The 57,516-nt window shown below is 59.8% G+C and carries 53 protein-coding genes (1 of these 53 only partly in view); 21 read left to right on the top strand and 32 right to left on the bottom strand.

Annotated elements, in window-relative coordinates:
* On the top strand, positions 1-321 hold a 321-nt coding region (locus tag F3H58_RS12190; protein WP_149740832.1), incomplete at its 5' end, for a transposase.
* A 149-nt stretch (positions 322-470) separates the two neighbouring features.
* Here F3H58_RS12190 and F3H58_RS12195 read toward each other — a convergent pair.
* From F3H58_RS12195 to F3H58_RS12215, 5 genes are all read right to left on the bottom strand, one after another.
* Positions 471-1,187, bottom strand: coding sequence for an ABC transporter ATP-binding protein (locus F3H58_RS12195; protein WP_020809642.1), 717 nt, complete (start codon positions 1,185-1,187; stop codon positions 471-473).
* Positions 1,168-1,932: an ABC transporter ATP-binding protein gene (locus tag F3H58_RS12200; RefSeq protein ID WP_149742370.1), complete on the bottom strand. Its 765-nt coding sequence runs from the start codon at positions 1,930-1,932 to the stop codon at positions 1,168-1,170. The genes F3H58_RS12195 and F3H58_RS12200 overlap by 20 nt, the downstream gene beginning before the upstream one ends.
* A complete protein-coding gene (locus tag F3H58_RS12205) occupies positions 1,929-2,936 on the bottom strand; it encodes a branched-chain amino acid ABC transporter permease (RefSeq protein WP_149742371.1) in 1,008 nt (335 codons plus the stop codon). Before F3H58_RS12205 ends, F3H58_RS12200 begins: the two co-directional genes overlap by 4 nt.
* A 1-nt stretch (position 2,937) precedes the next feature.
* On the bottom strand, positions 2,938-3,801 hold the full coding sequence (locus tag F3H58_RS12210; protein ID WP_149742372.1) for a branched-chain amino acid ABC transporter permease: 864 nt from the start codon (positions 3,799-3,801) through the stop codon (positions 2,938-2,940).
* A 90-nt stretch (positions 3,802-3,891) separates the two neighbouring features.
* On the bottom strand, positions 3,892-5,064 hold the full coding sequence (locus tag F3H58_RS12215) for an ABC transporter substrate-binding protein (RefSeq protein ID WP_003519825.1): 1,173 nt from the start codon (positions 5,062-5,064) through the stop codon (positions 3,892-3,894).
* 377 nt (positions 5,065-5,441) lie between these two features.
* Between F3H58_RS12215 and F3H58_RS12220 the strand changes: the two genes are divergently transcribed.
* Positions 5,442-5,813 (top strand): hypothetical protein, encoded by a 372-nt coding sequence (locus F3H58_RS12220; protein WP_149742535.1) that lies wholly within the window; start codon positions 5,442-5,444, stop codon positions 5,811-5,813.
* A 27-nt stretch (positions 5,814-5,840) separates the two neighbouring features.
* Here the strand turns inward: F3H58_RS12220 and F3H58_RS12225 are convergent, their stop codons facing one another.
* The 6 genes from F3H58_RS12225 to F3H58_RS27230 all read right to left on the bottom strand — a co-directional run bounded on the left by F3H58_RS12225 (position 5,841) and on the right by F3H58_RS27230 (position 12,998).
* Positions 5,841-7,574, bottom strand: coding sequence for a M14 family metallopeptidase (locus F3H58_RS12225; protein ID WP_149742373.1), 1,734 nt, complete (start codon positions 7,572-7,574; stop codon positions 5,841-5,843).
* Positions 7,575-7,579: 5 nt separating this feature from the next.
* On the bottom strand, positions 7,580-8,428 hold the full coding sequence (locus F3H58_RS12230; RefSeq protein ID WP_020811984.1) for an ABC transporter permease: 849 nt from the start codon (positions 8,426-8,428) through the stop codon (positions 7,580-7,582).
* Positions 8,429-8,434: 6 nt separating this feature from the next.
* A complete protein-coding gene (locus F3H58_RS12235) occupies positions 8,435-9,358 on the bottom strand; it encodes an ABC transporter permease (protein ID WP_003519820.1) in 924 nt (307 codons plus the stop codon).
* A gap of 75 nt (positions 9,359-9,433) precedes the next feature.
* Positions 9,434-10,969: an ABC transporter substrate-binding protein gene (locus F3H58_RS12240; RefSeq protein ID WP_149742374.1), complete on the bottom strand. Its 1,536-nt coding sequence runs from the start codon at positions 10,967-10,969 to the stop codon at positions 9,434-9,436.
* Between the two features lie 41 nt (positions 10,970-11,010).
* A complete protein-coding gene (locus tag F3H58_RS12245) occupies positions 11,011-12,831 on the bottom strand; it encodes an ABC transporter ATP-binding protein (RefSeq protein ID WP_149742375.1) in 1,821 nt (606 codons plus the stop codon).
* Positions 12,828-12,998, bottom strand: a complete 171-nt coding sequence (locus F3H58_RS27230; protein WP_188128896.1) for a hypothetical protein — start codon at positions 12,996-12,998, stop codon at positions 12,828-12,830. The genes F3H58_RS12245 and F3H58_RS27230 overlap by 4 nt, the downstream gene beginning before the upstream one ends.
* Positions 12,999-13,317: 319 nt before the next feature.
* Here F3H58_RS27230 and F3H58_RS12255 point away from each other — a divergent pair, with 319 nt between their 5' ends.
* Entirely contained in the window at positions 13,318-13,620 is a 303-nt protein-coding gene (locus F3H58_RS12255) for a putative quinol monooxygenase (protein ID WP_142781375.1), read from the top strand.
* A gap of 63 nt (positions 13,621-13,683) precedes the next feature.
* Here the strand turns inward: F3H58_RS12255 and F3H58_RS12260 are convergent, their stop codons facing one another.
* Positions 13,684-15,585, bottom strand: a complete 1,902-nt coding sequence (locus F3H58_RS12260; RefSeq protein WP_149742536.1) for a bifunctional sugar phosphate isomerase/epimerase/4-hydroxyphenylpyruvate dioxygenase family protein — start codon at positions 15,583-15,585, stop codon at positions 13,684-13,686.
* Positions 15,586-15,704: 119 nt separating this feature from the next.
* Between F3H58_RS12260 and F3H58_RS12265 the strand changes: the two genes are divergently transcribed.
* Complete coding sequence (locus F3H58_RS12265) at positions 15,705-16,397, top strand: TetR/AcrR family transcriptional regulator (RefSeq protein ID WP_020810447.1); 693 nt, start codon at positions 15,705-15,707, stop codon at positions 16,395-16,397.
* Here F3H58_RS12265 and aroQ read toward each other — a convergent pair.
* From aroQ to pcaD, 12 genes are all read right to left on the bottom strand, one after another.
* Positions 16,372-16,815: a type II 3-dehydroquinate dehydratase gene (aroQ, locus tag F3H58_RS12270; RefSeq protein WP_149742376.1), complete on the bottom strand. Its 444-nt coding sequence runs from the start codon at positions 16,813-16,815 to the stop codon at positions 16,372-16,374. The genes F3H58_RS12265 and aroQ overlap by 26 nt on opposite strands.
* Positions 16,812-17,681: a shikimate dehydrogenase gene (locus F3H58_RS12275; RefSeq protein WP_149742377.1), complete on the bottom strand. Its 870-nt coding sequence runs from the start codon at positions 17,679-17,681 to the stop codon at positions 16,812-16,814. Before F3H58_RS12275 ends, aroQ begins: the two co-directional genes overlap by 4 nt.
* Positions 17,682-17,752: 71 nt before the next feature.
* On the bottom strand, positions 17,753-18,511 hold the full coding sequence (locus tag F3H58_RS12280; protein WP_149742378.1) for an amino acid ABC transporter ATP-binding protein: 759 nt from the start codon (positions 18,509-18,511) through the stop codon (positions 17,753-17,755).
* Positions 18,512-18,541: 30 nt separating this feature from the next.
* Entirely contained in the window at positions 18,542-19,381 is an 840-nt protein-coding gene (locus F3H58_RS12285; protein ID WP_149742379.1) for a transporter substrate-binding domain-containing protein, read from the bottom strand.
* Between the two features lie 35 nt (positions 19,382-19,416).
* Positions 19,417-20,256, bottom strand: coding sequence for a transporter substrate-binding domain-containing protein (locus F3H58_RS12290; protein ID WP_020810443.1), 840 nt, complete (start codon positions 20,254-20,256; stop codon positions 19,417-19,419).
* 41 nt (positions 20,257-20,297) lie between these two features.
* Positions 20,298-20,948 carry an amino acid ABC transporter permease gene (locus F3H58_RS12295; protein ID WP_080853538.1) on the bottom strand — a complete coding sequence of 217 codons (651 nt, stop codon included), beginning with the start codon at positions 20,946-20,948 and terminating at the stop codon, positions 20,298-20,300.
* 10 nt (positions 20,949-20,958) lie between these two features.
* On the bottom strand, positions 20,959-21,627 hold the full coding sequence (locus F3H58_RS12300; RefSeq protein ID WP_059758436.1) for an amino acid ABC transporter permease: 669 nt from the start codon (positions 21,625-21,627) through the stop codon (positions 20,959-20,961).
* Positions 21,628-21,996: 369 nt separating this feature from the next.
* Positions 21,997-23,058 (bottom strand): 3-carboxy-cis,cis-muconate cycloisomerase, encoded by a 1,062-nt coding sequence (locus tag F3H58_RS12305; RefSeq protein WP_149742380.1) that lies wholly within the window; start codon positions 23,056-23,058, stop codon positions 21,997-21,999.
* A 32-nt stretch (positions 23,059-23,090) separates the two neighbouring features.
* Positions 23,091-23,711: a protocatechuate 3,4-dioxygenase subunit alpha gene (gene pcaG / locus F3H58_RS12310; protein WP_149742381.1), complete on the bottom strand. Its 621-nt coding sequence runs from the start codon at positions 23,709-23,711 to the stop codon at positions 23,091-23,093.
* Positions 23,712-23,713: 2 nt separating this feature from the next.
* Entirely contained in the window at positions 23,714-24,454 is a 741-nt protein-coding gene (gene pcaH, locus F3H58_RS12315) for a protocatechuate 3,4-dioxygenase subunit beta (RefSeq protein WP_003505508.1), read from the bottom strand.
* Positions 24,451-24,900: a 4-carboxymuconolactone decarboxylase gene (gene pcaC, locus F3H58_RS12320; RefSeq protein WP_149742382.1), complete on the bottom strand. Its 450-nt coding sequence runs from the start codon at positions 24,898-24,900 to the stop codon at positions 24,451-24,453. The genes pcaH and pcaC overlap by 4 nt, the downstream gene beginning before the upstream one ends.
* Before the next feature lie 3 nt (positions 24,901-24,903).
* Entirely contained in the window at positions 24,904-25,701 is a 798-nt protein-coding gene (gene pcaD, locus F3H58_RS12325; RefSeq protein WP_149742383.1) for a 3-oxoadipate enol-lactonase, read from the bottom strand.
* A 94-nt stretch (positions 25,702-25,795) separates the two neighbouring features.
* Between pcaD and pcaQ the strand changes: the two genes are divergently transcribed.
* On the top strand, positions 25,796-26,731 hold the full coding sequence (pcaQ, locus tag F3H58_RS12330; protein WP_149742384.1) for a pca operon transcription factor PcaQ: 936 nt from the start codon (positions 25,796-25,798) through the stop codon (positions 26,729-26,731).
* A 120-nt stretch (positions 26,732-26,851) separates the two neighbouring features.
* On the opposite strand, the gene pobA is transcribed toward pcaQ, so the two are convergent.
* Positions 26,852-28,024, bottom strand: coding sequence for a 4-hydroxybenzoate 3-monooxygenase (gene pobA / locus F3H58_RS12335; RefSeq protein WP_149742385.1), 1,173 nt, complete (start codon positions 28,022-28,024; stop codon positions 26,852-26,854).
* A 118-nt stretch (positions 28,025-28,142) separates the two neighbouring features.
* Between pobA and F3H58_RS12340 the strand changes: the two genes are divergently transcribed.
* The gene (locus tag F3H58_RS12340) at positions 28,143-29,066 is read left to right on the top strand and encodes a helix-turn-helix domain-containing protein (protein ID WP_149742386.1); all 924 of its coding nucleotides are present in this window, start codon (positions 28,143-28,145) and stop codon (positions 29,064-29,066) included.
* Here F3H58_RS12340 and F3H58_RS12345 read toward each other — a convergent pair.
* Entirely contained in the window at positions 29,036-29,797 is a 762-nt protein-coding gene (locus tag F3H58_RS12345; protein WP_149742387.1) for an IclR family transcriptional regulator, read from the bottom strand. The genes F3H58_RS12340 and F3H58_RS12345 overlap by 31 nt on opposite strands.
* A 136-nt stretch (positions 29,798-29,933) precedes the next feature.
* Here F3H58_RS12345 and F3H58_RS12350 point away from each other — a divergent pair, with 136 nt between their 5' ends.
* From F3H58_RS12350 to F3H58_RS12420, 14 genes are all read left to right on the top strand, one after another.
* The gene (locus tag F3H58_RS12350; RefSeq protein WP_149742388.1) at positions 29,934-30,641 is read left to right on the top strand and encodes a 3-oxoacid CoA-transferase subunit A; all 708 of its coding nucleotides are present in this window, start codon (positions 29,934-29,936) and stop codon (positions 30,639-30,641) included.
* Positions 30,638-31,333, top strand: coding sequence for a CoA transferase subunit B (locus F3H58_RS12355; RefSeq protein WP_149742389.1), 696 nt, complete (start codon positions 30,638-30,640; stop codon positions 31,331-31,333). Before F3H58_RS12350 ends, F3H58_RS12355 begins: the two co-directional genes overlap by 4 nt.
* A gap of 10 nt (positions 31,334-31,343) precedes the next feature.
* Complete coding sequence (pcaF, locus tag F3H58_RS12360) at positions 31,344-32,549, top strand: 3-oxoadipyl-CoA thiolase (protein ID WP_149742390.1); 1,206 nt, start codon at positions 31,344-31,346, stop codon at positions 32,547-32,549.
* Positions 32,550-32,954: 405 nt separating this feature from the next.
* Positions 32,955-33,983 carry a LacI family DNA-binding transcriptional regulator gene (locus F3H58_RS12370; RefSeq protein ID WP_137453990.1) on the top strand — a complete coding sequence of 343 codons (1,029 nt, stop codon included), beginning with the start codon at positions 32,955-32,957 and terminating at the stop codon, positions 33,981-33,983.
* 278 nt (positions 33,984-34,261) lie between these two features.
* Complete coding sequence (locus tag F3H58_RS12375) at positions 34,262-35,203, top strand: sugar ABC transporter substrate-binding protein (RefSeq protein WP_149742392.1); 942 nt, start codon at positions 34,262-34,264, stop codon at positions 35,201-35,203.
* A 137-nt stretch (positions 35,204-35,340) separates the two neighbouring features.
* A complete protein-coding gene (locus F3H58_RS12380) occupies positions 35,341-36,264 on the top strand; it encodes a sugar ABC transporter substrate-binding protein (protein WP_149742393.1) in 924 nt (307 codons plus the stop codon).
* A gap of 46 nt (positions 36,265-36,310) precedes the next feature.
* On the top strand, positions 36,311-37,207 hold the full coding sequence (locus F3H58_RS12385; protein WP_149742394.1) for a sugar phosphate isomerase/epimerase family protein: 897 nt from the start codon (positions 36,311-36,313) through the stop codon (positions 37,205-37,207).
* A gap of 10 nt (positions 37,208-37,217) precedes the next feature.
* A complete protein-coding gene (locus F3H58_RS12390) occupies positions 37,218-38,228 on the top strand; it encodes a Gfo/Idh/MocA family protein (protein WP_127758247.1) in 1,011 nt (336 codons plus the stop codon).
* Between the two features lie 8 nt (positions 38,229-38,236).
* Complete coding sequence (locus F3H58_RS12395; protein ID WP_149742395.1) at positions 38,237-39,022, top strand: TIM barrel protein; 786 nt, start codon at positions 38,237-38,239, stop codon at positions 39,020-39,022.
* A 519-nt stretch (positions 39,023-39,541) separates the two neighbouring features.
* Entirely contained in the window at positions 39,542-40,186 is a 645-nt protein-coding gene (locus F3H58_RS12400) for a DUF1629 domain-containing protein (RefSeq protein ID WP_188128897.1), read from the top strand.
* A 44-nt stretch (positions 40,187-40,230) separates the two neighbouring features.
* Positions 40,231-44,094, top strand: coding sequence for an SPM autocatalytic domain-containing protein (locus F3H58_RS12405; RefSeq protein WP_149742397.1), 3,864 nt, complete (start codon positions 40,231-40,233; stop codon positions 44,092-44,094).
* A 138-nt stretch (positions 44,095-44,232) separates the two neighbouring features.
* Positions 44,233-46,437 (top strand): type I secretion system permease/ATPase, encoded by a 2,205-nt coding sequence (locus F3H58_RS12410; RefSeq protein WP_149742398.1) that lies wholly within the window; start codon positions 44,233-44,235, stop codon positions 46,435-46,437.
* Positions 46,434-47,921 (top strand): HlyD family type I secretion periplasmic adaptor subunit, encoded by a 1,488-nt coding sequence (locus F3H58_RS12415; RefSeq protein ID WP_286169458.1) that lies wholly within the window; start codon positions 46,434-46,436, stop codon positions 47,919-47,921. The genes F3H58_RS12410 and F3H58_RS12415 overlap by 4 nt, the downstream gene beginning before the upstream one ends.
* A 194-nt stretch (positions 47,922-48,115) precedes the next feature.
* Positions 48,116-49,162, top strand: coding sequence for a LacI family DNA-binding transcriptional regulator (locus tag F3H58_RS12420; RefSeq protein ID WP_188128898.1), 1,047 nt, complete (start codon positions 48,116-48,118; stop codon positions 49,160-49,162).
* Positions 49,163-49,171: 9 nt separating this feature from the next.
* On the opposite strand, the gene F3H58_RS12425 is transcribed toward F3H58_RS12420, so the two are convergent.
* From F3H58_RS12425 to F3H58_RS12450, 6 genes are read right to left on the bottom strand one after another with little or no spacing between them, the layout of a single operon-like run.
* The gene (locus F3H58_RS12425; protein WP_020808844.1) at positions 49,172-50,221 is read right to left on the bottom strand and encodes a carbohydrate ABC transporter permease; all 1,050 of its coding nucleotides are present in this window, start codon (positions 50,219-50,221) and stop codon (positions 49,172-49,174) included.
* 2 nt (positions 50,222-50,223) lie between these two features.
* Positions 50,224-51,219, bottom strand: coding sequence for a carbohydrate ABC transporter permease (locus F3H58_RS12430; protein ID WP_020808843.1), 996 nt, complete (start codon positions 51,217-51,219; stop codon positions 50,224-50,226).
* Between the two features lies 1 nt (position 51,220).
* Positions 51,221-52,327, bottom strand: a complete 1,107-nt coding sequence (locus tag F3H58_RS12435) for an ABC transporter ATP-binding protein (RefSeq protein WP_149742400.1) — start codon at positions 52,325-52,327, stop codon at positions 51,221-51,223.
* Positions 52,327-53,679 (bottom strand): polygalacturonase PglB, encoded by a 1,353-nt coding sequence (pglB, locus tag F3H58_RS12440; RefSeq protein WP_188128899.1) that lies wholly within the window; start codon positions 53,677-53,679, stop codon positions 52,327-52,329. Before pglB ends, F3H58_RS12435 begins: the two co-directional genes overlap by 1 nt.
* A gap of 5 nt (positions 53,680-53,684) precedes the next feature.
* Complete coding sequence (gene bglB, locus F3H58_RS12445; RefSeq protein ID WP_065655324.1) at positions 53,685-54,779, bottom strand: beta-galactosidase BglB; 1,095 nt, start codon at positions 54,777-54,779, stop codon at positions 53,685-53,687.
* 13 nt (positions 54,780-54,792) lie between these two features.
* Positions 54,793-57,315 carry a hypothetical protein gene (locus F3H58_RS12450; RefSeq protein WP_149742402.1) on the bottom strand — a complete coding sequence of 841 codons (2,523 nt, stop codon included), beginning with the start codon at positions 57,313-57,315 and terminating at the stop codon, positions 54,793-54,795.
* Between the two features lie 194 nt (positions 57,316-57,509).
* Here F3H58_RS12450 and F3H58_RS12455 point away from each other — a divergent pair, with 194 nt between their 5' ends.
* Positions 57,510-57,516, top strand: the start of a protein-coding gene (locus F3H58_RS12455; protein ID WP_031233411.1) for an ABC transporter substrate-binding protein. It continues 1,274 nt past the right edge of the window; only the first 7 of its 1,281 coding nucleotides appear in the window; it begins with the start codon at positions 57,510-57,512; the stop codon falls past the right edge of the window.

Consider the following 57,516-nt stretch of genomic DNA (forward strand, 5'->3'; position numbering starts at 1 on the left):
ACCCTGATGGCCCACATGCCGGAACTGGGCGACAGTTCGCCCGGCGGCATGGCGGCGCTTGCAGGCCTTGCCCCCTTCAATGCCGATAGCGGCATTCACCGCGGCCAGCGCCATATCCGCGGCGGACGAAAGCGCGTTCGCGATGCCCTCTACATGGCGGCGCTGGTGGCCTACCGGTTAAAGTCGCCATTCGCCCGCATGGTTCAGGCCATGCAGGCCAAAGGCAAACCGTTCAAGGTCATGATCATTGCCATCGCCCGCAAACTGCTCGTCATCGCAAACGCCATGCTCAGGGATAAAACCACATTCCAAGCAGCTTGAAACAACATGCATCAATACAGTTGCCAGCCGGCGCGCGTCTGCGCGGCGCAAAGAGTCTTTTCACCCCAAGGACTTGGGGTGGCTGGATACCGGCTCAAGGCCGGTATGACGAGATTATATATATGAACGCGCAACGGCGATGCGTTGGCTCAATGCAGCCCGCCAACCCCAAGATGCGTATCGATAATATCCGGGTTTTCCGCAAGGTCGCTCGACGGTCCTTCCCAGACGATGCGCCCGCGTTCCATGATGATGGCGTGGTCGGCGAAGTCGATGGCCATCTGGATGCGCTGTTCGACGAGGAGAATGGTCATTTCACCCGATTGCGCCAGTTTGGAGAAGGCGGCCATCAACTCCTCGCAGATCACTGGGGCGAGGCCTTCAAGCGGTTCGTCGAGAAGCAGCACGCGCGGCTGGCCGAGAATCGTGCGGGCGGTGGAAAGCATCTGCTGTTCGCCGCCGGAAAGTTGCGAGCCGAGATTGCGGCGGCGCTCCTTCAGGCGCGGAAACAGCGTGTAGGCTTCCTCGATGGCCGATTTCGGCCGGGTCTTGAGGCCGACGAACAGGTTTTCCTCGACGGTGAGGGTGGGAAACACATCGCGCGTCTGCGGCACGTAGCCGAGACCGGCTTTGGCGCGGGCGGCACTCGGAAGGGCGGCGATGTCCTGCCCGCCGATGCGGATATCGCCGGCAAAACGTTTCGTCTGGCCGGCCAGCGTGGCGAAGAGGCTGGTCTTGCCGACGCCGTTGCGGCCGAGAACCGCGAAACGCGAGCCCGACGGCACGGAAAGCGACAGGCCCTCGATGACGCGGGTGGGGCCATAACCGGCGGTGAGGTTGACGATTTCAAGCGGCGCTGCGGGCATCGGCGTAACTTCCCAGATAAGCTTGGCGGACTTCCGCATTGCTGGTGACATCATCAGGCGAACCGTCGAAGATGACGGCGCCGGCGGCCAGAACGACCACGCGCTTGGCGAAACGGAAGACCAGATCCATGTCGTGCTCGATCATCAGGATCGCGAGATCGGCCGGCAGCCGGTCGAGCGCCTGTTCGATGCGCGCCGTTTCCGTGGAGGGCACGCCGGCGGCCGGTTCGTCGAGCAGGAGGATTTTCGGGCGAAGCGCCATGGCAAGCGCGATCTCGATCAGCCGCTGCTGGCCATAGGCGATTTCACGCACCCTTGTTTCGGCAAGCGGCAGAAGGCCAAGCGTGCCGAGAATGTCGCGTGCTTCGCTCATCACCGAGGGCATGGCGCGGTATCGGCCGAAAATCCGGCCGGTTTTACCTTCGCGCTGGAGAATGGCGAGCGCCACATGTTCCTCCGGCGTCATGTCCTGAAACAGCCGGGTCACCTGGAAGGAGCGCACAAGGCCGCGCTTCACCCGCTGGCTGGCGCTGAGGTTTGTGACGTCCTCGCCGGCGATCCGCACCGTGCCGGCTGAGGGTTTGATATTGCCGGTGACGAGATTGACGAAGGTCGTCTTGCCGGCGCCATTGGGGCCGATCAGCACCGTGCGATCTCCCGGCGAAAGCGACAGCGAGACATTGTTGGTGACGACGAGGCCGCCGAAATTTTTCTTGAGGCCGGAGACTTCAAAAATGGCGCTCATTTGCGACCTCCACGGATGCGCGCAATGATCTGCTCACCCGCGCCATAAAGCCCACGCGGCGCAAAAAGCACGACGGCAATCAGCAGCAGGCCGACAATGGTGAGCCAGTGGAACGGATTGGCGGCGGAAACGACATCTTCGAACCACATGAAGGTGACGGTGCCGATCAGCGCGCCGTAAAGGGAACCCGCGCCGCCGAGCACCAGCATGACCAGCGCTTCGGCCGAAAGCGTGAAGCTGAGGCTATCGAGACCGACGACCTGGGTGGAAATGGCATTCAGCGCACCGCCAATGCCGGCGACGATGCCCGATATGACGAACATCTTCAAAATCGTGCCGTTGACGGCGCCGCCCATGGCCTGAATGCGGATGCTGTCCTGCTTGACGCCGCGGCACAACATGCCAAAGGGCGAGTTGACCACGATCCTGAGGGCGAGGAAGACGACGAGCAGCAGACAGACGCCGTAAATATAGGCGGTGCGGCCGAAAAGATCGAATTCGAAGGTGCCGAACAGCGCGCCCGGGGAAACGCCGGCAAGTCCGTCGCTGCCGCCCGTCCAGCCCGATGCCTTGTTGGCGGCCTCATGGAACAGGTGGATGACGGCGATGGAAAGAACGAGCTGCGGCAGGCCGTGGGCGCGCAAGAGAACCGTGCCGGAGACCAGCCCGGCAACGCCGCCCGCGCCTGCGCCGATCACGGTCATCAGCAGCGGATCGGTAATCTCGAAATGGGCGGCGGCAATTCCGGCGGCATAGGCGCCCGCGCCGAAGAGCGCGGCATGGCCAAGTGTCGCGACACCGCAATAGCCGGTAACGAGATCGATCGACAGCACGAGAAGCGCGATGGCGATGATGCGGGTCAGAAGCGCCAGATTATCCGGAAACAGGTAATAACCGGCAATGGCGGCAATAATGATGAGAAGTGGCCCTGCCAGCGTGCGCAGCGGCGAGCGCGCCTTCGGGATTTCTGCCGTTTCAGTCACATCGTTCATGAGCACCGCCATCTCATTTCGCCCTTCCGAGAAGGCCGCGCGGGAACAGCGTGATGATCACGATGACCGCCAGGTAAAAGAAGAATTCGCCATATTCGGGGACGAGGTAACGCCCGGTCGTATCGATGGCGCCGAGCAGCAGACAGGCGATCAGCGCGCCCGGAATGGAGCCCGCGCCGCCGACCGAGACAACCACGAGGAAGGTCACCATATAACGCAGCGCATAATAGGGTTCGACCGGCAGCAATTCCGCGCCGATGACGCCGCCCATGGCGGCAAGGCCGACGGCGATGGCGAAACTGACGGCGTAGATGACCTCCGTGCGAACGCCGAGTGCGGCCGCCATGGCGGCGTTATCGACAGCAGCGCGCAGCTTGATGCCGAAGGCGGTCTTTTCGAAGGTGAACCACAATGCACCGGCAACGGCCAGACCGCAGGCAATGGCGAAGATGCGGTGGGTGGCGATGGTGCGGAAGCCAAGATCGGTGGGGCCGGCCAGCTGCTGCGGCAGCGGAATCGTCTTCAGCGTCGGGCCGAAGACGAAATTGGCGATGCCGATGATGCAAAACGTGATGCCGATGGTCATCAGCACCTGTGTCAGCTCCGGCGCGCCATAGATGCGGCGATAGAGAAAACGCTCAAGCGGTATGGCGATGACGATGGTGCCGACGATGGCGGCGAGGATCGCCACGGCATAACCGAGTCCGAGGCCATGGGCGGCATAGGAGGCGAGATAACCGCCGATCATGGCGAAGGCGCCATGCGCCAGATTGACCACCCGCATCAGCCCCATCGTCACCGAAAGGCCGATGGAGATGATGAACAGGACCATGCCATAGGCAAGCGCATCGACAAGGATGCTGAAGACCGTCTGCATGCTGAAAAATTCCTCCCGGTGCTGCAATGCCCATCCGGGCCGGAGACGGGCCGCTATTGGCGGCCCGACAACGTCTTTTAAAAGCTGCCGTTACTTCGCGGCGGCGAGGCCCGGATCGCCCTGTTTTTCGAAGGTCTGGACTTCCTTGTTGTAATAATTTCCGTCATCGCCCTTGGCCACTTCGCGCAGATAGATGTTCTGCGTGATGTGGCGGCTTTCCGGATCAATGCTGACAGGGCCGCGCGGGCTTGTCCAGGAAAGACCCTTCACCGCGTCCACCGCCTTTTCCGCATCCTGCTTGCCGCCAGTAGCCTCGATCATCTTGCTGATGACATACATGCCGTCAAAGGCGCCGACGGAAGGGAAAGAGAGCTCCTTGGGGTTGCCGATCGCCTTGGCGGCGGCCTCCACGAAGGTCTTGTTCTCAGGGGAATCATGCGAGACGGCGTAGTGGAAGGTCGTTTGCATGCCGAGCGCGGCTTCGCCGAGCGCCGGCAGGTCGGATTCCTGTGTCAGATCGCCCGGCGCGAAGAGCTTGACGCCTGCGGATTTCAGGCCGTTATCGTTGAAGGCCTTGACGAAGCCGAGCGTGGTTGGGCCCGACGGCAGGAAGGCGAAGACGCCTTGCGCGCCGGAATCCTTCACGCGCTGCATGATCGGGCTGAAATCATTGGTGGAAAGCGGCATGCGGATGCTTTCGACAACCTCGCCGCCGGCGGCGGTGAAGGCCGCCTTGAAGGCGTTCTCGGCATCGACGCCGGGGCCGTAATCGCTGACCAGCGAGATGACCTTCTTCACGCCGCCATCAAAGGCCACTTTGGCGATGGGGGTGGAGGTCTGCCAGGTGGTGAACGAGGTGCGCACCACATAGGGGCTTTTCGTCACGATGGCCGAAGTGGCGGCATTCATGATGACCATCGGCACGTTGCCCTGCTTCAGCAAAGGCGTGACGGCCATCGCATCCGGGGTGAAATAGAAGCCGGCGAGATATTGCACGCCTTCCTTCACCACCAGCTCCTGCGCCAGCGCCTTGGACTGCGCCGGATCGGCCTGCGGCACATCGCGATAGACGACCTCGACCGTATCGTCGCCGACCTTGTTGCCGTGAAGGGCAAACCAGGCGTCAATGCCGGCCTTGAAGTTCTTGCCCTGCAGCGCGAAGGGGCCGGAGAACGGACCGACCACGCCCACCTTGATGGTCTCGGCATAAGCGGCGGTACTGAAGCAGATGGCCGCGATGGCGGCGGTGATCCGTAATTTCATGATTTCCTCCCAATTGATCCGTGGCTCCCATCCACCGATCCAGACTGCCAGATTGATGAGTGCAGTGGCCAAAGTAAAATGAAATAAGGGGGGTGATAAATAACCTGACGGTTATCAATACCCGTCTCACCGGGTTTGTCTCATGTAAGATCGCACAATAGTGATCATCCCGTGATTCTCACTATATAGCGCCGCCGCAGCCATCGCGACCGGTGTTTTCGCGGCACGTGGTATCGAAATGCTTCGTCATGAAAACCAGCTTTTGTGACATGTTTCGAAAATAACGGTCATACCCGCGCAAGCCTCGTGCCTTAACCAGTTCTAAGGGGATTTTTTGTAGCCTCGCGAAGCATATTGTGAACTTTATTTGGTGTCTGATGGGCGAATATCAAAATAGAGTTGTTGAGTTGATGCGGGATCGCCTTGGCGAAAGTATACTCAACAATAAGATCGAGCGCCGCGAAGCATTTCTTCGCAAGGCGCTGGCGCTGTATCACGTCATGGGCGGAGACGCGCAAGGCATGCACGCTGCGGTGGAGGATGTGGTCAACCTGCAAAAGCCGAGTGTCGATGTCGCTATTGGCGACGTGATGCATGAGCTGGCAGCAATCGGTCACGTTGCCGATCTTGATATTATTCAGGCCGGGTACAACAAGCTTGATGCCGCTAATTTGCATATTCTGAGCAAGGGCAAGAGGCTTTTGCAGAAGCAGCGGGACCAAAAACTCGCCGGTTCGGCGGGAAAATAGGCCGCCCATCGAGGGCGGCCCGCAATATCAGGCCACTTCCCCGACGAGAATCTCCTGCCAGGCATCATAGGCGGAGAGAACCGTTTCCATCTGTGCGGTGTGGCCGGTGATGAAGTCGTTGCCGTAGATCGTCTCATCCGGATATTCGGTGATCAGCGTCATCGGCACGGTGTGGCGGTCGTCGACGGAGGACAGGCACGGGAAGCCGTTGATGATGCGGAAACCGGTTTCGCCGGCGTGGATTTCATAAAGAGCGATCTGTCGGTTGTTGTAGTCGAGCAGGCCGGGAATGGCGCCGAGATGGCGGGTCACCCGGTCGAGCAGGGCTTCGGCCTGCCTTTCCCAGTCCGCATGGTGGCGGATGATGAGGAAGAAACCCTTCGGCAGTGTCCACATGGCGAAATTGCGCGGGACATAACCGGAAAGCGGCCGGGTCCATTCGTGGGATGGATAACCGTGCAGGTTCACATGCAGGCTGGCGCCGCTCATCTCCTGCGCCCTGAAACGGATTGCCTTCTCGTTGAGATGGACACCCGAATTCTCCCGCGTGCGATATTCAAGATCGTCGCCGAGCGCCGTGTAACGCGCCGCGTGATGCATATGGCGCGGATTGTCGGCTCTCAGCCGCTGATGCAGGGCGTAACCGTCAGGATTTTCCAGCGGCGAAATGGTGAAATGCGCGCCCTTGCGCTCTGCGAGTTTGCGGGCGGCGCGGATGGCGCCGACGATGCCTGTGGTCTCATTGGGGTGCTGGCCGCCGCTGATCATCACTGCGGCATCGCTGCCGGCGACATAACGGGCGGCAAGAATACGGCCGGAACGGGAGCGGGCCTCGAAGGCCTCGCCGCCGATTTCTTCAAGCAGCTTCGCGAGCTGGCCTGCCGCGACCGGTTCGCTGGCCGTATCGATCGGCTGTTCACGGCCATCGAGAAAGGCTGTGGTGAGCGTGCGGGCCTCGATGCGGACGGAGACTTCGCCCTCGCTTTTGACGATTTCCGGTACGATCTGGCCGGGCTTCAGTCCCCGGTCACCCAGCGGCCGGCCGGACTTCTTCTGGAAGAACTCCAAGAGCGAGAAATAGAAATCCTCATGCAGGGCTTCGCGCAGGCTGACGACCTCATCGCCGAGGGCAAGTGGCAAATCTTCGGCCGGATGCGCGACGCGGATGTTCAGTTCTTCGAAATAGGGCTCTTCATCGCCCCAGCCATGGTTGGCGACGGCATGGATCGCCGCTTGAAAAAGCCGTTCGTAATCCGTCTCTAGCCGCTCACCCACAGCATCGCCGGCAAGCCGGAACCAGCCCGTGGGCGAAACATTGGTTTCGCCGACGATATCGGTGTGCACCCGGTTTGGCGCCAGAATCTTCAGGGTTTCCTTCTTGCCGTTGCGGCTCAGGGTAACATCATAATGGAAGGCGTCGTCGTTCCGGGCGACGAAGTCGATTTTCGCATCGCCCACCAGAGCCGCCAGCGGATAGGCTTCCAGCCGGAAACGATTGGCGGGGGCGTTGGCGTGTACGGGGTATCGCACCTCTATGGTGTCGACGCCATCCAGATTGATCTCTTCCATAAAGGTGAAGAGAAGCGGTTTGTAGGCGCTGCGGATGCGGGCGCTGACGCCTTTTTTCTTCAGCCGGTTTTCGGCTTCGCGGCGGCTTTTGGCGTCATCGAAGCTCCATGCCTCGAAGGACTGGCCGGGTTCGGCATTGGCGAGAAGCGTATCCAGCGTGCGTTCGAAAGTCTGGTCGAAAATCTGGCTCATCGCTGTTACCTCGAGGTTCTGCCGGTGGGGTCGAGGCTGTCGCGCAGCCAGTCGCCGAGAAGGTTGAGGCCAAGCACCGTCAGAAGGATAGCAAGACCCGGGAAGACACTGACCCACCATGCGGTTTGCAGATAGGTCCGTCCATCCGCCAGCATGCCGCCCCAGCTCGGAATGGTCGGATCGACACCGAGGCCGAGGAAGGTGAGGCTGCTTTCCAACAGGATGTTGTTGGCGACATTGAGCGTCATCAGCACGATGACGGGGCCGATGAGATTCGGCAGCAGATGCTGGAGAATGATGCGCCAGTCCTTCACGCCGATAGCGCGGGCGGAAAGGATGAATTCCCGCTCCCGCAGCGTCAGCACCGAGCCGCGCACGAGGCGGGCATACTGCACCCATTGCGACACGATCAGGAGGATGATGGTGTTGGTGAGGCTGCCGCCGACAATGGCGATGAAGGTGATGGCGAGCAGAATGAAGGGCATGGCGAGCTGGATATCGGCAAAGCGCATGACCAGCATATCCCAGAAGCCGCGATAATAACCGGCCACCAGCCCAACCGCGACACCGAAGATGACCGCGCCGATAACCGAGGTGAAACCGACCAGCAGCGAAATCTTGCCGCCGGCGACGACGCGGGCGAGCACGTCACGGCCCAGCGGATCGGTGCCGAGCGGATGGGCGGCATTGGCGAAGGGTTTGGCAAGGCGGGCCATCAGGTCGATCTTGTCCGCACCGCCCGGAAACAGCACGTCGGAAAAGACGACGGCAAGGCAGATGACTGTCGTGAGGAACGCGCCGAGGACGAATTCGAGATTGGTGAAGCGCGCGAGACGCGAGGTTTTGGCAGCCATCGTCACTTACTCCGTGCGGATGCGCGGATCGACAAGCCCATAGGCGATATCGACCAGAAGGTTGATGCCGACGATCATCAGCGACAGCACGGTGATGACGGCCTGAAGCACGGGATAGTCACGCGCGCCGACCGCATCGAAAGCCAGCGTGCCGAGACCCGGCCAGTTGAAGACGCGCTCAATGACGACGATGCCGCCGAGCAGCCCGCCGAATTGCAGGCCGAAATAGGTGATGAGCGGAATGGCGCAGTTGCGCAGCGCGTGTTTGTAGAGAACCTTGTTTTCGCTCAGCCCCTTGGCGCGTGCGACCATCACGTATTGAGAGCGCAGCGTATCAAGCATGGCCGTGCGCACCAGTCGCACATTGGTGGCCGTCAGGATGACGCCCATGGTGACCGCGGGCATGATGTAGCTCGCAAAACCACCCATGCCGCTGGGCGGCAGCCAGCCGAGCGTGATGGAGAACAGGAGCACGAGCATCGTGGCCAGCCAGAAATTCGGGAAGGACAGACCGACGAGCGAGAAGATGCGGATCACCTGATCGGCCGTCTTGCCGCGCGAGGTCGCCGCCTTGATGCCGAGCGGAATGGAAAGCGCAATTGACACCGCCATGGAGATGAAGGCGAGAAGCAGCGTTGCGGGCAGGGCATCGGCAATGAGGCGCGAGACCGGCGTGCTGCCGGTGAAGCTGCGGCCGAAATCGAGCGTCACGAGGCCCTTCAGGAAGCTGAAATATTGCACGAAGAACGGCCGGTCGGTGCCGAGCGCCGCACGGATGCGCGCCAGATCGTCTTCCGTCATGCTGCCGCCGCCCTGGAACATGGTGACAGCGGGGTCACCCGTGAGGCGGATGGCGAAGGAAACGAGAAGGGTGATGGCAATGACGACAAAAATCGCCTGCAGCAATCGCTTGATGAGGAAACCGGCCACGTTTTTTACCTTGAAGAGAAGTTCTGCCTTGCCCGCGCGTGGCGGGCAAGGCGACTTATGAGAGGATCAACCAGCTTATTCGACGGTCACGTCGGTCAGCTTCAGGCGGTTATCCGGCGGTGCGACGAAACCCTTGACCCGCTTGTTGATGCCGTAAATGGCATTGGTGTTGTAAAGCGGGATTTCCAGCGCGCGTTCGGCGGTATAGCTGCCGATTTCCTTGAGGATCTTTTCACGCTCGGCACGGTCGGTCAGCGGACGCTGGGATTCCAGCAGCTTGTCCAGCTTTTCGTCCTTGTCGTAAGGGTTCCACTTTTCACCCGAGTGATACATGGAATAGGCCGTGTTGTCGTAATCGAAGGTCCAGCCGCCCCATTTCTGCTGGAACATCGCGCCGGTCTTGCCCTGCGGGATGATGTCGTTCAGCAGCACGTTGGTTTCATAGGGCTTGATGGTGGCGGTGATGCCGACCATGGAGAGGTAGCTGGAAATGACCTGCGCCACCTCGTTCATCGTCGCGTCATTGCCGCGGATGTCGATCTGCAGCGCCGCACCCGGCTTGACGCCGGCTTCCGCGAGCAGCTTCTTTGCACCTTCCGGATCGTAAGGCAGCGGCTTCAGTTCCGGGTCGTAGCCGAAGGACAGCGCGCTCTGGAAGCTCGCGATTTCCGATGCCTGGCCGGCAAGGATCGACTTGACGATGGTGCCGCGGTCGACCGCCATGATGATGGCCTTGCGCACCTTCGGATCGGCGGTGATGCCATCACGGGTGTTGAAGCGCAGCGCATCGACCGTCGGGCCGGGAACGCTGACGATCTCAAGCTTGGAATCGCCTTCGATGACCGGGATCATGCCAATCGGGATGGTGGGCGGAATGACGAGATCCACGCGGCCGGCCTGCAATTCGGCAACGGCGGTCGCGGGCTCGGCGATGAAGCGATATTCAAGCTCGGAGAGTTTTGGCGCACCGCCCCAGTAGTCGGCGTTGGCCTCCAGCTTGATGTTGGTCTTTGGTGCGTAGGAAACGAATTTGAACGCGCCGGTGCCAACCGGGTTGAGGTTGAAGTTGTCCTCGCCCTTTTCCTGAATGTACTTCGGCGGAACGATCATGCCGCCATAACCGGCAAGCTTGGTCAGCAGCACCGGATCCGGCGCCTTCAGCTTCATGTCGACGGTGTAATCATCGATGACATCAACGCTTTCGATGGCGACATAGTTAGAGCGCTGCGGGCCCTTGGCACCCTGTTCGCCGAGAAGGCGCTCAAAGGTGAACTTGACCGCGGCGGCGTTGAAGGGCTCGCCATTGTGGAACTTGACGTTCTGGCGCAGCTTGAAGCGGATGCGCTTGCCCTCATCCAGCTCTTCCCAGGATTCGGCAAGGCCGGGCACGAGTTTCAGGTCCGGGCCGCGATAGGTGAGGCCATCAAAAATGTTGGTGGCGACGGCAGCCCATTGCACGAGGAAAGTGTCGATCGGATCCCAGCTGCCCGGGTCCTGCGGGCTGGAAATGGTCATCTTGCCGGCGGCAAGAGCCGGTGCGGCGGTCAAGGCCGTTGCGGCCATGGCAAGCGCGACGAACGTTGTCGTCATCCCCTTCTTTATCATTGTCATCTACCTGTTCCTCTTCAGATGGTTGTGGTTCTGGTTGTTATTCAGGCGCTCTTCGCGATGAAGTGGCCCGGATTGATTTCCTCATGGGCGAGAATGGCCGGCTCATCGCCAACACGGCGCACGGGATTGGGAATTTCGCCTTCGATCATCGCGATGCGGCGCTCTATGGTCGGATCGGCAACCGGCACCGCTGAAAGCAGGCGGCGCGTATAATCATGCGTCGGTGTTTCGAAGACCTGCCGGCGGCTGCCCATCTCCATGATCTGGCCGAGATAAAGCACGGCGACGCGGTGGCTCATCTTTTCCACGACAGCCATGTCATGGCTGATGAAGAGATAGGCGAGCCCGCGCTCGGCCTGCAAATCCATGAACAGATTGATGATCTGCGCCTGAATGGAGACGTCGAGCGCCGACAGCGCCTCGTCGGCAATGATGAGCTTCGGATCGGAAGCCAGCGCACGGGCAATGCAGACGCGCTGGCGTTGGCCGCCGGAAAACTCGTGCGGATAACGCGCGGCATGTTCGGAGGAGAGGCCCACACGCTCCAGCAATTCATCCACGCGCCGCTTTACGGCTTTCTGATCATTGATCAAACCATGGGTGTTGATCGGCTCGGCAATCGAAAAACCGACCGTCTTGCGCGGATCGAGCGAGGCGAAAGGGTCCTGGAAGATATATTGCACTTCCTGACGCATGCGGAAGCGTTCCGCCGCCGACATCTCAGAATAGCTGCGGCCATTGAAGGCAATTTCGCCCGAGATGGCCGTCTGCAATTGCTGGATGGTGCGGCCGATGGTGGATTTGCCGGAACCGGATTCGCCCACCAGCGCCAGCGTTTCGCCGGCGTGAATATCGAAGCTGACCTTCTGCACGGCGCTGAGGCGGTGCGTCGCCTTGCCGAACAGGTTCTTGCGGATATCGAAGCGGACAAACAGGTCCTTGACCGACAAAAGCGGCTTCGCGTCGTATTTCGCCGTGTTTTGCACGCGCTCCTCGCCGACCACGACCGGCTGGCCGTCCTGCAACACGGTGAGCGGTAGCCGCTTGGGAAACTCCTCGCCTTCCATGCTGCCGAGGCGCGGAACAGCGGAAAGCAGGGCGCGCGTGTAAGGGTGCTGCGGGTTGGCGAAGATATCCTTGACCGGACCTTCCTCCACCTTCTTGCCCTTCCACATGACGACGACGTCATCGGCCATTTCCGCCACCACGCCCATATCGTGGGTAATGAAGACCATGCCCATGCCGAGCTTCTTCTGTAGGTCGCGCATGATGTTGAGGATTTGCGCCTGAATGGTCACGTCAAGCGCCGTGGTCGGCTCGTCGGCGATCAAAAGCTTCGGCCGGCAGGCGAGCGCCATGGCAATCATCACGCGCTGGCGCATACCGCCGGAAAGCTGGTGCGGGTATCGCTTCAGAAGCTCGGCGGCATCGGGCAGGCGCACCATTTCAAGCAGCGTCTGTGCTTCTGCCATCGCTGCCTGCTTGCTCATCTTCTCATGCAGGACAAGCACTTCGCATATCTGGTCGCCGATGGTGAAGACGGGGTTGAGCGAGGTCATCGGCTCCTGGAAGATCATGGCGATCTCCTTGCCGCGGATCGCGCGCATCTCTTTCTGAGACGCCTTCAGCAAGTCCTTGCCTTCAAACAGGATTTTGCCGGTGGGGTAGGTCGCGCCCATCATGTCGGCAAGGCGCATGGTGGAAAGCGAGGTGACCGATTTCCCCGACCCGGACTCGCCGACGACCGCGACAGTGCGGCCCGGCTCGACGCTGAAGGAGATATCGTCCACGACGCGGCTATTGCCGAACTCGACGCTCAGGCCTTCGACCGAGAGGAGGGCGTTTGCGGGTGCGGCAGTCATGTCAGCGTCTCCGGCGTGGCCTGCGCGGCAAAGCTGGCGCGGCCATGTGAAAATGAGGAAGGGGAAAATGTCTCGGGCAGGCGCGTTCTGGGCGACGCCACGGGCAGGAACGGGGATTTCGCGAAGAACTGCATGTCTTCAGGCCGCTTTGCCAGCGGAACGCGCATTGGCTGTCGCCCGCGGACACGGCACATTCGTTGTCACCGAAGCGCCGCAGGCAACCTCATCGGTACCGGCCGGATGATTTGCGTCGGCCGCAGATTCGACGATGCGCATGTAGCTCTAATTCCCCACCCTTGTTTTGCGAAAAAGCTAACAAAACCGAACAATCATGTCCAGAGTGTTGAACAATTTTTGTGTACTGCTCTACAAATGCGCAGCTGCACCGATTTTGAGCGCGCATTCCTGAAGAATGCTTCGCAATGATGCGTGTATTCCACGATTATTGTCGCTAAAAACCTTTCGGAAGAGCGATGAGGAATGGGAATGCCGGGCATGAACAACAAGGCAGGTGCAGTCAGGCTGAGGGGCTTTTTACGGTGCTTGTCCAAGGATGATGTCGAGCTGGTGCGACGCCACCTTCCCGAACATCTGCGTCTGACCAGAGCGGAACCCGGCTGTCTTTCCTTCGAGGTTTCCGAGACAGACGATCCCCTGATCTGGCAGGTGGAGGAGCTTTTTGCCGACCGTGCCGCCTTCGATTTCCATCAGCAGCGGACACGGGCGTCCGAGTGGTTCACGGCAACTTCCGCCATTCCACGCGACTATGAGATAACGACATTGGCGTGAATGAAAACAGGCCGCAGAGGCATTCCTGCCGGCCGCGGCCTGATCGTATTTCGGTGCCGGGATTTATTCCTTCGGCATGCCGACCGGCGGCGCAAGCCGCCGTTGCGCGGCGATGCGGAAGGGCGCGTTCATCGCGCCATAACCGCCATAAGCTCCGCGTCTTTCGATGATTTCAAAGAAGAAACCCTCGCCGAAGGTGCGGCTGTAGATCTGGAAATATTCACCATTGTCGTCGCGGTCGTAAAGAATGCTCGCGGCCCGCAGCGCATCGGAAAACTCCGGCTCCAGCCCGAAACGGGCTTCCAGATCGTCGTAATAATTGCGCGAGATCGGCAGGGCGTGGAAACCGCGCGCCTGCAGGGCTTTTGCTGTGGCGAAGATATCGTCGGTGGCAAACGCGATGTGCTGGATGCTGGTGCCGAAGCCCTCGGCCAGAAATTTGCCGGCGAAAGTCTTGCGATTGTCCGCACCGTTCATGGTCAGACGGAAATGCGGCGAGGGCACGCTTTCAATCGCCTGGCTGCGCACCAGCCCGCCCGGATCGACCACATCGATCATCGGCGTGCGCCGCGTTGCAAACAGCGAGGTGTAGAATAAAAGCCAGGTCAGCATTTCATCGTAATGCGTTGTTTGCGCAAGATGATCGATCCGCCTGAGGCCGGCATCGCCTTTCGGCGTTCGGCCTTCCGTGGGTACGAATTCATTGTCCCAGATGGAGGAAAGCTCCGGTGAACCGTCAAGGAAATAGATGACGCCGTTGCCCACGCCCTGAATGGCGGGAACGGCGACTTCGCCTGACTTGCGCGGTTCGGCGAAGGTGGGCGCGCCGAGCGCTTCTGCTCGGGCAAGGGCCGCCCCGGCATCATCCACCTTCAGCCCGAAGGCGTAGGCATTGGTGCCGTGGATGGAATAGGAGGCTCCTGCGAAACTGTCGCCGCCATCGCTGGTATTGATGACGATGCGAATATCGCCCTGCGTATAAAGATCGACATCGCGATTGCGGTGCCGGGCGGTGTTTTCAAAGCCGAGCGTGGCGAGAAGGGCTTCCAGATTGGGTTTTTCTTCCGGTGCCGTGGTGAATTCGACGAATTCCACCCCTTCCGTCTCCACCCGTTCCGGCATGGCTGGCACATCGATGCGGATATCGGGTTCGAGACGGCGTACCTGATCCATCAGGTTGATGAGCGAGCGGTGGCCATCCTCGGCCAGCAGCCGGGCCGAGCCGCCGCGGAACTGGTCGTTGAAGATTTCGAGCGATAGCGGCCCACTATAGCCTGTTGCCGCCACGGCGCGCATGAAATCCACCACCGGCAGATCGCCTTCGCCCGGCATGTTGCGGAAGTGGCGGCTCCAGTAGAGCAGGTCCATGTCGATCAGCGGCGCATCGGCAAGCTGCACGATGAAAATCTTGTCGCCGGGAATGGAGCGGATCGAATTGGGATCGATCTTTCGCGACAGCGTGTGGAAACTATCGAGGATGATGCCGACATTGGCGTGATCGGCGCGGCGCACCACCTCCCAGGCGTCGCGGTGATCGCTGATATGGCGGCCCCAGGCCAGCGCCTCGTAACCGACGCGCACGCCATGTTTTGCCGCAAGCTCGCCAAGCTGATGGAAATCGGCGGCGGCGCGGTCGATGCCGCCGAGCGAGACCGGTGAGACATTTGAGCAGATCAGCATCAGGTCGGTACCGAGTTCGCCCATGATGTCGAATTTGCGCTCGGCCCTTTCAAAAGCGCGGCTCCGGTGCGGCTCCGGCATGCCCTCGAAATCGCGGAACGGCTGAAAAAGGGTGATATCCAGCCCGTGATCGGCGGCCAAGGCCTTCACCTCGCGCGGCGAGGCGTCGTAGGTCAGGAAATCGTTTTCGAAAATCTCAACGCCCGAAAACCCCGCTTTGGCGATGGCCGCCAGCTTTTCGGGGAATTCGCCGCTGATCGATACGGTTGCAATGGATGTGCGCATTGGCATGCCGTGTCTTATCGTGTCATAGCTCGCCATATTGCCTTCCTTTTCAGCCTTATGTACTGATTGGTTAATAAAGGGGACGCAGCCAGAGGCCAGCCCCGTCCAGGGAATGAAGCATGAGCAAAAGCACGACCTCCAAAGGCACCCGCGATACCCGGCAGGCGAAGCGCGATCCGGAAGGGGTGCGCCGGGATATTCTTTCCGTCGCGATGGAGGAATTTTCGCAGAATGGCCTGTCGGGCGCCCGGATCGATGAGATTGCGGCGCGCACGCGCACGTCCAAGCGCATGATCTATTATTATTTCGGCGACAAGGAAGGCCTTTACAAACGCGTGCTGGAGGAAGCCTATGCGCAGGTGCGCGGCGGCGAAGGCAGTCTTGAGCTGGATGATCTCGAGCCGGTCGCCGCACTTGAGAAGCTCTGTCGGTTTACCTTCGAGCACCACCGCCGCAACCCCGCTTTCGTGCGGATGGTGATGACGGAAAACATTCACCACGGCAGGCACATCAGGGTTTCCGAAGCGATCCGTAACGTCAACCGACCGGCCATTGAAATCATGCGCCGAATATTGAAGCGCGGGCAGGATGCCGGCGTGTTTCGGCCCGGATTGGACGCTCTTGAACTGCATTGGCAGATCAGTGCTTTGTCTTTTTACAACGTCTCGAACACGGAGACGTTTTCGTTCAATTTTGGCGACACGCTTTTTAGCGAGGCCGGCCAGGAAGCGCTGTCGGCGCATGTGGCGGAGATGTTGCTGCGCTATGTACTGATGCCCGAGCATATTACGCGGATCGGGAAAGGCGATTGATGAGGTGGCGCAGCGCCACCTCATAGCCATCGACGCCGAGGCCGGCGATCACGCCTTCGGCGCGGGTCGAGATATAGGAGTGGTGCCGGAAAACCTCGCGTTTGTGAATGTTGGAAATATGCACCTCGATTACCGGCCCCTCGAAGGTATTGAGCGCATCGAGGATTGCGACCGAGGTGTGGGTAAAGGCGCCGGGATTGATGACAATGCCCGCGGACTTGCCGCGGGCTTCGTGAATCCAGTCGATCAGCTCATATTCCCGGTTGCTCTGGGCAAAAAACAGATCGTGGCCCGCGGTTTCGGCGATCCCACGGCAATTGGCCTCGATATCGGCGAGCGTTTCATAACCATAGATTTCCGGCTGGCGCTGGCCGAGCAGGTTGAGGTTGGGACCGTTCAGAACAGTGAAAAGGCTCATGCGACGCCCTCCGCCATGCAAAGCTCGGTGAAATGCGCCGTCATGCGCCCGGCATTTGGCTCGCGGCCGCAGAACAGGCGGAATGCGCCGACGGCCTGAAACACCGTCATGCCGCCGCCGGGCAGGGCGCGACACCCCTTTTTCGCCGCCGTCGCCAATAGCTCGGTGACAAGCGGCATATAGACGATATCGGCCACCCAGTGCCGCCGTTCGATGAGATCGGCCGGAACCGGCATGCCGGGATGGGCCGGCATGCCCATCGGCGTGGCGTGGATCAGGCCATCGGCAAAGGGCAGGGAGGCGGCGGGGTCTTTGACGGCAAGTGCGCGGCCCTCGCCGAAGCGGGCATTGAGTTCCCGGGCCAGTTGCTCCGCCCTTGGGAAATCCCGGTCGAGAATGTCGAGACGGGCGATATCGAGCTTCAATGCGGCATGGGCCACCGCAACGCCAGCGCCACCCGCGCCGACCAGAAGCGCCCGGTCACGCCGCGCATCCGGCAGGCCGCGCACGAAGCTTTCGTAAAAGCCGTACCAGTCGGTGTTGTGGCCGATGCGGCGTCCATCCCGGAAGACGACCGTATTGACCGCGCCCAGCATGCGGGCATCGTCCGAAAGTTCGTGCAGGTGCGGAATAACGGCCTGCTTGAAGGGATGGGTGATGTTGGTGCCGGAAAAACCGCGCGCTTCCAGCTCGTCCAGCAGGTCGGGAAGGGCGCTCGGCGGCAGCTTTCGGGCGGTGACATCCACCAGCTCGTAGGAATAATCGAGGCTGTGCGCCGCCCCTTCGCGCATGTGCAGCGCGGGCGATTTGGAAAGCTGTATATCGGCGCCAATCAGGCCGACCTTGAAGGATGTTTTCTCTGTCATGTCAGGTGTCGCTCATCGGACGGTGTGGGAGAGGCGGGATTATTCCCGCCTGTCTTAAGAGCGCGCGAACCTCAGTGGTGGGCGAGAATTTCGCCGAGGAACGTGCGCGTGCGCTGGTGCTTGGGATCGCGGAAGAATTCTTCCGGCGGGCCTTCCTCGATGATCTCGCCTTCCGACATGAAGATCACCCGGTCGGCCACCTGCCGTGCAAAGCCCATTTCATGGGTCACGCAGATCATCGTCATGCCGTCGCGGGCAAGGCCGATCATGGTGTCGAGCACTTCCTTGACCATTTCCGGGTCGAGCGCCGAGGTCGGCTCATCGAACAGCATGGCCTTCGGCTCCATGCACAGCGCCCGGGCGATGGCCGCACGCTGCTGCTGGCCGCCGGAAAGCTGGGCCGGGTACTTGTCTGCCTGGTTGAGAATGCGCACGCGCTCCAGATATTTGCGTGCCGTCGCCTCCGCATCGGCTTTCGACACGCCCTTCACCCGCATGGGCGCGAGCGTGCAGTTTTCCATGATTGTCTTGTGCGGGAAGAGATTGAAGCTCTGGAACACCATGCCCACTTCGCGGCGAACCGCATCGATGGCGCGGCTGGAATCCGACAGCGTCGTTCCCTCGACCGTGATCTTGCCCTCCTGGATTTCCTCCAGATGGTTGATACAGCGGATGAGCGTGGATTTGCCCGAACCGGACGGCCCGCAAAGAACGATTTTTTCGCCTTTGCGAACCGTCATGTTGACGTTTTTAAGCGCGTGGAAGGCTCCATACCACTTTCCCACCCCTTCAAGGGCGATCAGCGGAGCCTGAGCGGCGGATTGCGGCATGGAACTTTCCTTCATGCTTTGGCAGCAGTGTTAGTTGACGGTGTAGGGAATGTCGGGAAGCGAAGCCGGGAACTGCGGCACCGGGCGCTTCATCCATTTTGCGTAGACTTTTTCGAGGTCGCCATTGGCCTTGATCTTGTCCAGATAGGCGTTCAGCGCTTCGTTCCAGTCCTTTTCGCCGGGGCGTGTGGCGGCGCTGTTGTAGAGGGTCACGAGGTCGAACTTCACCTCGTAATCCTTGCCGCCGGCAGCCGCGAGACGGTCGCCATAGAACTGGTTGCCACCGATCGCCTCGATCTGGCCCGACAGGATCGCCTGAATGGTGGCGGCGTCGTCATCGAAGCGAAGGATATTCGCCTTGGTGCCAGCCCCTGCGGTCAAGGCCGTGTCCATCGGGCTGGATTTCGGCGCTCCGACGGTCATTCCGGTCAGATCGTCGAAACCGGCGATCTTCTTGTCCTTGGTGGCATAGACCGACATGACATTATGCGCGTAGGGCTGTGCATATTGCACGTTCTTCGCCCGCTCCGGCGTCATTCCCATTGATGCGAACAGGGCGTCGACCTTGCCGGTGCGAAGCGAAGGGATGCGGTTTGCGACGGCAAGCGGCACGAATTCCACCTTCAGCCCCAGATAATCCGCAAATCCCCTTGCGAGGTCGGCGTCGTAACCCTCCTGAACGCCGGTGGAATTGATGAAACCCCAGGGCGCATTATCGCCCTGGATACCGATCACGACCTTGCCGCTGGCTTTTGCCTCGTCAAGCGTTCTCGCATCTGCCGCCACCGGCGTCAGAACCGGCAGCAAAGCTGCCGCCAGTCCCGCCGCAAAGGTTGCTCGCCAACCCGCCAGGGTTTTCAAGCTTCTCATTGTTTCCTCCTCCCAAATCCAGACGGAATCCGCCGTTACTTCACGGTGAACGGGATGTCGGGCAGGCTGTCCGGGAAGGCCGGGACTTCGCGCTTCATCCACTTGTCGTAGATCTTGGCGAGCTGGCCGTCGGACTTGATCTTGTCGAGGAAGGCGTTGACGGTTTCGTTCCAGTCCTTTTCGCCGGGGCGGGTGCCGGCGCCGTTGTAGAGCGTCGTCAGGTCGAATTTCGGTTCATATTTGCCTTCGGCAGCCTTGTTCAGGCGGTCGCCGTAGAACTGGTTGCCACCGACGACCTCGACCTGGCCTGAGATCAGCGCCTGAATATTGGCGGCATCATCGTCGAAGCGCAGGATATTGGCCTTGGAGCCGGCGCCGGCGGTGATTGCCGTATCCATGGCGCTGGACTTCGGAACGCCGACGGCGATACCGGTCAGATCGTCATAACCGCCGATCTTCTTGTCCTTGGGGCCGTAGACGGAAAGCACATTGCCGGCATAGGGCTTGGAATATTGAATGGTCTTGGCGCGTTCGGCCGTCATGCCCATGGTTGCGAACAAGAGGTCGACCTTGCCGGTCAGCAGTGCCGGGATGCGGTTCGCCACGGCGAGCGGTACGAACTCAACCTTGACGCCGAGATAATCGGCAAAGGCCTTGCCGATATCGGCATCGAGGCCATCCTGCACACCGCTGGAATTGACGAAGCCCCACGGCGAGTTGTCGCCCTGAATGCCGATGACGACCTTGCCCTTGGCCTTGGCCTCTTCCACCGTGCCGGCGAAAGCATCGACCGGTGCGACGAAGGGCAGGGCAACCGTTGCCGCGGCGAGCGCGAGCAGGGCGCGACGAGAGAATTTCATGCTGGTGGTTTTCATCTTTTGCTCCTCCTTACAAAGCTGATGAGGTCTTCATGGACTTAGCGGGTTGCGGTCTGCAGCCGCTTTTCAACGCTGGCGCCCCACAGGGAAAGCGGCCAGCAGATCAGGAAATAAATGACGCCGACGAGGGCGAAGACGGTGAGCGGGCGGAACGTCTGGTTGGAGACGATCTGGCCGGCGCGCGACAGCTCGACGAAGCCGACAATGGCCGCAAGCGAGGTGCCCTTGATGAGCTGCACGAGGAAACCGATGGTGGCCGGCAGCGAAATCTTGAAGGCCTGCGGCAGAACCACGTCCTTCATGCGCGATACGTAATGCAGGCCGAGCGCATTGGCGGCTTCCGTCTGGCCCTTCGGAACCGCCTGAATGCCGCCGCGCCAGATTTCGCCGAGGAAGGCGCTGGCATGCAGCGTAAAAGCGATGGCGACCGCAATCCAGGCATCGACATTGAGGCCCGCAAGCGCCACGCCGTAATAGACCACGAAAAGCTGCATCAGGAGTGGCGTGCCCTGAAAGACGGCGATGTAACCGGTGCTGGCGCGCTGGATCGCCGGGCTATCCGCGACGCGGGCAAGCGCCACGCAAAGGCCGAAGACGCCGCCGCCGATAAAGCCGATGATGGTCAGCGCAAGCGTCCATTTCAGGCCTTGCAGCAGGAAGAAGAGTTCGTTGGGACCGATGGATGCCATTGTCTTTTCCTCACTTGACCGGATAGCTGAAGGATGCGCGGGAGATGAGCGAGAAAATGCCCATCATCAGCGAGGAAATGACCAGATAAAGCAGCGTGATCGAGAAATAGACCTCGAAGGACCGGAAGGTATCCGCCTCGATCTTCTGCGCCACCGAGGTCAGCTCGTAAGCGGCGATCGAGGTGCAGACCGAGGTGGTCAGCGTCAGCATGATGAACTGGCTGGTGAGCGAGGGATAGACCGCCCGCAGCGCCGGCTTCAGGATGATGTGCCGGAAAATCTGCGCGCGGTGAAGGCCGAGCGCAAGTCCCGCCTCGACCTGGCCCTTGGGAATGGAATCGACCCCGCCGCGAATGATTTCAATCGCATAGGCGCCGCCGTTCAGAGCCAGCGCGATGATGGCCGTTACCGTCGGGTTGAGCTTGATGCCGATCTGCGGCAGGGCGAAGAAGATGAAGAATATCTGCACCAGAAACGGCGTGTTGCGGATAGTTTCCACAAAACCGATGACGAGGCCGCGCAGCAGCTTGAACCGCGAGCGGCGGGCGACAACGCCCAGAACGCCGATGACGGTGGCGAGCGACATGCCGGCAATCGCAAGGCCGATCGTCGCCAGACAGGCTAAAAGCAGCTCGGGAAGGCGGTCTATGACCGCCGAAAAATCGAGACTGTAAGACATTCTTCCTCCCAACCCGTTCGGGTCCGGACAGGCGTTTCGCCTTGTCCGCATTGCTTTGGAAACCTTGCGGCGCCAAAGCCCTCCATTTGTCGTTCACTGTCGCCGCAGGCTTCAAAACCCCTGTCGGCGGCAGGCTGTTAATTATAATGTTTGTACCAGTTAGTTCATTTTTGTGTCAAGCGGCATGTCCGGTTAAAAAGCAGCTTTCATGCTGTTTTTTCATTTTCTGGATTTCTGAATAAAGTCTTTTTTATCAATGACTAATGCGGAAAAGCGCAATCACTTCCCGCGCGTCGTCGCATCGTCTCCGGCTGATGTTCGGCAGTGCCCGAAAACCCAGTTTGCACACGAAATCGACCGGCCTTGCGGCTAGTTTTCGCCTGTACCCAGCCTGTCTATCTGCTCGGCCAATCGCCCGGCGATCAGCAGCGAGGCGCCCGTTGCCGTCACCATTTGCGGCAGCGACAGCCATTCCAGCATCCAGCCCGCGCCGGACCGTTCCTGTTCGTGCACGAGCGACTGGTGCAGGGCGGATATCTGCACGGCATTGAAGCGTGCGAGCGTCACCAGCGTTTCGGCATTGACCGGGTTCTGTTTGTGCGGCATGGCCGAGGATCCGCCGCCGCCGGAGAGGCGGATTTCCGCACCGAGTTCGGCCATCAGCGCAATATCCTGCCCGAACTTGCCGAGCGCGCCGGTGATCAGCGAGAGCAGACTGGCGAATTCGGCGATGCCGTCGCGCTGGCTCTGCCATTGCGGCCTGTCGGCAAGGCCGAGCCGTTTTGCGAGATCGGCACGCACCGCTGCGGCATTGTCGCCAAGCTTTTCCAGCGTGCCGGCCGCCCCGCCGAATTGCAGGGCGAAGCCGCTCTGCGCAAAACTTTCGAGCCGCAGCAGGTGGCGTTCCAGCGGCGCGGTCCAGCTCGCCGCACGGTCGGCGACGGTGATGCCGATGGCGGCCTGCATGCGGGTATAGCCGGTCAGCGGGTTGTGGCCGTCGCGGGAGGCAAGGTCTCCCAGCGTATCGATCAGGCCGCCGAGCCGGGCGGTGATGATTTCCGTCGCAGCCTTCAGCCGCAGCATCAGGCTGGTGTCAATGACATCCTGGCTGGTGGCGCCGAAATGCACCCTTTCCGCCGCCTGACCGGCGACCGCCGCGCGCATCTGCCGGATGAGTTCGGGAACCACGACGCCGTCCTTCGCGACGCCATGGCGAAGCGCGGTCATATCGGCGGCAAAGTCCGAAAGCCGCGAAACGATCGTTTCCGCCGCATCCTCGGGAATGATGCCGGCCTGCGCTTCCGCCTGCGCCAGCCCCGTCTCGAAACGGATCATGGCGTCGATATCCGCTCTTGCCGAAAACAGCTCGACGATCTCGCTGTCGCCGAAGAGGCCTGACAAAAACGGATGCTCGAAGGGGGAAAGGCTCATCTTCCGTCTCGCTTTCTTTTGCGCGATATGCGTCAGATATCGAAAAACACGGTTTCGCCTTCGCCCTGAAGGCGTATATCGAAACGATAGACGTTGCCTTCCTCCTTTTGGGCGACAAGCGTGGCGATGCGGCTTTTCTGCTCGATGCGGGCAAGAACCGGGTCGGCGGCATTGGCCTCCTGTTCTTCCGGGAAATACATGCGGGTCTGCAGGCCGATATTGATGCCGCGTGCGACGATCCAGAAGGTGATGTGCGGCGCCATCGGCCGGCCATCGCGGAACGGCACTTTGCCCGGCTTGATGGTTTCGAAGACGAATTCGCCCGTATCCATGTCGCCGGGCGAGCGGCCCCAGCCGATGAAATTCGGATCTGCCTTGCCCCGCGTTTCGCTGGGGCTGTTGTAATAACCGTCGGTATCGGCCTGCCAGATTTCGATCAGCGCGTCCTTCAGCGTGATGCCCGCACCGTCATAGACCGTGCCGCGCACGCTGATGCGTTCGCCGCGGGCCTTGTCGTTATAAAGCGGACCGGAGCCGAGATCCTTCTCGAACACGCCTTCGATGCCGACGAAATTCGGCGTGCAGCCGATATGCACGTAAGGGCCTGCCGTCTGCGAGGCGGTTTCCTTGAGATAGTTGAGCGGCTGAACCATGGTCAGTTGCCCTCCATGCGGTTTTCGAAAAGGGTCGAGCGGCGGCCGCGCAGAACGATATCGAACTTGTAGGCCAGCATGTCCATCGGCAGCGTCGCATTCATGTCCAGCGGCGCGATCAGTCTTCTGATCGCATCCTCGTCCGGAATGGTCTTGACGATCGGACATTTCCAGATCAGCGGGTCGCCTTCGAAATACATCTGGGTGATGAGCCGCTGGGCGAACCCGTGGCCGAAGACCGAGAAGTGAATATGGGCCGGCCGCCAGTCATTGACGCCGTTCGGCCAGGGATAAGCGCCGGGCTGGATGGTCTTGAACCAGTAATAGCCGTTCTCATCCGTGATCGTGCGGCCGACGCCGCCGAAATTCGGATCGATGGCGGCGAGGTAGCTTTCCTTCTTGTGGCGGTAACGGCCGCCGGCATTGGCCTGCCAGAATTCCACCAGCGCGCCATCCACGCCGCGGCCGCGCTCGTCCAGCACCCGGCCGTGCACCAGAATGCGTGGCCCGACCGGCATTTCGCCGGGGCGGGCATAGTTGAGGATGAGGTCGTTATCCAGCGGGTTCAGCATGCCATGGCCGAAGACCGGGCCGGTGATTTCGCTCTTGGTGCCTTCCAGCGAAATCAGCGCGCGCTGCGGCGAACGCAGGATCGAGGTTTTGTAGCCGGGCGCATAGGCGAGTGGATGGATGTCGCGGTTGCGCGCGAAGAACGGTCCGGTTTCCGGCGGCTGGTTGCTCATTTCGTCTCCTCCTCATCGCCAGAATTATCAGTGCCAGAATTATCACGGGAACTATCGGCTTTCATGCTGGCCAGGGCAAGCTTGGCGATTTTGAAAGCGTGATTGGCGGCGGGCACGCCGGCATAGATCGCCACATGCAGCAGCGCCTCGCGAATATCCGCCTCGGTGGCGCCGGTATTGGCGGTGGCGCGCACATGCATGGCCAGCTCTTCGTCCTGCCCGAGTGCGGCGAGCAGGGCGATGGTGACCATCGAGCGCTCGCGCTTCGTCCAGTGATTGCCGGACCACACCGTGCCCCAGGCGGCTTCGGTGATGAGCTGCTGGAAAGGCTGGTCGAAACCGGACGTCATGGTTTGCGCGCGGTCGACATGGGCGTCGCCGAGCACGGAGCGGCGGGTTTTCATGCCCTGTTCGAAACGTTCGTTCTTGTCAATATGGTCCGCCATCGGTCAATGCTCCGGCAAGGTCTTGAGAAAAATGCACGCCGCCTGCGCGTAGGTGAGCGGCTGTTCAAGGCAGGGAATATGGCCGCAGCCGGCAATGGTGATAAAGCGGCTTGCGGGAATGAGGCCGGCCAGCGATTGCACCAGTTCCGGCGGTGTTGAGCCGTCCTGATCGCCCGCCACACAAAGCGCCGGCACGGCGATGCGCCCGGCCTCTTCGGTAAAATCCGCATCGCGGATGGCGGCGCAGGTGCCGCTGTAACCGGCGTCCGGCTGTTGCGAGAGCATGTTGCGCGCGCCGGCATAGGCGGCATTGTCAGGCTTGCGGAAGGCGGGTGTGAACCAGCGCTCCATGACGGGATCGACCAGTGAGACGAGGCCGTCTGCGGCGATCTTGTCGATGCGGGCGTTCCACATCTCGGCTGTGCCGATCCTGTGGGCAGTGTTGCTGAGCACGAGTGCGCGCACCAGATCGGGGCGGCGGGCATAAAGCCCCTGCGCAATCAGGCCGCCCACCGACAGGCCCCAGATGATCGCGCTCTTCACGCCAAGATGATCGAGCAGCGCGATCAGATCGCCGGCATGATCGTCGATGGAATAGGGAGCGCGCCCGACATCCGAGAGCCCGTGGCCGCGCTTGTCGTGCAGCACATAGGCATAATCATCGCCGAGCGCTTCGATCACCGCATCCCAGATGCGGAAATCGGTGCCGAGCGAATTGATGAAGGCGATGACCGGCTTGCCTGTGTCCAATCCCTTGACGCGGTAATGGATCACGGTCTCGCCGCAGCGCAGAAAATGCATGATGTGCTCCTCCTGCCGGGGATATTGCAAGCGGGTTCCGGTTAAGTAAAATGACATTATCGATGAAAATCATAACCTGTGGATTATATGAGCGATGGTCGATCAACGTATCAAGTTCCGCCACCTGCAGACTTTCGTGGAGGTGGCGCGGCAGAAAAGCGTCATCCGGGCTGCGGAAATCCTGCATGTCAGCCAGCCGGCCGTGACGAAGACGATCCGTGAACTGGAAGATATTCTCGGCGTCTCCCTGTTCGACCGGGAGGGACGCGGCATCCGCATCAGCCGTTATGGCGAGGTGTTCCTGCGCCATGCCGGCGCGACGATGACGGCGCTCAGGCAGGCAGTCGATTCGGTATCGCAGGAGGCGGCGCGCGCCGGTCCGCCGGTGCGGGTCGGCGCTCTGCCTACGGTGTCTGTTCGCATCATGCCGAAGGCGATGGCCGGCTTTCTGGCGGAAAAGACCGGCAGCCCGGTAAAGATCGTCACGGGCGAAAACGCCGTGCTGCTGGAACAATTACGGGTCGGCGATCTCGATCTTGTCGTCGGCCGTCTGGCCGCGCCGCAGAAAATGGCGGGTTTTTCCTTTGAGCATCTCTATTCGGAAAAGGTCCGCTTCGTGGTGCGCGCCGGGCACCCGCTGTTGTCACCCGGCGTTTCGGTGTTCGATCACCTGCATGAATATCCGGTGCTGATGCCGACACGCCAATCGGTCATCGGCCCCGTCGTCGAGCAGTTCCTGATCGCCAACGGCGTTCCGGCCCTGCCGATACGCATCGAAACCGTGTCCGACGCCTTCGGCCGCGCCTTCCTGCGCACCAGCGATGCGATCTGGATCATCTCGGAAGGCGTGGTGGCGGCGGATGTGGCGGATGGTATTCTGGCTATCCTGCCGGTCGAAACTGGCGATACCAGCGGCCCGGTGGGGCTGACGGTGAGGGCCGATACGCAGCCCTCGCTGCCGCTTTCGCTGCTGATGCAGGCCATCCGCGAGGCGGCGGGCGAGTTGCTGGATGGTCGGGCTGAAGGGTGAACGCACTCTCGACGTCATCCTCGGCCTTGTGCCGAGGATCTAATCACATCGAGTAAAATCACGACGTTGCAGATCCTCGGGACAGGCCCGAGGATGACGCCGACACAAGTGGCGTGGCCCCTAATAGGGAAGCCCCACATAATTCTCCGCAAGCGCGGTGGAAGCGGCGCGCGACTGCACGAGGTAATCCAGCTCCGCTTCCTGAATGCGCTGGCCGAAATCTCCCGTATCGGGAAAACGGTGCATCATCGTCGTCATCCACCAGGAAAAGCGTACGGCCTTCCAGACGCGGGAAAGCGCCTTCTGCGAATAGCCGTCGATGCCGGCCTCGGACTTCTCGCGATAAAATTCGATCAGCGCCTCGCTCAGATAATGCACATCGCTGGCGGCGAGGTTGAGACCCTTCGCGCCCGTCGGCGGCACGATGTGGGCGGCATCTCCGGCCAGAAACAGCCTTCCGAACCGCATCGGTTCACAGACGAAGGACCGGAGCGGTGCGATGGATTTTTCAAATGACGGACCGGTTACCATCACATCCGCATGGTTTTCCGGCAGACGACGGCGGATTTCATCCCAGAAGCGCTCGTCGCTCCAGTCCTCCGGCCGGTCATCCAGCGAACATTGAATGTAATAACGGCTGCGGGTGTGCGAGCGCATGGAACAGAGCGCAAAACCGCGCGGGTGGTTGGCATAGATGAGTTCATGGTTGACCGGCGGCACTTCGGCCAGAATGCCGAGCCAGCCGAAAGGATAGACCTTCTCGAATTCCTTGATGGCGCCTTGCGGCACGGATTTGCGGCTGACCCCGTGGAAGCCGTCGCAGCCGGCGATGAAATCGCAATCGATCCGGTGGGTTACGCCGTCTTTCTGATAGGTGACATAGGGGCTGGCGCCATCGAAATCATGCGGTTCGACATTGCCGGCATCGTAGATGGTAACAAGGTTTGCCGCTTCGCGGACATCCATCAGGTCATGGGTCACTTCGGTCTGGCCATAGACCATCACATGGCTGCCGCCGGTCAGGTCGAAGAGATCGATACGGTGGTCGCGGCCGTCGAAGGTCAGCGAAAATCCGTCATGCGGCAGGCCTTCCCGGTGCAGGCGCTTATCCGCGCCGACCTTTTCCATGAGTTGCACCGTGCCTTCTTCCAGCACGCCGGCGCGGACACGGCCGAGGATGTAATCCTTGCTGACCCGGTCGAGAATGACGGTCTCGACGCCTTCTCTGGCCAGAAGCTGGCCAAGCAGAAGTCCTGAAGGGCCGGAGCCGATGATGACGACCTGGGTGCGCATTTGTTTCCTCCCGAACTTGTCTCCTATCAAGAAATTGACCAAGGGACGCGGCAAGCTCAATGGACTTTCTGATCGGCAAATTGCACAATCCGACCATTGTGCGGAGGAGCAGAGGAACATGCGGCTTGCTGCGAGTGAGGGTTTGTATGGCGAAGAAGCGGTGCAAGGCACTGATTTCCGCTTTCATTGCGAGACGCTTTTTTCGAGAAGCAGCCTTCACCGCTTTGAAATCGGCCTGCACCGTCACGCTGCGTTTCAGCAAATCTTGTACATTTGGGGTGGCGAGGGCGATGCGCTGCTGGATGGCCGCATTGAGGCGATCCGCCCGCCGGTCGCCATTGTCGTGCCGCCGGGGTTCGAGCACGGATTCCGGTTTTCGCGCGATATTGGCGGGGTGATCGTTACCGTGCTGCCGGGCGCCCTGCCGGCTTCGGTGCAGGCGCTGTTGCTGCGGAATTTCCAGCGGCCTGTCCTGTTGCCGTTGCGGGATTTTGCCGATGGCGAACGTCTGCGCAGCGGGTTCGAACAGATTTCCGCCGAATATGAAACACGCGAAACGGGCCGGGATGCCATCATCGAAGGTCAACTGGCCATCGTAACGGCGCTTCTGGCGCGGGCGGCGCGGCCGCTTCTGGAAGGAACCGGCGAAGGTCTGGCGGAGCAGCGTTTCGAACTTTTGCTGTCACTGATTGCACGCCATATTCGCGAGCCGCAAAAGGCGGAGTTTTATGCGAAGAAGCTCGGTCTTTCCGAGACGCATCTCAACCGTCTGGTCCGTTCCGTTTCCGGCCTCAGCCTGCAGCGGCTGATCGCTAAGCGTCAGATCGAGATCGCCCAGCAGGAGCTGATCTTTACCGTTTCCAGCGTGCAGATGATTGCGGAGGGGCTGGGTTTTGCCGATCCGGCCTATTTTAACCGCTTCTTCAAGCGCGAGACCGGCATGACCCCGCGCGCCTGGCGGCTGGCGGAGCAGCGGAAAATGGGGGATTCCGGGGCGCGGCAGGCGCCGCTTCAGACCAGCATTCTTGCCAGTTCCCGCTGAACGGCAAGAAGCGCGGGCAGGTATCGCGCCACGAGGTCCTCCATTGAGGCGACCGAGGCGGCGAGCCCGACATTGAGGGCGGCAACCGTCTGGCCGCGTATGGTTTTCAGCGGCACTGCAATGGAGCGAAGGCCGATCTCGACCTCCTGATCGATCAGCGCATAACCGCGGTGGCCGGTGGCCTCGATTTCGGCGAGCAGGGCGTCCATGGCAATAATGGTCTTTTCCGTGCGCGCCACCAGCCGGGAGGCTTCGAGAATGTCGCGCTGCCGCTCGGCTGTCTGCGCCGAAAGAAGAACGCGGCCCATGGAGGTGCAATAGGCGGGCAGGCGCGAACCCGGCATCAGCGCAATAGACATGACCCGCTGCTGCGCGGCGCGGGCGACATAAACAATCTCGGTCTCATCCAGAATGGAAACGGAGGTGCTCTGGCCGATCTCTTCGGAAAGGCGGTCGAGCAGCGGCTGCACGATGCGCGGCAGCGGCATGGTGGCCAGACAGCCGGTGCCGAGGCGCAGCACCTTTGGCGTCACGGTAAAGAACTTGCCGTCATAAGCGGCATAACCGAGTTCCGAAAGCGTCAGCAGGCAGCGCCGCGTCGTGGCACGGTCCAGCCCGGCAATCTCGGCGGCATCGGAAATCGACAGGCGCGGCCGTTCGGCGCTGAAGGCCTCGATGACCCGTAATCCCTTGGCGAGACCGCCCATCATATCTCTTTCGCTGACAGCCATGTCGCGGCTCCATTTGTGCGATATACGAACAAAAATCATATAGCGCACAAAAACCTTGCCGTCGAGGCGGTTTCGGATTTACCTCACGGTCAGGCAGCCTTGCGGGTTCCATCCGTCCGGCTGGATGGAGGTTTTAATGGACAAGACAATCAAGAGCGCGGAAGAGGCGCTTTCCGGCATCGGTGACGGTGCAACGATCATGATCGGCGGTTTCGGCGGCTCCGGTGCGCCCATCGAACTGATCCATGCGCTGATCGACAAGGGCCCGAAGAACCTGACGGTCATCAACAATAATGCCGGCAACGGCCGCATCGGCATCGCCGCGATGATCGACGCCGGCATGGTCAAAAAGATGATCTGCTCCTTCCCGCGCTCTTCCGATCCGCGCGCTTTCACCGACCGGTATCTGGCCGGCGAAATCGAGTTGGAACTGGTGCCGCAGGGCACGCTTGCCGAGCGCATCCGCGCCGGCGGTGCCGGCATTCCGGCCTTCTACACCCCCACCGGCTTCGGCACGGAACTGGCGGAAGGCAAGGTCATCGCGGAATTCGACGGCCGGTCCTACGTGCAGGAACGCTGGCTGAAAGCCGATTTCGCCATCGTCAAGGCCGAGCTTGGCGATACCTATGGTAACCTCACCTACAACAAGGCGGGTCGCAATTTTAACCCGCTGATGTGCATGGCCGCAAAGACCACCATCGCGCAGGTCTCGAAGATCGTTGAAGCCGGGGAGATCGATCCGGAGCATGTCGTCACGCCCGGCATTTTCGTGAACGGCGTCGTGGAAATCCCCGATCCGCAACAGGAAGAAGTCCTCATTCGCGCGGGAGTAGCCTACGCATGACCCAGACCATCGACACCCACGAAGACATCAAGCTTTCCAACGCCCAGATCGCATGGCGCGCGGCGCAGGACATCGAGGATGGCGCTTACGTCAACCTCGGCATCGGCTTTCCGGAAATGGTGGCGCGTTACCAGCCGCCCGGCCGTCAGGCGATCTTCCATACCGAAAACGGCATCCTGAATTTCGGCGAAGCGCCGCCGGAAGGCGAAGAGGACTGGAACCTCATCAATGCCGGCAAGAAGGCCGTGACGCTGAAGCCGGGTGCGGCCTTCTTCCACCATGCCGACAGCTTCGCCATGGTGCGCGGCGGGCATCTGGATGTGGCGATCCTCGGGGCCTATCAGGTGGCGCAGAATGGCGATCTCGCCAATTGGCGCGTTGGCTCCAAGGGTGTGCCGGCCGTCGGCGGCGCGATGGATCTGGTGCATGGCGCCAAGCAGGTCTTCGTCATCACCGAACATGTGACCAAGAACGGCGAACCGAAGCTCGTTGAAAAATGCGCTTTTCCGCTGACCGGTGTTGGCTGCATCACCCGCATTTATACCAGCCATGCTGTCATTGACGTGGTGGATGGCCGTTTCGTGCTGCGTGAAAAACTGCCGGCGATGACCGTCGATGAATTGCAGGCCATGACCGGCGCGCCTTTGGCGGTCGATGGCGAGGTTGCCGATCTCGTCGCCCCGGAACTTTGAGGAAAAACCGATGACCGATGCATTCATCTGCGACTATATCCGCACGCCCATCGGCCGCTTCGGCGGCGCGCTTTCTTCGGTGCGAGCCGACGATCTCGGGGCGGTGCCGCTGAAGGCGCTTGTCGAGCGCAACCCGTCCGTCGACTGGGAAGCCGTCGAGGATGTGATCTTCGGTTGCGCCAACCAGGCGGGCGAAGATAACCGCAACGTCGCACGCATGTCGCTGCTGCTCGCCGGCCTGCCGGTTTCGGTGACCGGAACGACGATCAACCGGCTGTGCGGTTCGGGCATGGATGCCCTCATCGCAGCCGCCCGCGCGGTGAAATCGGGCGAAGCGGAGCTGATGGTCGCGGGTGGCGTCGAAAGCATGAGCCGCGCGCCTTTCGTTCTGCCGAAGGCGGAGAGCGCCTTTTCGCGCAACGCCGAAATCTACGACACAACCATCGGCTGGCGTTTCGTCAACCCGCTGATGAAGGCGCAATATGGCGTCGATTCCATGCCGGAAACCGGCGATAACGTCGCCATTGACTATCAGGTCTCCCGCGAGGATCAGGACGCCTTTGCCGTTCGCAGCCAGCAGAAGGCGGCTGACGCGCAGGCCAATGGCCGTCTTGACAGGGAAATCGTGTCCGTGACCATCCCGCAGCGCAAGGGCGATCCGCTGGTGGTGTCGAAGGATGAGCATCCGCGTGCCACGAGCCTTGAAGCGCTGGCGAAGCTGAAGCCGGTCAACAGGCGCGAGGGCGCAACGGTGACGGCGGGCAATGCGTCCGGCGTCAATGACGGTGCCGCCGCACTCATCGTCGCATCGGCGGAAGCCGCGAAGAAATACGGGCTGACGCCGATTGCCCGCATTCTCGGCGGTGCCGCCGCCGGCGTGCCGCCGCGCGTCATGGGCATCGGCCCGGCCCCGGCCTCCGCGAAGCTGCTGGCCCGGCTCGGGCTGAAGCAGGAGCAGCTCGACGTAATCGAGCTGAACGAGGCTTTCGCCAGCCAGGGCCTTGCGACGCTGCGCCAGCTTGGCATTGCGGATGACGATGCGCGGGTGAATGCCAATGGCGGCGCCATCGCGCTCGGCCATCCGCTCGGCATGTCCGGCGCGCGCATTGCCGGCACGGCGGCGCTTGAACTTTCGCTGACCGGCAAGCGTCTTGCGCTCGCCACCATGTGCATCGGCGTCGGGCAGGGTATCGCCATGGCGCTGGAAAGGGTCTGATTGTCTGGCGGCATTCGACATCGCCAAAACGGTGCGAATGCCGCTGCCTCGATTTCTTCTTGAGCGACTTCTGCTCGTCCGGCACTCGGTTGGCGATTCTCTCGCCTTGGTACCTCCCTCATTCCTGTGCCTGTCACAGGAAACCAGCCGACGCGCGTCTGCGCGGCGCAGGGAGTCTTTTCAGCCCAAGGACTTGGGCTGGCTGGATCGCTGTGACAAGCACAGAGATGAGGGGAGGAGGCGTGCTGGGCCAAGCAAGCCGGCCCTGCGATGCAGGGCCCCGGTCGATTATTTCCTGATAAAGTACTCCACGCTCTTATCCCTCTGCACATGTTGGATTCCATCATGATCCGTGACATGTTTTGCGAGATATGACAGGAATCTTTCCGTCTACGGGGTGTCCGCATGAAACGTCCGACCATCACAGATGTTGCGACAGCCGCCGGCGTCAGCGTCGCCACCGTCGACCGGGTGCTGAACGGTCGCCTGCCGGTGCGGGAGGAAACCGCGCGGCGGGTGTTCGAGGCGGCGGAGAAGATCGGTTTCCATGCTACCAACATCATTCGCCAGCGGATGCTGGCCGATCTGCCGTCCTATAGTCTCGGCATCATCCTGCGCAAGGAACGGCATGCCTTCTACCAAACCTTTGCCGACGAGCTGGAGCTTGCGGCGCGCAACGTCCGGGATCGCCATCTCAATCTGCGCATCGAATTTGCCCAGTCGGGCGAGCCGAGCGAGCTTGCGGCCCTTCTGACGGGCATGAAGGGCCGCGTGCAGGCCGTGGCGGCCACCGGCCCGGACCATCACGATGTCACCGCCGCCGTCGAGGCCCTGAAGGCGAAGGGCATTCCGACATTTTCGCTGCTTTCGGATTTCGCGCAGGGGGTGCGGGAAGCTTATCTCGGCGCCAACAACATGAAAGTCGGGCGCACGGCGGCCTGGATGATCTCGCGGCTGGCGCGCAGCAGGGGCAAGGTGCTTCTGCTGCTTGGCGGCCACCGTTTTCACGGTCATTCGCTGCGCGAAACCGGCTTTCGCAGCTATATGCGGGAATATGCGCCGGAATTCGAGGTGATGGATGCGCTGATCACGCTGGAAACCCGGCGGTTGACCTATGAGCTGGTGATGGACACCATCGCCAAGCACAAGGATCTTGTCGGCATCTATTGTATCGGCGGCGGCATGGAAGGCGTTATCGAGGCCCTGCAGCAGGAAAACCGGCAGGAGGCCATCGTCTGTCTTGTGAATGAACTGACGCCCGAATCCCGTCAGGCGCTGCTGGAAAAGCGTATCAGCGGCATATTCCAGACGCCGCTCCGTGAATTGTGCACGGACCTCATCGCCACCATGGTTCACAGCATCGAACATGGCATGGCGGAAACGCCGGGACAGCGGTTTGTACCCGCCCATCTGTGGGTTCCTGAAAGCCTTTGATGGTTTGATAGATTCTATCATAAATTCGGCATCTCTTTCTATCAGCCTTGATGGTTTCGGTTGCCGCTGACCCGTTGACGCCGGGCCGGGACTGGGAAATCTTGCCTGCGTGTGGAGCGGGCAGGAGGCTGATCCACGATAATAACGATGTTTCGGATTGCTTCAGGCTGCGGACTTGTCTTCGCGGCGACGGGTATTCTTTGCCGGCAAATGGTGGCGGCGCGATGGGCGCTGGACCGTGCAGCCGGTTCTTTTCAAGGGTTTTGGAGGAGAACGACATGAAAAGACATTTCGCGATTGCAGCGCTCGCCACCATGCTGGCGACGACCGCCTCGGCGGAAACCATCGGCGTTTCGATGGCCCTGTTCGACGATAATTTCCTGACCGTGCTGCGCAACGGCATGATCGATTATTCCAAGGGCATGAGCGGCGTTTCGCTGCAGATCGAGGATGCCCAGAACGATGTTGGCAAGCAGTTGAGCCAGGTGCAGAACTTCGTTGCCGCCGGCGTCGACGCCATCATCGTCAACCCGGTGGATACGGATGCGACCGTGGCGCTTTCGCAGGCTGCCGCTGCCGCCGGCATTCCGCTCGTTTATGTCAACCGCCAGCCGGTCAACCTCGACAGCCTGCCGGAAAAACAGGCCTTCGTTGCCTCCGATGAAAAGCAGTCCGGCACCCTGCAGACGCAGGAAGTCTGCCGCCTGCTGAAGGCGGCCGGCAAGGCGGAAGCGAAGGCGGTGGTGATGATGGGCGAGCTTTCCAACCAGGCGGCCCGCATGCGCACGCAGGATATCAAGGATGTGGTGGCAACGTCCGATTGCAGCTTCATCAAGCTTGTCGAGGAGCAATCCGCCAACTGGTCGCGCACGCAAGGCTCGGACCTGATGACCAACTGGCTTTCGGCCGGGGTGCAGTTCGATGCCGTCATTTCCAACAATGACGAAATGGCCATCGGCGCTATTCAATCTCTGAAGGCGGCTGGCCGGTCGATGGACAGTGTCATCATCGCCGGCATCGACGCCACGCAGGACGCGCTTGCCGCCATGGCGGCGGGTGATCTGGATGTGAGCGTTTTCCAGAATGCCGCCGGGCAGGGCAAGGGTGCCCTGGATGCGGCGCTGAAACTCGCCAAGGGCGATTCGGTCGACAAGAAGGTCTTCGTTCCCTTCGAGCTGGTGACGCCGGCGAACCTCAAGAACTATCAGGCCAAGAATTGAGCCGTGGCCTCGCCCAGGCGGATTCTCCGCTCCCGGGGAGCGCCGCCGGGCGGGCCGAACGCGCCGGAGCCGGTGGAATGGCCGGCTCCGGCGACACAGGATGATGCAACCAGCGGCGATTTCCGCGGGAGGAAACCTTGAAAAAATTACTAATGGCGACGGCGCTCTGCATTTTCGCAACGCCTGCCCTTGCCGAGACCCGTGTTGCGGTCTCCATGACATCGTTCGACAATCCGTTCCTGACGATTTTGCTGAACGGCATCAGGGCTGAGGCCGGGCGTGACAAGAACATCGAGCTTCTGGTGGAGGACGCCCAGCTTGATCCTTCGAAACAGCTCAATCAGGTGCAGAATTTCATCGCCAACGGTGTCGATGCGATCATCGTCAATGCCGTGGATGGCGATGCCACCTCGGCGATCACCAAGGCCGCATCCGCCGCAAAAATCCCGCTCGTCTATGTCAATCACCCGCCGGCAGAACTCGAAACCGGCCTGCCTGATGGCACGGCCTTCGTCGGTTCTAACGAACTCGATTCCGGCACCATGGAGGCGGAAGCCGCCTGCAAGCTGATGGGCGGCAAGGGCAAGGCCGTGATCCTGATGGGACCATTGGAAAACCACGCGGCGCTGGTGCGCACCAAGGATGTGGAAACGGTGTTTGCCCGGCCGGACTGCAAGATCGAAATCCTCGAAAAGCAGACGGCGAACTGGAGCCGCACGCAGGCGCAGGACCTCGTTTCCTCCTGGCTGACGGCGGGCATCCAGTTCGATGCCGTCATCGCCAATAATGATGAAATGGCGATCGGCGCCGCGCAGGCGCTGAAGGCGGCGGGCGTTTCCATGAAGGATGTCGTCATCGCCGGCATCGACGCCACGCCTGACGGTCTTGCCGCCATGCAGGCCGGCGACCTCGATATCACCGTCTACCAGAATGCGACGAAGCAGGGCGAGGTCTCGGTTCAGACGGCGGTGAAGGCCGCTGCCGGGCAAGGCACCGAGAAGACGCTTTGGGTGCCCTTTGAACTCGTCACCCCGGAAAATATGTCCGCCTACGCCAGATAAGCGGGGGCTTCGGCCCGGTCCATCTATCACTCCACTGGAAACAGCCATGAAACATACGCTCGACCCCCACATGTTCCGACACCTTTCGCTGGCCGAGACCTGCCGCAAGGTTGCCGAACTCGGTTATGATTACGTCGAACTTTCACCCCGTCTGGATTTCCTCTCCTGGTGGACCCGGCCGAAGGTCTATCCCGAACGCGTCGCCGAATTCAAAAAGGCGCTGAAGGACCATGGTGTCGGCCTTGCGACGCTGCAGCCCATGTATCGCTGGGCAAGCCCCTATCTGGACGAATGGGAGGTGGCGATCGACAACTGGAAACGCGCCATCGAGATTGCGGTCGAAATGGAATGCCCGATGTTCGTTTCGGAATTCGGCCGCGGCGGTTCGCCGGATCGCAGCCTTAACGACCGTTCCGGCCTGCATCGGCCGGAAACCTGCGAAGCGCAGTTCTTCCGCGCCATGGATATTCTCGTGCCGATCCTTGAACGGGAAGGTCTGGTGCTGTCGCTGGAGGCCCATCCCGAAGACTGGATCGAGGAGATCGCGCCGGCCATCGACATCATCAAGACCATCAATTCCAAGGCGGTAAAGGCCTCCTTCATCGCGCCGCACACGTTCTTCTACGGGCCGGACATGGTGGCGAACCTGCGTGCGACCGAGGGCCATCTGGTGCATGTGCGCCTTGCCGATACCTATGACCACAACAAGTCGTCGCAGCTGCGCTACATCGTCAATCCCCCCGGTTCCAAGGTCAGGGTGCACCAGCACACCGATTTCGGCCAGGGCGAGATCGACTGGGAAACCTTCTTTGCGACGCTCGCCGACATGAAATTCGACGGCGTGCTCTCGAACTGCGTGTTTGCCTGGGAAGATCGTGTCGATGAAAGCGCGCGGTTCATGCTCAGCGAAACCCGGCGATACGTCGCCAAATACTGGAAATGAGGTTTTTCAAATGACTGTCAGAATTGGTGTCGTCGGCACCGGCGCAATCGGGCGTGATCATGCCCGCCGTATCAACAAGGTTCTGGGCGGCGCGAAGATCGTTGCGCTGAGCGACGTCAACCGCGCCTCCGCCGAGGCGGTCAAAAACGACATCGCCCCGGATGCCGTCGTTTTCGCTACCGGTGAAGAGCTGATCGCATCGCCGGATGTGGATGCCGTGCTCGTCACCTCATGGGGCGCAACCCATGAGCAATATGTGCTGGCGGCAATCGCCGCCGGCAAGCCGTGTTTCTGCGAAAAACCGCTGGCGACAACGGCGGAAGGCGCAAGACGCATCGTCGACGCCGAGGTGGCGCATGGCAGGCGGCTGGTTCAGGTGGGCTTCATGCGCCGATATGACGCCGGTTACGTGGCGCTGAAACAGGCCGTCGATAGCAGGATCGGCGCGCCGATCATGGTGCACGCCGCCCACCGCAACCCGGCGGTTCCGGAGCAATATGTCACCCCGATGGCGATCCATGACACGATGATCCATGAGATCGACGTGCTGCGCTGGCTGCTCGACGATGACTATGTTTCGGCGCGGGTTCTCTTTCCCCGTTCGGCGGCCAGAAGCCATGCGCGGCTGAAGGACCCGCAGATCGTCATTCTGGAGACGGCGAAGGGCACGATCATCGACGTCGAAATCTTCGTCAATTGCCATTATGGCTACGATATCCAGTGCCAGGTGGTGGGCGAGGACGGCATTGCCAGCCTGCCGGAGCCGATGTCGGTGCAGACCCGGCTCGGCGCCAAGCTGCAGAACGACATCCTGACCGACTGGAAAGACCGGTTCATCGCCAGCTACGATGTGGAATTGCAGGACTTCATCCATGCGGCGGCGAAGGGCACGGCATCGGGACCCAACTCCTGGGACGGCTACGTGGCCGCCATCACCTCCGACGCCTGCGTGGCCGCGCAGGAAACGGACGGGGCAGCAGTTGAAATCAAGCTTCCCGCCCGTCCCGCCCTTTATCAGTGAGGTCTTTCATGCGTTTTGCCATCAACCACATCACCGCGCCGAAGCTTTCCCTTGAGGCGTTCTTTGCGACGGCCCGCGAACTCGGCCTTACCGAAGTCGAAATCCGCAACGACCTGCCTGATATCGTCGGCACGGTGGAACCGGCGGACGTGAAGGCGGCGGCCGAAAAGGCCGGCGTGACGATCATCTCGATCAATGCGCTTTATCCCTTCAACGTCTGGTCGGGCGACCTGCCTGCGCGGGCCGTCGCCATGACCGATTATGCGGCGGCAAGCGGCGCGAAAGCGCTGGTGATGTGCCCGCTCAACGACGGTACGCCGGTGTCCTTTGACGATCTCGTCACGGCGCTGAAGGCCATGAAGCCGATCCTTAAGGAACGCGGCCTGATCGGCTTCGTCGAGCCGCTCGGTTTCCCGGTCTCCTCGCTGCGCACCAAGGCCGAAGCGATCAGGGCCATCGATGCGGCCGGTGGCGGTGATGTCTACAGGCTGGTGCACGACACCTTCCACCACCATCTCGCAGGCGAGACGGAGTTCTTCCCCGAACGTACCGGCCTCGTGCATATTTCCGGCGTGATCGACCCCGGCGTCTCCGTCGCCGACATGCTGGACGCCCACCGCATTCTGGTGGATGGAGGCGACAGGCTGGAAAATATTGCCCAGATCAGGAGGCTGGAGGCGGCCGGTTACAGGGGACCTTACAGCTTCGAACCCTTCGCGACGGAAGTGCACGAGCTGAAGGATCCGGCCGCTGCCGTAAAGAGCAGCATCGACCATATCTCCCAGGCGCTCTGACCGCCTCGCCGCCACAATTCACTTTTGCGTGTTTCGTCGTCGCGATTGTTACATAATGATCGCGTGTTCGCCATGCTCCAGAAATTCCAGCGTGATTTTGTGAATGGTTATATGTTTTCTTAATAAATCTTAATATAGCTCGTTCATAAAAACTATTAAATACGAATTGATATTGTTAATATTTAAAATTGCATTTAAATTGTTTTGTAGTTGACAAATTTATTGTTTGGCTCTTGAATTGGTATCCAAGTTGAGTTTGGTGTTATACTGTAAGGAAGTGATGTTTGATATGCCGTTTTGGAGTCTGAAAGGAGGCCACTTGAGCTTGGAGCTGGAGTGGCGACGCCTGATGTGTTTGGCTCAAAAGCATGATTTGTAAGCTTGGCGCGTTCTCTGCGAGTCATCTGGAGGTTGGTTTACCCTTCACACGAGGGCGGCGCACGGCGCTTGATTATTTAGTTAGACCGAGGCTCGTGTGACGACGTAGATATTATAGACGATATAATTCCGGAGTTGATTGTGAACGACGCGAGAGCACCCCACCGCCACAGCGGCGACAGAAAATTTTATGTATTTGGCCCGGACATCACCGGCGGAGGTCCAGGTCACGGTCTTGTTTTTGTCAACAAAGAGAAACTGTTGACGCCACCTCGCCTGATCCTTCGCCCAGACGACCGCGGCTTCCCGCAATTAAAAGAGAGGCCGCACATTGCCTACGACAAGAAGAAGGGGAGACCCCCACGTGATTTGGAGGGGACGCTAAGCGGATACTGGTTCGTGTCCGAGCGACTGAAGAAAATTTTTGAATCCATCGACGCGGCGGCGTTTGCTTTCGCAGAATGCGACTATACGCTTGCTGATGGATCAATTGGGCCGAAGCACTTCTTATGTGATGTTGTCAGATCAATTGATGCTTTGGACGAAGAAGCTTCAGATATGCGTATTAAAATTTATCGAAACTACGAGACTGGAGAAGATGAACAGATTTACAGTGTCGCAGGCGGCGCAAGTCTTCACTTCCGCCAAGATATAGTTGGTGACTCTCATGTTTTTGTCCAGCCGCGACTGGCGGCAGATCCAGTTTGTGACGATGCACTCTATCTTGCTTGTAAATCCATAAAAGACGTTAAGGGAATTTGGTTCATCGACGCATTAGATCTTTAGAATACATTTTTTATTGAAAATCTATTTTAGTTGGAGCTATTTCAGTGGCCGATATTTCCGCGTTCCAAAGTCACCATATTATAGAGCAACAAGCGGTAGGCAAGAGCGCTTTGTTGGAAGCGCTAATTGACCAAGGACTATTCAAGGCCGACGATCAGGCCAACCTGATAAATTTGCCGCGCGAACGTTCGGTAGCCACGAAGATGAACGTCTCTCCGCATCTCGGCGGGCCTATTAAAGAATATTCCATGGGGTTAGCGTCTCAATTAGCGGAGTTGGAAAATTCGCCCGATGGCCAGTTGGCGATGAAAGGTGACAAGTCGGCCGCCTTGCGTGTTGCTGGAGAAGTGAATTCTTTGCGTAATACAATGCGGGCAGCAATTATTAACGGTGAATTGTTTACTAACCTGCCTGATGAAAATCTTGAAGAAGTGACACGTGCGATTAACGACAAATTCTTTAAAGATCCAAAATCCTACACAAATAAACATGCCGTCCAAATTGGTAGATTTGATAAGGGACAGTTTAATGGTTGGGATGTCGCCACTGCTTCTGAAGCTAAGCTTAAGACAGCTTTAGAAGCAATTGAGCAGACCGGCTATAAAGGCGCTAAAGGCGCGGCGGATGTAGCCAAATTAGAACTAGGACTGGCTGTAGCGGAAGCGCGGCAGTCCGGTCGACTGATTGTATCACCGACTTTGGCACAGAAAATCGATGCCACTTGGGAAGCCCAGCTTCTAAAGGAGATTCTGAGCGGAAGAGCAACGGTTTCAAGCGTTCATATGCCCATGGTTTTCACGGGTCTGAAAATTCTCGGTGTTGCCGGCCTGTTCTACGACATCACCACAAGTACTGCGGAAGCTGCGAATGCAGTCGATAAAGGCGATAAAGCCAGTGCGGGGAATATAATGGCCCGCCTTGCAGGCAGAATCTATCTTGGTATGGAGGGGGCCGCGGTCGGTGCGGCGATCGGTGCTGCTCTAGGCGCTGCAGGTGGACCCGCCGCCCTTGCATCTTCCGTTGCAGGCGCTCTTGTCGGCGGAGTCAGCGGTGCGATTTTAGGTGATGCGGCCGTCGATGCGCTTTGGAAGGCTGCTGATGATGTCGTTTCGCTTCTCCAGGCAGGCACCCCAGAGGCAGGCGTCGAGACGCCGTTACTGCAACCGTCCGGAAAATATTATCGCGGTCTGATCGCAAGTGGCATGCCCAAGGATATAGCCGACAAACTCATTCGCGAGTTAAATTCGGAATATAAAGAACGGCGCCTTCAGCAGCCGGATGCCTCTGCTGAGGCTTTGATAGAAAGCGTCATAAGGGACGTTCGCGCAAATCAGGCGATAGAACCTGAAAACGAAGCGGGTGCCAGTGTGACCACTATTCGGGGTGGGCGTTACGCCACCACAATTATCAATAGCGGCAGCGGCAAAATCGAATCAATAAATGAAATCGAAACCGGCAAGCCCGTGTCTTCTGTCTTCCATAACAATCTCGGAAAAAAGACGGGCGAAGTTGTATTTAATGCGGATGGATCGACCACAGAAAAATCCTATGATCCGGATGGCAACCATATAGAAAGATCGTTCAGTCCACAGGGCGAAGTTGTACGGGAGCAATTTTATATTGCTTCTATGAACCTGACATTGGATTCTCAAATCATCAACCAAAAGAAGGAGGTTTTGATCAGGCTGGCAAATCAGGCAGGTGCTCGCCAACAGTTTAGTAAAGCCGAGACAAACCAAAGAGCCGCATCGCAACGTTTACAGGCGGCAACCGAATATTTTGATCGCACTCAACAGGCTCTGCAGGTGAGTGAACGCGAAATGAGTTCTCTTAATAATATACGGGAAAGGGACGGCAACGGCAAATACACCTACAGAAACCGATTTCCTACCGCAGAAGATAAGTTTAATCTTGAGCGACTGCGTTCGATCACGGCTGGGGCGAGAGCTGAGCGGGACCGATTGCAGGCTCAATATAATCTGGCTAACCAAACCTTTCAGCAAGCAACCAACTTGATGAACGAGGCTGATGACAAGCTAAAATACGCGGACGCGGAGCTGAAGAGGAAGGAAAACCTTCAGCTTCCGACTGTTGGTTCAGCCGATATCCCGCGACAGATGCCCGGACCCGCAGCCTTGGGCGATACTGGATCGAATAACGTCAAGTCAACGGACGATTGGAGTAGAGACCTTGCTGAATTAAGAAGGGAGATGGCGCAAGCTGGACGTGAACGTGCAGCAGCTCCCGGTGAACGGGATGTTGGGAGTGCGGAAGCGGATTTAGATATAACGACGTTTCTTCAAGATTTGCAGGCTCTCAATGACGCTAACGACAATCTCTCCAGCGACATAGACGCCTTTACTTCAGCTTTGACGGAAAAAATAGCTAGGGCGCAGACGGATACTGACAGTCAAACCGCTGCAGCCAAAGCGGCGGCGGCAAAGGCTGAGGCAGAGCGGCAGGCAGCTGCGAAGGCTGAGGCGGAGCGACAGGCGGCTGTGAAAGCTGAGGCAGAGCGACAGGCGGCTGCGAAGGCTGAGGCAGAACGGCAGGCGGCTGTGAAGGCTGAGGCAGAGCGGCAGGCGGCTGTGAAAGCTGAGGCAGAGCGACAGGCGGCTGCGAAGGCTGAGGCAGAGCGACGGGCAGCTGCAAAGGCTGAGGCAGAGCGGCAGGCAGCTGCAAAGGCGGAGGCGGAGCGGCAGGCTGCTGCCAAGGCGGAGGCGGAGCGGCAGGCTGCTGCCAAGGCGGAGGCGGAACGTCAGGCGGCGGCGAAGGCGGAGGCGGAGCGGCAGGCTGCTGCCAAGGCGGAGGCGGAACGTCAGGCTGCTGAGAAGGCTGAGGCGGATCGACGGGCGGCGGCAGAGAAAGCGGAACGTGACAGGATCGCTTCGGAGGAAGCACGGAAGGCTCAGGAATTGCAGCTTCAGCGCTACAATGAACGCATGAGGCAGGAAGAACAAAGCCGACGGGAGAGGGAAGAGAGGCAGCGCCAGTGGAATTTGCAACAAGAGCGTGAAGCGGAGCAGCGTCGGCAGCAAGCAGCTGCGGATCAGGCACGAAGGGATGCTGAAAGAGAGAAATTACGTCGCGAAAGTGAGAACACGGCTTTCGAGAACATGAGAAAGCAAGACACGTTCTCAAACTTGCCATCTAGTCCAACGATCTTCAAACCACCAGGAAGACTTGAGATAAATGTTCCCTATAATCCTAAAACCGGCATAACGGGCAATGAAAAATGGTACTATGGCGGCCGAAGAATCCGCCCTGTCGTTCTTGATCTCAACGATGACGCGAAGTTGGATATTCGACCGCTTTCTCCGACCGATGTGGATTGGACAAAATCAGTTCCGTCTGACATTGGAAGCAACGGTAATGAGATAAGGTCGCACTTTGATGCAGACGGAGATGGAATAAGGGATGAGGCAGCATGGATCGGCCCGAATGACGGTCTGCTTGTAATTGATCTTGGCAAGAACGAAGCAGACGGGCCGGACGGTCAAATCAATAGGCCGGAAGAGGTTGCTTTCTCGCTCTGGAAGTCGGAAGAGCAGCGCGTGGCTGAACTTAAAGAGAAGGGCATTGACGATACAGGTCGTCCAGTGACCGATCTTGAGGGGCTTCGCTTTGCGTTCGACACCAATCGGGACAATATTTTCGATAGTCAGGATGCCCGATGGAGCAAATTCCGCATCTGGCAGGACTTCAACCAAAACGGTACCGCCGACGAAGGCGAGCTTAGTACGATGGAGGCTGAGGGTATTGCCTTCGTCGATCTTCTACCTTCCGAACAGGACGCGAAAGCGTTTCCGGATGGGTCGCTGATCACAGGCACGAGCTCTGCCAAACGGATAGATGGCACGTCCATTCTCGTCGGAGACGTCGCGCTCGCTTATAGGCCTGCTTCGTAAGGTCTCCTTTAAGGTTCACGGAAACGTCGACTGGCAGCTGCGTCTCGAAAACGCACGCCAGTCGATATCGGGGCAGCCATTGAGTGCAGCTCAGGCATCGGCCACATCACGTGGCAGTGTCATCACCCAGAAAATCCGATGAAACAGAATACAGCCATGCAGGGTATCGTCGATTTTAGTAACGAACGAAAAGCTGCCGACACACAGGCTTCCGAAATTGAACATGATGGCGGTCTTGTCGCGCTGTGCGCGATCGCCTCACATTACCGTATAGCCGCAGACCCCAATAGGCTCACACATGAACTCGCCATTCCCGGCAGGTCACATTCCCGGGACATTTTGAGAGCGGCAAAAAATATCGGTTTGAAGGCGAGGCTGATACAGGCCAAATCGGAAAAACGCATTGCGTCTCTGCCAGTCCCGGCAATCGCCTGCTTTATCGATGGCAGCTATGGCTTGTATCTCGGAATCGCAAGCAACGGCATGCACAATATCGCCGATCCCGAAAGTATGGCGGTTCGCCAGATGGATATTGCAACATTGCTGGAGGCGGGGAACGGGGCTTTCATACTGGTGCAACGGCGGTTCGCGGGACCGGGCGTTTCCAAAGATACCTTCGGTTTCAGATGGTTTCTTCCATCCCTGTTCCGGTACCGCAAAGCACTTGGCCACGTTTTGGTCGCCTCTCTTTTTGTGCAGATTTTCGCACTTGTAACGCCGTTGTTTTTTCAGGTCGTGGTAGACAAGGTCCTGGCCCATAGGAGCTATTCGACCCTCATCGTTCTGGTTATCGGACTCGTCGCTCTCGGACTGTTTGACGTTATCCTGCAGTATCTCAGAACCTATGCCCTGTCCCACACCACCAATCGTATCGATGTCGAGCTTGGCCAGAGGCTTTTTCGTCATATGATGAACCTGCCCTTGAGCTACTTCGAAACGCGAGCTGCCGGCCAAACGGTTGCCCGCATTCGGGAGTTGGAGACCATACGGGATTTTCTGACGGGGCAGGGGCTGTTCTCGGGTCTCGATTTGCTCTTTACGGGTGTCTTCATATTCGTTCTGTTTTGTTATTCGAGCACCTTGGCATGGATCGTGGTTGCCTCAATACCCTTTTACATAGGGATCGGAATTCTGATCCGGCCATTTCTTAAAGAGCGCATCGATGAGAAATTCGATCGAGGCGCCTATAGCCAGCAATTGCTGGTAGAAACTGTCGTCGGTATCCAAACGCTGAAGGCTTCGGCGGTAGAGCCGGTTGTTTCCGCCCAATGGGAAGAAAGACTGGCGGCATATGTGCGTTCTTCTTTCAGCGCGACCATGCTTGCTGCAAAGGGGCAAAACGCCATTCAATATATCAACAGGGTCACAAGCGCGGCCCTGCTGCTGTTTGGGGCGCAATCCGTTATCAATGGTGAATTGAGTGTGGGAGCGCTCGTCGCGTTTAATATGATCGCCAGCCAGGTATCGCAGCCGATCCTGCGTCTTTCTCAATTGTGGCAGGATTTTCAGCAGGTACAGATATCGGTTTCGAGGCTTGCGGACATTTTAAACGCCCCCGCGGAACCTAGACCCAAAAATCCTATCAACCTGCCGCCGCCTCGGGGTGCATTGGAGTTCAGACGGGTCAATTTCCGCTATCGGCCAGATACGCCAAATGTCTTGAACGATATAAATGTTTCTATTCGACCCGGCGAAGTCGTGGGAATCGTCGGAGCCTCAGGTTCTGGAAAATCCACCCTTACAAAGCTTATTCAGCGGTTCTACCTACCCGACAGCGGTCAGGTATTTCTGGATGGGCAGGACATCTCTCAAGCCGACCCCGCATGGCTGCGAAGTCATATTGGCGTGGTGTTGCAGGAAAACATGCTGTTCAATCGCACGGTGCATGAGAATATTGCTTTCAGCAATCCGGCAATGTCCCGCGACACCGTAATCCGAATGGCGCGAATGTCCGGCGCAGACGAGTTCGTTACGAAGCTGTCTCGCGGCTACGATACGATGATCGAAGAGCGTGGCGCTAATCTTTCGGGCGGCCAGCGGCAAAGGATAGCCCTGGCGCGCGCTCTGGCAACCAATCCGCCTCTACTCATTCTCGATGAGGCCACGAGTGCGCTGGATTATGAAAGCGAGCGTATTATTCTTCATAACATGCGCGATATCGTTCGGGGTCGCACGGTCATCATCATAGCTCACCGGCTGGCCACTGTTCGTTATTGTAATCGCATCATCGGGATGAAGGAAGGCGCCATCACCGAGCAAGGGACACACGAGGAGTTGCTTGCTCGCCCCACTGGTACCTATGCCCATCTCTGGAATCTTCAGAGCGGAAGTGTTTTTGCGTGAAGCTCAAGACCCGATTCACTCATCGCGCCAAGCTACGCGGTAAAAAGAACAAAGCGGTCCACCGCCGGGATATGGAGTTTCTCCCGGCGGCTTTAGAAATATTGGAGACGCCGCAGTCGCCCGTAAGGATAGCATTTTTATGGTTCATCTGCGTTCTAGCAACGTCCCTGCTGGCTTGGGGATGGTTTGGCAAATTTGATATCGTAGCGACGGCGCAGGGCAAGATTCAACCAGTCGGGCGCGTAAAAATCATAGAATCCCTTGAGCATGGAAAAACCAGCTCAGTCGTCGTTGGCAATGGGGATATTGTCAAGGCGGGCGATATTGTTACCGAACTCGATGATACTGAAATGAGGGCGGAGGAGGCCGCGAAATCGAGCAGCCTTTATACTCTTCGAGCCGAAATTCTGCGGCGTACTTCTTTTGGTGAAGTGTTAGCGAGGGTGAAAACAAGCCTATGGCAAGAGCCGGCGTTGTCGGCATATCCAGTCCTCGCTGTTCCCGTCAATATTCCGGATCTGATCCGTCTTCGTGAGCAAGCCGTATTGGAGGCCGATCTTCGGGGTGTATGGGCCAATATCCGTAGTCTGGTTGCCCAACGCCGGCAGAAGGAAGATGAGATCGCTGGGCTGACAGAGGCAATTGCGTTTCAACGTGAACTCGTCGGAACCCTTGAGCAACGGGTCAATATGCGGTCGCAACTGCTTCAATCTCGCGTAGGCTCTCAGGTCGAACTCTTCGATGCTACGCAGGAGTATCAGGAGGCGAAGTCGGCATTGGCCGAGAAGCTGGCGCAACTAAGTGGCTCAAAAGCGGAAGTGAATGTGGTTATAGCAGAAGCCGAAAAAGTCATTGAAACCGCATCCGCCGACAATTCAAACCGTTGGCTGGAGGCGCAGCGTGCCAAGGATGAATTGGAACAGGAGTTAATCAAAATAAAAAGCCGAAGAGAGCGGCTTCAAATTCGGTCTCCGATTGACGGTGTCGTTCAACTTTCATCCATCACGTCCGTGGGACAGGTTGTGACAGCGAATGCCGAGTTAATGCGTATCGTCCCACTCGATTCGGTTCTGGAGATTGAAGCATATCTTCCAAACAAGGATATAGGTTTCGTAGAGGCGCGGCAGCTCGCTATCATCAAGATCGAAGCTTACCCGTATACCCGTTTTGGCGTTTTGAAAGGAGAGGTGAAGCGTATCTCCTCGGATGCAATTCCAGAGCCTGATGCCCAAAATCTCGAGTCAACGATAGCGCAAACTACCCAGTCCGCTGTTCCTACTGGTAACGCTCAGAGGGTGCAAAATCTTGTTTTCCCTGTCACTCTCGCCCTTCAGGATAGCATGATGCAAGTCAGTGGTCGGCTTGTTCCGGTTACGCCCGGTATGAGCGTTACTGTTGAAATCAAAACCGGACAACGACGAATTTTGGAGTATTTGTTCTCGCCGCTGACAGAAATTGCATCCGAAGCGATGAAAGAAAGATGATTTCGAAACCTGCGCCGTTCAGCGTATGGAGCTCTCGAAAAAACCCAGAGAAATCAATTCCGCATTTACGGATGATGCTGTAGTCTTCGAGCGACGAGAGAGCAGCAAACAGGCACGGGTATTCTTCAGATCGACTGCGTGAGGCAGGCTTTCTGCCCGCACCGTCCGAAGTAGAGTGGTTGAATTTCCCCTTTATGAAAATAGACAGGAAAACGACGCTTAAGGACGTGGCGCGAGAGGCGAATGTTTCGCTGAGCACGGCTTCGCACGCCATCAATGGCACCGCACCCTTGACCACGCAGGTGCGCGAGCGGGTGCTGGAGGCGGCACGCGCACTCGGTTATCTCGAAAACCGGCGACAGAAGGCGACCATCGCCACTTTGCGTGTCGTGCTTCTGGCCATGACCAATGATGCCGCACCGCAGAGCGATCTCAACATGGTCAGCTGGACGATGCTGAACGGCTTCCGGCGCGAATGCGAGCGGCGCGGCATTCGCATCGTTCCCTATGTCAGCACAACGAGCCGGCTCGATCCGGTTGCGGTGGCGGCGGCGGCGGATGCCGACAATGTCGACGGTATCGTGATCCTGAACGATGACAGGCCGCAACTGGTCGAGGCGCTGTCTGCGCTTTCGCGGCCGGTGGTGCTGATCAATGGCGAGGACCCGGCCATGATCGTCGATACGGTGACCGCCGAGAACCGTTTTGGCGCGCGGCTCGGTATCGAACATCTGCTGTCTCTCGGGCATCGCAATATTCTGCACATCACCTGGAAAGGGCGCACGACGATCCGTCGCCGATATGACGGTTATAGCGACGCGTATCTCGCGGCGGGTCTCGCTGTTCCCGCCGATATGGTCATCGAGGTGGAGAGCTACGAGCCGGAATGGGGCGAGGCCGCCACGCGCCGCCTGCTGGCCGAGGAAAAACCGCTCAGAAACGCCACGGCGATTTTCTGCGCCGCCGATAATCTGGCGCTCGGGTGCCTGAAGGCCCTGACGGAAGCCGGAATCCGGGTGCCCGACGATGTTTCGGTATTGGGGTTTGACGATATCATGCCGGCGGCCTTCAGTGCGCCGCCGCTCAGCACCATCCAGTTGCCCGCCGACAGGCTGGGCGGCGCGGCGCTCGCGCTGCTGGAGCAGCGGCTTGTGGCGGCCGATCCCACCCGCCCGGCGCACCGGCTGGAACTCGGTTGTCGCCTTGTGCTGAGGGGCAGCATCGCGCCGCCCCCCAAATGATTTGTCGTTTTATTTCATCCCCGTGCCGGCAATGCCTGTCGTGATGTAACGCTGCAGGAACAGGAACACGACGGTAACAGGTGCGAGGCTGAGGAAGGTCATGGCGAGGATATAGTGCCATTGCACCGAGAACTCGCCCTGGAAGGCGTTCAGCCCCACCTGCAGCGTGAAATTTTCACGGCTGCTGAGAACGATCAGCGGCCAGAGGAAGTCGTTCCAGCGCCAGAGCACCGAGAAGATGGCGAGAACCGCAAGCGCCGGCGCCGTCAGCGGCAGGATGATGCGCCAGAAGATGCGGAATTCGCTTGCCGCATCGACGCGGGCCGCCTCGATCAGCTCGTCCGGGATGGTCAGCATATATTGCCGCAGCAGGAAAACGCCGGTTGGCGTCGCAACCGTGGGGATAATGACGCCCCAGAGATTGTCGACGAGGCCGACGCCGACGATGACGAGATAGGCCGGCACCATGACGACGGTGAGAGGGATCATCAGGGTGGAGATGATCAGCACGAAGATCGCCTTCTCGCCGCGGAAGCGGTACTTCGACAGCGCAAAGGCAGCCATGGCATTGACGATCAGCGTCAGGACGGTTGCAACGAAGGTGACGAAGACCGAGTTCTTGAGGAAGGTCAGGAAGCTGAAGCGGGTCAGCGGATCGGTGAAGTTCTCCGTCGCGATAGTCAGTTTCTGGACGGGCGTGATTTCGCGCGTATCGACGCTGACCGGCGGGCCGGGATTGGCGGGATCGACCATCTGGGCTTTCAGGCCGATGCGGCGAACCATGGCCATTTCCCGCTCCATGCCGTCGATGGGGGCTTTCCACAGGCTGAGCGGTTTGTCGTAACCCTGCACGTCCACCTGCACGGCGGCGCGTGGCAGAAGGCTCGGCGGAAACCGGGTGATTTCGGCCTCCGGTTTCAGCGATGACATGGCGGCCCAGACGACCGGGATGAGGACGGCGAGCGTGCCGCCGATGAGCCAGACCCATGACAGGATATCGGTGAGGCCGATCCGGCCAGGGCGGCGGGTGCGCGTGAGGAAGGAGACGGCGTTGGACATGGTCAGGACTCCATCTTTTTGCCGAGGCGCAGTTGCACGAGCGTCAGCGCGAGAAGCACAAGGCCCATCAGAACCGATGCGGCGGACGCAAGGCCGAACAGCCTCAGATCGCTGCCGAAGGCCATCTGGTAGATATATTGCACCACGAATGTATTGGCCGTGCCCGGCCCGCCGCCATTGGTCAGAACCCATGCCTCGTCAAAGATCTGCACCGAGCGGATCATCAACAGGATGAGCACGACGAGCAGGTTGGGGCCGAGAAGGGGCAGGGTGATGCGGAAAAGCGTGCGCCGGGGCGATGCGGCGTCGATGGCGGCGGCTTCATAAAGGTCCTTCGGGATGGCCTGAAGGCCGGCAAGCAGGATCAGCGTATAAAAGCCCATGTGGAACCAGACCGAGACCACCACGACGAAGAAACGCGACCAGCCGACATCCAGCAGGAAGATTTCCGGCGGCACGCCGAGCATCTGGAAAAAGGCGTTGAGCAGGCCGTTGCGATCGAGGAACCATTTCCAGATGAGACCGATGACGACGGGCGACAGCAGGACCGGATAAAAGAACATGGCGCGGAAGAAACCGCGCGCGGCAATCGCCCGGTTGAGGATGAGGGCGGTGATGAGCGCGACCAGCAGCGTGGCGACGACGTTGAAGCCGACGAACCACAGCGTGTTCCAGATCGCGGTCCAGAACAGCGATTCCCGGCAGCTTCCGGGGTCCATGTAGCTCTGGCAGTCCAGCAGCTTGCCGAAGTTTTCCAGCCCGACGAAGGGGCGGTCGGTAATGAGAAGTTCGGTGCCGCCGGTGAAGGCGTAACCGACGGCAATGGCAATCGGCAGGAAGGTGAAGATGCCGAAGAGAACGAGGTTTGGCATCAGGAAAATATAAGGCATGCGCCTTTTGCCGATCAGCCGCTCGATGAAGTTGAGCGGCACTTCGGCAATCGCCATCACGGCATCGAGCGCACGGTCGGACAGTCTCGCAAGCGTCGGATTGGCCATGCTAACCTCTCCCTTCGCTATCGAGGCGCGGCAACGCCAGTTCGGTGGCGGGATCGAAGACATGCACCTTTTCCCGTGCCGGCATGATCTTCAGCACCGAGCCGGAAGCCGGGGCGAAATGGCCCGCCTGATGCACGATGATCTGCTCTTTCTCGCCCTCGAGATTGCCGTAGAGATAGGTCTCGGTGCCGAGGCTTTCGTGATACTGCACCTCGAAGGGCAAGCCGGCATTGTCGGAGATGGTGAAATGCGAGGGGCGGATGCCCGCGAGAACCGCCTGCCCGGAGCTGACGGCTGCCGGATCGACAAGGCAGGGCAGGGACACGCCATAGCCGGCGTCGATGGCGATGCTGCCGTCGCTGCCCTTGGTGATCGTGCCCTTCAGCATGTTCATGCGCGGCGAACCAAGGAAACCGGCGACGAAGAGATTGCGCGGATTGTCGAAAAGCTCGAGCGGGCTGCCCACCTGCTCGATGCGCCCGGCTCGCAGCACCACGATCTTGTCGGCCATGGTCATGGCTTCCACCTGATCGTGGGTGACATAGATCATCGTCGTCTTGATATCGCGATGCAGGCGGGTGATTTCGGCACGCGTCTGCACGCGCAGCGCCGCATCGAGGTTGGAAAGCGGCTCATCGAACAGGAAGATATCCGGCTCGCGCACGATGGCGCGGCCGATGGCGACGCGCTGGCGCTGGCCGCCGGAAAGCTGTTTCGGCTTGCGGTCTAGATAGGGCTCGATGGCGAGCATCCGCGCCGCCTCGTTGATGCGGCTTTCGATTTCCGCCCGCTTGAAACGCAGGTTTTCCAGGCCGAAGGCGAGGTTCTTGCGCACGCTCATATGCGGATAAAGCGCATAGGACTGGAAAACCATGGCAATCTTGCGCTCGGCCGGCGACAGCGCGCTGACATCGCGCCCGCCAATGCCGATTGTGCCGGAGGTGACGTCCTCGAGACCGGCGATGATGCGCAGCAGCGTCGACTTTCCGCAGCCCGAGGGGCCGACGAAAACGACGAATTCGCCGTTCTCGATCTGAAGATCGATGTCATGCAGCACATGAACGGCGCCGAACGCCTTGTTGAGGTTTTCGAGTTTCAGACTTCCCATCACCTGCTCCCTTCGGGCAAGCTCGTCGTCGCGACGATCTCTTGGCTGTTCCAGCCCTTGGGCAAGGGCGTCGTTCTTTTGATGGCGACATCGCGCGCCGCAAATCCTTCCACGCCGGCAAGATAGACCGCCGGCATTCCGCCGGGATAATCCTCCATTCCGACGATCCTGCCCTCAGCATCCTGCGTCCAGGCGTTGGCGCGGCCGGCAGCATGGCGGCTTGGCGCAATATCCGCATTTGTGGGGCGCAGATCGTATTGCAGGCCGGTGCCGAGCTTGCCGGGTTGCTGCGACAGCGTGATGCGCTCTAACCGGACATTATGAATGCCGGCCTTCGATATGGCGACGAGGTTGATCGCGCCTTCCATGGAGCCGCTCAAGTCTTCCACGACCAGATTGTCGACGCTGCCGGCCTGACGCTCCGGGCGGCGGTCGACGACGGTGACGGTGACCGCTTCGCCCGAACCCCAGAAGCCGCCCGGCGTTTCGTGGCATTCGGTCTCGATCCTTGAAAAGCGGATGTTGCGCATCGCGCCGCCATCACGGGAAAACAGGCCGACGCCGCGATTGGACTGGACGATTTTGCAATCCTCGAACACGACATTGGTGAAATCGCCGAAGGATTCCGTGCCGAGCTTCAGCGCGCAGCTCATGCTGGAAACGGTGCAGCGGCGAACGGTGATATCGGCGCAGGCTCCAACGGCCTTGCCATCCGGCCCGGCACTGGTCTTCAGGCAAATGCCGTCATCGGCGGTCGAGATGAAGCAATCCTCGATCAGGGCGCGCCGGCAGGCATCGAGCACAATCCCGTCTGTATTCGGCAGGCGGCGGTCGTTTTCGATGCGCAGATTGCGGAAATGAAGGTCTTCGCAATCGACCATGTGCAGCGTCCACATCGGCGAACCACTGACGGAGAGGTTTTCAAGGCGCACGTTGCGGCAGCTTTCCAGCACTATCACGCGCGGACGTTTTTTCGCCGGGACATAGGTGCCCATGGCCTTGTCGTCGCCAACGATGAAGTTTTCACCGCCGGCCTCGATACGGCCGGGGCCGGTGACGGCGATGTCATGCGCGCCCCTGGCGATGATCATGCCGCGATCGGAATCTTCGGCAATCACCGAAACCCGGGTCAGGGCATAGGCGTCGTAATCGGAAACTGGGGCAAAAACCGCATCTTCGGCAAGGTGCAGTTCCACGCCACTTTTGAGATGGAGGCCGGCGCTGACGTGACGCCCGGCCGACAGAGACACCCGCCCGCCGCCTGCGGCTGACACGGTGTCGATAGCCTGCTGGATGGCTGCCGTGGCATCGAGGCCACCCGCCGCGACTGTGATGTCCTGACTGATGTTCATGATGCTCACGATGCCTTTGGCCTTTTCAGAAAAACGTCGATCAAAAGCAGCATCGTCAGCGCCTGCCCGTAGGGCGTGGGCAGATTGGGAATGCGGCGGTAGAAGTCGAGATCGTGGCCCATCGGCGTGCCGTCGGAAACGCCGTGGACGACGCCTTCGTCGTCGATATTGCCAAGCACCGCCTTCAGCGCGCGCTCCGCATGCGGGCGATTTTCTTCGCCGAGAATGCCGGCCTCGATGCCGCGCAGAATGCCATAGGCGATGCCGGCCGTTGCCGATGTTTCCACCGGCGAGGTCGGGTCATCGAGCAGCGTGTGGAACATGCCGTCCTCGCGCTGATATTGGCGCAGCGACCGCACCTGGCTTGCGAGTACATTGGCGAGGAAACGCCTGTCCTTTTCGCCAAGCGTCGGCACCAGTTCGAAGAGTTCGGGAATGGCGACGGTGATCCAGGAATTGCCGCGCGCCCAGAAGGCGTCAGCGAAATTATGGCGTCCGTTGAAGGTCCAGCCGTGATACCAGAGCCCGGTGACGGGGTCCGAGAGATAACGGGTATGGATCATGAACTGGTAGACCGCCTCGTCGATCCAGTCCTGACGTTTGCAGACAACGCCGGCGCGGGCGAGGAACAGACATGCCATGAACAGCGTGTCGTCCCAGAGTTCGCCCTCATTCAGCCGCTCCTTGACGACATGCTGGAAGCCGCCATCTTCGGTTTTCGGCAATTGATGCACCAGCCAGTCGGCCCAGTCTTCCACCAGCGCCCGGAAATCCGGCCGGTCGACATGTTCGGTGAGGATGACAAGTGGCAGCATCGGGGCGGAACTGTTGATCTGGCGGGGCGGCAGGCCACGGTCGATCTGCCAGCCATACCACGTCACGAGGTCATCCAATGCCTTCTGGTCGTTGGCGGCGAGCGCCCGGCGCAGGAAGCCGTAAAGGCCCACACCCACTTCCCAGTCCCACTCATCGAACTGGATCTTGCCATCGGAACTGCCGCTGACCAGACCTTCCTGAATGCCCTTGAGGCGGCTGAAGGCGGCGGCGACATTGTCGATCGTCGTCCTGAGAGTGTCTTTTTCCATGCTTGGCTGGTTCATCTGTCAATTCCGCTTAGGAGTAGAAGGGTTTTGCAGCGCTGCCCGAAGCTGGGTCGACGCTGTCGAAGGTGATTTTTGGTTGCGGGTGGTCATGGTCGAAGGCCATGGCCTGTCCGCCGATGGTGAAGGCGCCGTCCCAGTTGAGAGTAAGTTCTGGCCCGCCGGGTGGCGTGACCGAGAGCAGGCGGCTTTCGGCATCGAAGCTGATCTGCGTGGCGAGGATTTTTTCCCGAAAATGGGCAAACTCCGCGACATCCCCGCAGCCGATGATGCCGACCCAGCCGGCGCGGCGGCCGGGCGATCTGATCTCGCGACTGGCGGTAGCGCCGGCAGCGATTGGCTGAAGCCCGTTGGTCGCATAAAGCGCGGCAAAGCCACGGCCCGAGCGGGTGATGAGCCAGTTGCCCTCCACCAGCACCTCGTCCAGCCCGTCGCGGCCGAGATAGGCATGGGTCCAGTCGTTGCGGTGATCGTGCGTATCGAAGATCAACATCGTCAGATCGCGATGTTGCGCCACGCGCGGCAGGATGCCGCTTCCTGCCCAATAGGAGGGGCGCTGGGTGCCCCACGGATCGTCTTCGCCCGGATGATTGACCCAGAGCCGCGCCATCGGGTGGCCGGCAAGCTTGATGTCCATGACGTGCTGCTGATGGCCCTTGCGGCCGGTCTTGTGATCGACAACGGTGGAAAGCTGGGCGGCCTCGTTCTTGAAGAGCACGAGCTTGCCGGGCTCCAGACCCTGCGCATACCGCGCCTCGACCATGCGGCCGGCCTCCAGCTGTGAAAGGGCGGCGAGATGCGCCGGTGGCAGGTAATCGCCGCAGCAGAACATCGGCAGAGAGGCAACGCCATTGTTCAGCCAGCCCTGACCGAAGGCGACCTGCGCAAAGGGCGCCAGTTCCGTCAGCGGCCCGGCCCGTAGCTCCTTGTCATAAGCCCGCCCTTGCGAACCGGAGGGAACGCCGCCGAGCGTGTGCAACGCGATCATTTCGAAGATGAGATCGATCTGGTGACGCGCGCGGGCGGCAAGCTCCGGTCCCGCCCAATGTTCGATGGCGAGGAGGCCGATGAAATCCACCGGATAATAGGCAGCGGAGTTCCATTCGGCGAGGCCATGCGCCTCGACGCTGTCGCACCAGCGCTCCAGCCGGTCAGCCGCCAGCGCCGCCTGTTCTCTGCCGGTGCGGCCGGAGGCGGTGAAGACGGCATCCGGCAGATATTCGCCGGCTAATAACTGGCTGGTGTGGAAGCAGAGAACATGGTTCTCGCTCCAGAACCACATGACGTCATTGCCAGGCTCGTCCACCCAGTAACGATAGCCGAGGATCGAGGCGTCGATCCGCGCCCGCATCTCGGCCGGCAGGCGGTCCCCATAGGCGCGCACCAGCCACAGAAGCGGGATCATGACGAAATCGGAGCAGTCTTCCCGCCGATCGATGGAATGCAGCGTCGCATCGACGATGCCGCCGATCGTCTCGATGTCATCGCTGCCGGTCGCGACCATCGCCAGCGCGCGGCCGATGCGCCAGGCACCGAAACGGGCGCTGAAGGAGAGGGCGGCTTTTTTTCGCTCGTTGATATCGGCATCGGATGCTTCCGGCGCGATATCGTGCATGAAGGCCGCGTCGATGACGCGGGTTACCGTTCCCGCTCCCGAACCCATGGTGATTTTGACACCGTGATATCCGTCCGAAATCCCTGTCGTTTCAGGGATCGTCAGCGAGGATTGCCCGGCCTTCAGCACGGTGTCGACTTCCGCAAGCGAAGCGCGCTCATGCCCATGGCTTTTGACGGCGATGTGCACGGGCAGGTCGTTTGCGGGTGCCGCCCCGAAGACCAGTTCGAGGGCTGTGCCGGAAAACACGTCCCGCGCCGGGCGAACATCGCGCACCAGTGCGGCGAGACGCTTCGTCTCTTCCCGGTCGAGCGGCACGGGCAGCACGACGGTCAGCGGTGTGGCGTCGACGACCTCAAGCTCGAAGAACCAGATGATGTCGCGTTCCGCCAGATCCTCGCAGAGCAGCAGCACCTCGTTATCGCCGGCTGCGAGATCGAGCGTGATGTCACGGCTGCTTTCGACATTGCGGATGAAAGGTTCGAAACGGACCTGTTCGACGCTGCCCACCCAGATGCGGACGCCGCCGCAGGTGCGCAGCCGAAAATGCGCCTGTCTTGCCGCATCGCTACGGAAGGTGCCCTTCAGCCAGCGCTGCACATGGGTAGGAACATGCCAGAAACCGGTGAATTCTACACGGCGGTTGGAGCCCGGCAGGTTGAGGTGCGATACCGGCCAGCTGGTATCGGGTGCGATATCGCGGCCGATCATGGTCTGCTGGAAGGCCTTGCGGCAGGGCAGGTCGCCCACATCCACGAAACCGTTGATGAAGCGATAGTTCACGCGGTCTTCGGCGGGGGCTGCGGTGCCGGGAAACGACGTCTCGACCAGATCGGAGACGATCCAGGCGGTCACCGTTTCGCCGTTTGCGACGGTATATGTTGGCTGCGACGCGTTCGCCGCAAATGGTCCATCCGTCATAATGGATCGCCTCCCGTCGATCTTTATGAAATTATTTTCACAATCCGATTTTTGCTTTTCTGCGTCGATTTGTGCGATTTATGTAAAACAAACAGCTTGACGTTTATTCTGTCAAGCCGCAAAACATTATAAATCGAATTAAGCAGAGGAGCTTCCGTTCGATTTATGAAAATATTTTCATTGGGAGGATGAGCATGATGA

It is taken from the genome of Rhizobium sp. NFACC06-2 (assembly GCF_900101425.1).
Classification (GTDB): Bacteria; Pseudomonadota; Alphaproteobacteria; order Rhizobiales; family Rhizobiaceae; genus Agrobacterium; species Agrobacterium leguminum.

Excerpts from the sequence above, each read along its gene's own strand:
- F3H58_RS12195 (WP_020809642.1), bottom strand. The coding sequence starts at position 1,187 with ATGCCCGCAGCGCCGCTTGAAATCGTCAACCTCACCGCCGGTTATGGC.
- F3H58_RS12200 (WP_149742370.1), bottom strand. The coding sequence starts at position 1,932 with ATGAGCGCCATTTTTGAAGTCTCCGGCCTCAAGAAAAATTTCGGCGGC.
- F3H58_RS12205 (WP_149742371.1), bottom strand. The coding sequence starts at position 2,936 with ATGGCGGTGCTCATGAACGATGTGACTGAAACGGCAGAAATCCCGAAG.
- F3H58_RS12210 (WP_149742372.1), bottom strand. The coding sequence starts at position 3,801 with ATGCAGACGGTCTTCAGCATCCTTGTCGATGCGCTTGCCTATGGCATG.
- F3H58_RS12215 (WP_003519825.1), bottom strand. The coding sequence starts at position 5,064 with ATGAAATTACGGATCACCGCCGCCATCGCGGCCATCTGCTTCAGTACC.
- F3H58_RS12220 (WP_149742535.1), top strand. The coding sequence starts at position 5,442 with ATGGGCGAATATCAAAATAGAGTTGTTGAGTTGATGCGGGATCGCCTT.
- F3H58_RS12225 (WP_149742373.1), bottom strand. The coding sequence starts at position 7,574 with ATGAGCCAGATTTTCGACCAGACTTTCGAACGCACGCTGGATACGCTT.
- F3H58_RS12230 (WP_020811984.1), bottom strand. The coding sequence starts at position 8,428 with ATGGCTGCCAAAACCTCGCGTCTCGCGCGCTTCACCAATCTCGAATTC.
- F3H58_RS12240 (WP_149742374.1), bottom strand. The coding sequence starts at position 10,969 with ATGACAATGATAAAGAAGGGGATGACGACAACGTTCGTCGCGCTTGCC.
- F3H58_RS12245 (WP_149742375.1), bottom strand. The coding sequence starts at position 12,831 with ATGACTGCCGCACCCGCAAACGCCCTCCTCTCGGTCGAAGGCCTGAGC.
- F3H58_RS27230 (WP_188128896.1), bottom strand. The coding sequence starts at position 12,998 with ATGCGCGTTCCGCTGGCAAAGCGGCCTGAAGACATGCAGTTCTTCGCG.
- F3H58_RS12255 (WP_142781375.1), top strand. The coding sequence starts at position 13,318 with ATGCCGGGCATGAACAACAAGGCAGGTGCAGTCAGGCTGAGGGGCTTT.
- F3H58_RS12260 (WP_149742536.1), bottom strand. The coding sequence starts at position 15,585 with ATGCGCACATCCATTGCAACCGTATCGATCAGCGGCGAATTCCCCGAA.
- F3H58_RS12265 (WP_020810447.1), top strand. The coding sequence starts at position 15,705 with ATGAGCAAAAGCACGACCTCCAAAGGCACCCGCGATACCCGGCAGGCG.
- aroQ (WP_149742376.1), bottom strand. The coding sequence starts at position 16,815 with ATGAGCCTTTTCACTGTTCTGAACGGTCCCAACCTCAACCTGCTCGGC.
- F3H58_RS12275 (WP_149742377.1), bottom strand. The coding sequence starts at position 17,681 with ATGACAGAGAAAACATCCTTCAAGGTCGGCCTGATTGGCGCCGATATA.
- F3H58_RS12280 (WP_149742378.1), bottom strand. The coding sequence starts at position 18,511 with ATGCCGCAATCCGCCGCTCAGGCTCCGCTGATCGCCCTTGAAGGGGTG.
- F3H58_RS12285 (WP_149742379.1), bottom strand. The coding sequence starts at position 19,381 with ATGAGAAGCTTGAAAACCCTGGCGGGTTGGCGAGCAACCTTTGCGGCG.
- F3H58_RS12290 (WP_020810443.1), bottom strand. The coding sequence starts at position 20,256 with ATGAAAACCACCAGCATGAAATTCTCTCGTCGCGCCCTGCTCGCGCTC.
- F3H58_RS12295 (WP_080853538.1), bottom strand. The coding sequence starts at position 20,948 with ATGGCATCCATCGGTCCCAACGAACTCTTCTTCCTGCTGCAAGGCCTG.
- F3H58_RS12300 (WP_059758436.1), bottom strand. The coding sequence starts at position 21,627 with ATGTCTTACAGTCTCGATTTTTCGGCGGTCATAGACCGCCTTCCCGAG.
- F3H58_RS12305 (WP_149742380.1), bottom strand. The coding sequence starts at position 23,058 with ATGAGCCTTTCCCCCTTCGAGCATCCGTTTTTGTCAGGCCTCTTCGGC.
- pcaG (WP_149742381.1), bottom strand. The coding sequence starts at position 23,711 with ATGGTTCAGCCGCTCAACTATCTCAAGGAAACCGCCTCGCAGACGGCA.
- pcaH (WP_003505508.1), bottom strand. The coding sequence starts at position 24,454 with ATGAGCAACCAGCCGCCGGAAACCGGACCGTTCTTCGCGCGCAACCGC.
- pcaC (WP_149742382.1), bottom strand. The coding sequence starts at position 24,900 with ATGGCGGACCATATTGACAAGAACGAACGTTTCGAACAGGGCATGAAA.
- pcaD (WP_149742383.1), bottom strand. The coding sequence starts at position 25,701 with ATGCATTTTCTGCGCTGCGGCGAGACCGTGATCCATTACCGCGTCAAG.
- pcaQ (WP_149742384.1), top strand. The coding sequence starts at position 25,796 with ATGGTCGATCAACGTATCAAGTTCCGCCACCTGCAGACTTTCGTGGAG.
- pobA (WP_149742385.1), bottom strand. The coding sequence starts at position 28,024 with ATGCGCACCCAGGTCGTCATCATCGGCTCCGGCCCTTCAGGACTTCTG.
- F3H58_RS12340 (WP_149742386.1), top strand. The coding sequence starts at position 28,143 with ATGCGGCTTGCTGCGAGTGAGGGTTTGTATGGCGAAGAAGCGGTGCAA.
- F3H58_RS12345 (WP_149742387.1), bottom strand. The coding sequence starts at position 29,797 with ATGGCTGTCAGCGAAAGAGATATGATGGGCGGTCTCGCCAAGGGATTA.
- F3H58_RS12350 (WP_149742388.1), top strand. The coding sequence starts at position 29,934 with ATGGACAAGACAATCAAGAGCGCGGAAGAGGCGCTTTCCGGCATCGGT.
- F3H58_RS12355 (WP_149742389.1), top strand. The coding sequence starts at position 30,638 with ATGACCCAGACCATCGACACCCACGAAGACATCAAGCTTTCCAACGCC.
- pcaF (WP_149742390.1), top strand. The coding sequence starts at position 31,344 with ATGACCGATGCATTCATCTGCGACTATATCCGCACGCCCATCGGCCGC.
- F3H58_RS12370 (WP_137453990.1), top strand. The coding sequence starts at position 32,955 with ATGAAACGTCCGACCATCACAGATGTTGCGACAGCCGCCGGCGTCAGC.
- F3H58_RS12375 (WP_149742392.1), top strand. The coding sequence starts at position 34,262 with ATGAAAAGACATTTCGCGATTGCAGCGCTCGCCACCATGCTGGCGACG.
- F3H58_RS12385 (WP_149742394.1), top strand. The coding sequence starts at position 36,311 with ATGAAACATACGCTCGACCCCCACATGTTCCGACACCTTTCGCTGGCC.
- F3H58_RS12390 (WP_127758247.1), top strand. The coding sequence starts at position 37,218 with ATGACTGTCAGAATTGGTGTCGTCGGCACCGGCGCAATCGGGCGTGAT.
- F3H58_RS12395 (WP_149742395.1), top strand. The coding sequence starts at position 38,237 with ATGCGTTTTGCCATCAACCACATCACCGCGCCGAAGCTTTCCCTTGAG.
- F3H58_RS12410 (WP_149742398.1), top strand. The coding sequence starts at position 44,233 with ATGAAACAGAATACAGCCATGCAGGGTATCGTCGATTTTAGTAACGAA.
- F3H58_RS12420 (WP_188128898.1), top strand. The coding sequence starts at position 48,116 with ATGAAAATAGACAGGAAAACGACGCTTAAGGACGTGGCGCGAGAGGCG.
- F3H58_RS12425 (WP_020808844.1), bottom strand. The coding sequence starts at position 50,221 with ATGTCCAACGCCGTCTCCTTCCTCACGCGCACCCGCCGCCCTGGCCGG.
- F3H58_RS12430 (WP_020808843.1), bottom strand. The coding sequence starts at position 51,219 with ATGGCCAATCCGACGCTTGCGAGACTGTCCGACCGTGCGCTCGATGCC.
- F3H58_RS12435 (WP_149742400.1), bottom strand. The coding sequence starts at position 52,327 with ATGGGAAGTCTGAAACTCGAAAACCTCAACAAGGCGTTCGGCGCCGTT.
- pglB (WP_188128899.1), bottom strand. The coding sequence starts at position 53,679 with ATGAACATCAGTCAGGACATCACAGTCGCGGCGGGTGGCCTCGATGCC.
- bglB (WP_065655324.1), bottom strand. The coding sequence starts at position 54,779 with ATGAACCAGCCAAGCATGGAAAAAGACACTCTCAGGACGACGATCGAC.
- F3H58_RS12450 (WP_149742402.1), bottom strand. The coding sequence starts at position 57,315 with ATGACGGATGGACCATTTGCGGCGAACGCGTCGCAGCCAACATATACC.